Source organism: Jannaschia aquimarina, assembly GCF_000877395.1.
Classification (GTDB): Bacteria; Pseudomonadota; Alphaproteobacteria; order Rhodobacterales; family Rhodobacteraceae; genus Jannaschia; species Jannaschia aquimarina.
In genome coordinates, this window is the sequence record NZ_JYFE01000008.1 from 1 (window position 1) to 48,261 (window position 48,261).

General features: G+C 66.5%; 49 protein-coding genes and 1 tRNA gene. 33 read left to right on the forward strand and 17 right to left on the reverse strand.

The window, feature by feature from the left end; genetic code table 11:
* Positions 1-197 precede the first annotated feature (197 nt).
* The 15 genes from nuoG to jaqu_RS01415 all read left to right on the forward strand — a co-directional run bounded on the left by nuoG (position 198) and on the right by jaqu_RS01415 (position 15,569).
* A complete protein-coding gene (gene nuoG / locus jaqu_RS01345) occupies positions 198-2,219 on the forward strand; it encodes an NADH-quinone oxidoreductase subunit NuoG (RefSeq protein WP_043917141.1) in 2,022 nt (673 codons plus the stop codon).
* Positions 2,220-2,233: 14 nt separating this feature from the next.
* A complete protein-coding gene (locus jaqu_RS01350) occupies positions 2,234-2,614 on the forward strand; it encodes a hypothetical protein (RefSeq protein WP_043917181.1) in 381 nt (126 codons plus the stop codon).
* Positions 2,615-2,648: 34 nt separating this feature from the next.
* Entirely contained in the window at positions 2,649-3,686 is a 1,038-nt protein-coding gene (gene nuoH, locus jaqu_RS01355; protein ID WP_043917142.1) for an NADH-quinone oxidoreductase subunit NuoH, read from the forward strand.
* Between the two features lie 4 nt (positions 3,687-3,690).
* The gene (gene nuoI / locus jaqu_RS01360; protein WP_043917143.1) at positions 3,691-4,197 is read left to right on the forward strand and encodes an NADH-quinone oxidoreductase subunit NuoI; all 507 of its coding nucleotides are present in this window, start codon (positions 3,691-3,693) and stop codon (positions 4,195-4,197) included.
* The gene (locus jaqu_RS01365; RefSeq protein WP_043917144.1) at positions 4,197-4,901 is read left to right on the forward strand and encodes a DUF4259 domain-containing protein; all 705 of its coding nucleotides are present in this window, start codon (positions 4,197-4,199) and stop codon (positions 4,899-4,901) included. The genes nuoI and jaqu_RS01365 overlap by 1 nt, the downstream gene beginning before the upstream one ends.
* A complete protein-coding gene (locus tag jaqu_RS01370) occupies positions 4,898-5,287 on the forward strand; it encodes a carboxymuconolactone decarboxylase family protein (RefSeq protein WP_043917145.1) in 390 nt (129 codons plus the stop codon). Before jaqu_RS01365 ends, jaqu_RS01370 begins: the two co-directional genes overlap by 4 nt.
* Positions 5,284-5,898: an NADH-quinone oxidoreductase subunit J gene (locus jaqu_RS01375; protein WP_043917146.1), complete on the forward strand. Its 615-nt coding sequence runs from the start codon at positions 5,284-5,286 to the stop codon at positions 5,896-5,898. The genes jaqu_RS01370 and jaqu_RS01375 overlap by 4 nt, the downstream gene beginning before the upstream one ends.
* A 172-nt stretch (positions 5,899-6,070) precedes the next feature.
* Positions 6,071-6,376 carry an NADH-quinone oxidoreductase subunit NuoK gene (nuoK, locus tag jaqu_RS01380; protein ID WP_043917147.1) on the forward strand — a complete coding sequence of 102 codons (306 nt, stop codon included), beginning with the start codon at positions 6,071-6,073 and terminating at the stop codon, positions 6,374-6,376.
* A 4-nt stretch (positions 6,377-6,380) separates the two neighbouring features.
* Complete coding sequence (gene nuoL, locus jaqu_RS01385; protein ID WP_043917148.1) at positions 6,381-8,465, forward strand: NADH-quinone oxidoreductase subunit L; 2,085 nt, start codon at positions 6,381-6,383, stop codon at positions 8,463-8,465.
* 48 nt (positions 8,466-8,513) lie between these two features.
* Positions 8,514-10,058: an NADH-quinone oxidoreductase subunit M gene (locus jaqu_RS01390; RefSeq protein WP_043917149.1), complete on the forward strand. Its 1,545-nt coding sequence runs from the start codon at positions 8,514-8,516 to the stop codon at positions 10,056-10,058.
* Between the two features lie 10 nt (positions 10,059-10,068).
* Entirely contained in the window at positions 10,069-11,505 is a 1,437-nt protein-coding gene (gene nuoN, locus jaqu_RS01395) for an NADH-quinone oxidoreductase subunit NuoN (protein ID WP_043917150.1), read from the forward strand.
* Positions 11,506-11,531: 26 nt separating this feature from the next.
* Positions 11,532-12,212: a biotin--[acetyl-CoA-carboxylase] ligase gene (locus tag jaqu_RS01400; protein WP_316243051.1), complete on the forward strand. Its 681-nt coding sequence runs from the start codon at positions 11,532-11,534 to the stop codon at positions 12,210-12,212.
* Between the two features lie 3 nt (positions 12,213-12,215).
* On the forward strand, positions 12,216-12,989 hold the full coding sequence (locus tag jaqu_RS01405) for a type III pantothenate kinase (protein WP_043917152.1): 774 nt from the start codon (positions 12,216-12,218) through the stop codon (positions 12,987-12,989).
* Positions 12,986-14,656 carry a ribonuclease J gene (locus tag jaqu_RS01410; protein ID WP_043917153.1) on the forward strand — a complete coding sequence of 557 codons (1,671 nt, stop codon included), beginning with the start codon at positions 12,986-12,988 and terminating at the stop codon, positions 14,654-14,656. Before jaqu_RS01405 ends, jaqu_RS01410 begins: the two co-directional genes overlap by 4 nt.
* A 154-nt stretch (positions 14,657-14,810) precedes the next feature.
* A complete protein-coding gene (locus jaqu_RS01415; RefSeq protein WP_043917154.1) occupies positions 14,811-15,569 on the forward strand; it encodes an AAA family ATPase in 759 nt (252 codons plus the stop codon).
* 4 nt (positions 15,570-15,573) lie between these two features.
* On the opposite strand, the gene jaqu_RS01420 is transcribed toward jaqu_RS01415, so the two are convergent.
* Positions 15,574-17,031, reverse strand: a complete 1,458-nt coding sequence (locus tag jaqu_RS01420; protein ID WP_043917155.1) for a DEAD/DEAH box helicase — start codon at positions 17,029-17,031, stop codon at positions 15,574-15,576.
* A 243-nt stretch (positions 17,032-17,274) separates the two neighbouring features.
* Between jaqu_RS01420 and jaqu_RS01425 the strand changes: the two genes are divergently transcribed.
* Positions 17,275-17,703 (forward strand): OsmC family protein, encoded by a 429-nt coding sequence (locus jaqu_RS01425; protein WP_043917156.1) that lies wholly within the window; start codon positions 17,275-17,277, stop codon positions 17,701-17,703.
* Positions 17,704-17,725: 22 nt separating this feature from the next.
* Here the strand turns inward: jaqu_RS01425 and jaqu_RS01430 are convergent, their stop codons facing one another.
* The 7 genes from jaqu_RS01430 to jaqu_RS01460 all read right to left on the reverse strand — a co-directional run bounded on the left by jaqu_RS01430 (position 17,726) and on the right by jaqu_RS01460 (position 24,378).
* Entirely contained in the window at positions 17,726-18,340 is a 615-nt protein-coding gene (locus jaqu_RS01430) for a hypothetical protein (protein ID WP_043917157.1), read from the reverse strand.
* On the reverse strand, positions 18,340-18,975 hold the full coding sequence (locus jaqu_RS01435) for a hypothetical protein (protein ID WP_043917158.1): 636 nt from the start codon (positions 18,973-18,975) through the stop codon (positions 18,340-18,342). The genes jaqu_RS01430 and jaqu_RS01435 overlap by 1 nt, the downstream gene beginning before the upstream one ends.
* Positions 18,972-20,597: a peptide chain release factor 3 gene (locus jaqu_RS01440; RefSeq protein ID WP_043917182.1), complete on the reverse strand. Its 1,626-nt coding sequence runs from the start codon at positions 20,595-20,597 to the stop codon at positions 18,972-18,974. Before jaqu_RS01440 ends, jaqu_RS01435 begins: the two co-directional genes overlap by 4 nt.
* A 60-nt stretch (positions 20,598-20,657) precedes the next feature.
* Positions 20,658-21,545, reverse strand: coding sequence for an isocitrate lyase/PEP mutase family protein (locus jaqu_RS01445; protein WP_043917159.1), 888 nt, complete (start codon positions 21,543-21,545; stop codon positions 20,658-20,660).
* 7 nt (positions 21,546-21,552) lie between these two features.
* Positions 21,553-22,827, reverse strand: a complete 1,275-nt coding sequence (locus jaqu_RS01450) for a TRAP transporter large permease (protein ID WP_043917160.1) — start codon at positions 22,825-22,827, stop codon at positions 21,553-21,555.
* Positions 22,824-23,318, reverse strand: a complete 495-nt coding sequence (locus jaqu_RS01455) for a TRAP transporter small permease (RefSeq protein WP_043917161.1) — start codon at positions 23,316-23,318, stop codon at positions 22,824-22,826. Before jaqu_RS01455 ends, jaqu_RS01450 begins: the two co-directional genes overlap by 4 nt.
* 64 nt (positions 23,319-23,382) lie before the next feature.
* Positions 23,383-24,378 carry a TRAP transporter substrate-binding protein gene (locus tag jaqu_RS01460; RefSeq protein ID WP_043917162.1) on the reverse strand — a complete coding sequence of 332 codons (996 nt, stop codon included), beginning with the start codon at positions 24,376-24,378 and terminating at the stop codon, positions 23,383-23,385.
* Positions 24,379-24,568: 190 nt separating this feature from the next.
* Here jaqu_RS01460 and jaqu_RS01465 point away from each other — a divergent pair.
* From jaqu_RS01465 to jaqu_RS01490, 6 genes are all read left to right on the forward strand, one after another.
* Positions 24,569-24,645: transfer RNA gene (locus tag jaqu_RS01465), tRNA-Arg, on the forward strand.
* 433 nt (positions 24,646-25,078) lie between these two features.
* Positions 25,079-26,125 carry a hypothetical protein gene (locus jaqu_RS01470; RefSeq protein ID WP_052500706.1) on the forward strand — a complete coding sequence of 349 codons (1,047 nt, stop codon included), beginning with the start codon at positions 25,079-25,081 and terminating at the stop codon, positions 26,123-26,125.
* 146 nt (positions 26,126-26,271) lie between these two features.
* The gene (locus jaqu_RS20365) at positions 26,272-27,054 is read left to right on the forward strand and encodes a class I SAM-dependent methyltransferase (protein WP_052500707.1); all 783 of its coding nucleotides are present in this window, start codon (positions 26,272-26,274) and stop codon (positions 27,052-27,054) included.
* A 15-nt stretch (positions 27,055-27,069) separates the two neighbouring features.
* Positions 27,070-28,380: an MATE family efflux transporter gene (locus jaqu_RS01480; protein WP_084629266.1), complete on the forward strand. Its 1,311-nt coding sequence runs from the start codon at positions 27,070-27,072 to the stop codon at positions 28,378-28,380.
* Between the two features lie 65 nt (positions 28,381-28,445).
* Positions 28,446-29,330, forward strand: coding sequence for a methyltransferase domain-containing protein (locus jaqu_RS01485; RefSeq protein WP_141134339.1), 885 nt, complete (start codon positions 28,446-28,448; stop codon positions 29,328-29,330).
* The gene (locus jaqu_RS01490) at positions 29,327-30,445 is read left to right on the forward strand and encodes a glycosyltransferase family 4 protein (protein WP_052500708.1); all 1,119 of its coding nucleotides are present in this window, start codon (positions 29,327-29,329) and stop codon (positions 30,443-30,445) included. Before jaqu_RS01485 ends, jaqu_RS01490 begins: the two co-directional genes overlap by 4 nt.
* Here jaqu_RS01490 and jaqu_RS01495 read toward each other — a convergent pair.
* From jaqu_RS01495 to jaqu_RS01505, 3 genes are all read right to left on the reverse strand, one after another.
* Positions 30,426-31,388 (reverse strand): hypothetical protein, encoded by a 963-nt coding sequence (locus jaqu_RS01495; protein WP_043917165.1) that lies wholly within the window; start codon positions 31,386-31,388, stop codon positions 30,426-30,428. The genes jaqu_RS01490 and jaqu_RS01495 overlap by 20 nt on opposite strands.
* Positions 31,389-31,492: 104 nt before the next feature.
* The gene (locus jaqu_RS01500; RefSeq protein ID WP_043917166.1) at positions 31,493-32,329 is read right to left on the reverse strand and encodes a GNAT family N-acetyltransferase; all 837 of its coding nucleotides are present in this window, start codon (positions 32,327-32,329) and stop codon (positions 31,493-31,495) included.
* Entirely contained in the window at positions 32,326-33,015 is a 690-nt protein-coding gene (locus tag jaqu_RS01505; protein ID WP_043917167.1) for a GntR family transcriptional regulator, read from the reverse strand. The genes jaqu_RS01500 and jaqu_RS01505 overlap by 4 nt, the downstream gene beginning before the upstream one ends.
* A 236-nt stretch (positions 33,016-33,251) precedes the next feature.
* Here jaqu_RS01505 and jaqu_RS01510 point away from each other — a divergent pair, with 236 nt between their 5' ends.
* From jaqu_RS01510 to jaqu_RS01530, 5 genes are all read left to right on the forward strand, one after another.
* Complete coding sequence (locus tag jaqu_RS01510) at positions 33,252-34,235, forward strand: ABC transporter ATP-binding protein (protein ID WP_043917168.1); 984 nt, start codon at positions 33,252-33,254, stop codon at positions 34,233-34,235.
* Positions 34,236-34,275: 40 nt separating this feature from the next.
* Complete coding sequence (locus jaqu_RS01515) at positions 34,276-35,541, forward strand: ABC transporter substrate-binding protein (protein ID WP_089268382.1); 1,266 nt, start codon at positions 34,276-34,278, stop codon at positions 35,539-35,541.
* A gap of 146 nt (positions 35,542-35,687) precedes the next feature.
* Entirely contained in the window at positions 35,688-36,509 is an 822-nt protein-coding gene (locus jaqu_RS01520) for an ABC transporter permease (protein ID WP_043917186.1), read from the forward strand.
* Position 36,510: 1 nt separating this feature from the next.
* Positions 36,511-37,350, forward strand: a complete 840-nt coding sequence (locus jaqu_RS01525) for an ABC transporter permease (RefSeq protein WP_043917170.1) — start codon at positions 36,511-36,513, stop codon at positions 37,348-37,350.
* Between the two features lie 6 nt (positions 37,351-37,356).
* A complete protein-coding gene (locus jaqu_RS01530; protein ID WP_043917171.1) occupies positions 37,357-38,025 on the forward strand; it encodes an aspartate/glutamate racemase family protein in 669 nt (222 codons plus the stop codon).
* Between the two features lie 6 nt (positions 38,026-38,031).
* Here the strand turns inward: jaqu_RS01530 and dgcA are convergent, their stop codons facing one another.
* Both dgcA and dgcN read right to left on the reverse strand, forming a co-directional pair.
* Positions 38,032-39,051 carry an N-acetyl-D-Glu racemase DgcA gene (gene dgcA, locus jaqu_RS01535; RefSeq protein WP_201774343.1) on the reverse strand — a complete coding sequence of 340 codons (1,020 nt, stop codon included), beginning with the start codon at positions 39,049-39,051 and terminating at the stop codon, positions 38,032-38,034.
* On the reverse strand, positions 39,048-40,046 hold the full coding sequence (dgcN, locus tag jaqu_RS01540) for an N-acetyltransferase DgcN (RefSeq protein ID WP_043917173.1): 999 nt from the start codon (positions 40,044-40,046) through the stop codon (positions 39,048-39,050). The genes dgcA and dgcN overlap by 4 nt, the downstream gene beginning before the upstream one ends.
* A gap of 164 nt (positions 40,047-40,210) precedes the next feature.
* Here dgcN and jaqu_RS01545 point away from each other — a divergent pair, with 164 nt between their 5' ends.
* Entirely contained in the window at positions 40,211-40,453 is a 243-nt protein-coding gene (locus jaqu_RS01545; protein ID WP_043917174.1) for a hypothetical protein, read from the forward strand.
* A 181-nt stretch (positions 40,454-40,634) separates the two neighbouring features.
* Here the strand turns inward: jaqu_RS01545 and jaqu_RS01550 are convergent, their stop codons facing one another.
* Entirely contained in the window at positions 40,635-41,663 is a 1,029-nt protein-coding gene (locus jaqu_RS01550; RefSeq protein WP_043917175.1) for a ribose-phosphate pyrophosphokinase, read from the reverse strand.
* Positions 41,664-41,738: 75 nt separating this feature from the next.
* On the opposite strand from jaqu_RS01550, the gene jaqu_RS01555 reads away from it, so the two are divergent.
* Positions 41,739-42,344, forward strand: coding sequence for a 2-hydroxychromene-2-carboxylate isomerase (locus jaqu_RS01555; protein ID WP_043917176.1), 606 nt, complete (start codon positions 41,739-41,741; stop codon positions 42,342-42,344).
* The gene (locus jaqu_RS01560; protein ID WP_141134338.1) at positions 42,341-43,111 is read left to right on the forward strand and encodes an alpha/beta fold hydrolase; all 771 of its coding nucleotides are present in this window, start codon (positions 42,341-42,343) and stop codon (positions 43,109-43,111) included. Before jaqu_RS01555 ends, jaqu_RS01560 begins: the two co-directional genes overlap by 4 nt.
* A 154-nt stretch (positions 43,112-43,265) precedes the next feature.
* On the opposite strand, the gene jaqu_RS01565 is transcribed toward jaqu_RS01560, so the two are convergent.
* From jaqu_RS01565 to jaqu_RS01575, 3 genes are all read right to left on the reverse strand, one after another.
* Complete coding sequence (locus jaqu_RS01565) at positions 43,266-44,720, reverse strand: ABC transporter substrate-binding protein (RefSeq protein WP_043917188.1); 1,455 nt, start codon at positions 44,718-44,720, stop codon at positions 43,266-43,268.
* A 128-nt stretch (positions 44,721-44,848) separates the two neighbouring features.
* Positions 44,849-45,505 (reverse strand): endonuclease III domain-containing protein, encoded by a 657-nt coding sequence (locus tag jaqu_RS01570; RefSeq protein WP_052500710.1) that lies wholly within the window; start codon positions 45,503-45,505, stop codon positions 44,849-44,851.
* Positions 45,506-45,530: 25 nt separating this feature from the next.
* The gene (locus jaqu_RS01575) at positions 45,531-46,052 is read right to left on the reverse strand and encodes a hypothetical protein (RefSeq protein WP_043917177.1); all 522 of its coding nucleotides are present in this window, start codon (positions 46,050-46,052) and stop codon (positions 45,531-45,533) included.
* Between the two features lie 62 nt (positions 46,053-46,114).
* On the opposite strand from jaqu_RS01575, the gene jaqu_RS01580 reads away from it, so the two are divergent.
* The 3 genes from jaqu_RS01580 to jaqu_RS01590 all read left to right on the forward strand — a co-directional run bounded on the left by jaqu_RS01580 (position 46,115) and on the right by jaqu_RS01590 (position 47,891).
* The gene (locus tag jaqu_RS01580; RefSeq protein ID WP_043917178.1) at positions 46,115-46,639 is read left to right on the forward strand and encodes a DUF2975 domain-containing protein; all 525 of its coding nucleotides are present in this window, start codon (positions 46,115-46,117) and stop codon (positions 46,637-46,639) included.
* Positions 46,639-46,842, forward strand: coding sequence for a helix-turn-helix domain-containing protein (locus jaqu_RS01585; protein WP_043917179.1), 204 nt, complete (start codon positions 46,639-46,641; stop codon positions 46,840-46,842). The genes jaqu_RS01580 and jaqu_RS01585 overlap by 1 nt, the downstream gene beginning before the upstream one ends.
* Positions 46,843-47,009: 167 nt before the next feature.
* Positions 47,010-47,891, forward strand: coding sequence for a hypothetical protein (locus jaqu_RS01590; RefSeq protein WP_043917180.1), 882 nt, complete (start codon positions 47,010-47,012; stop codon positions 47,889-47,891).
* The last annotated feature ends 370 nt before the right edge of the window (positions 47,892-48,261 follow it).

Here is a 48,261-nt window from a genome sequence, read left to right on the forward strand (position 1 = left end):
GGGGCATCGAGCCCCGTCCGATCCGGGCCTCCGGCGGGGATATTTGGAAAGCAGAGAAGCGGGATGCGTCGCCGGTTCGGATAAGCCGCATTGGGGGACCAGATCGAAGGCGGGGGCGTCGAAAAGCGGCACCCCTCCGGCTGGCATCGCCGGGCGGACCGGTCTAGATACCCGGCAACACCGGACCGGAGCATGCCATGACCGACCTCAAGAAGATCGTCATCGACGGGAACGAGATCGAGGTTCCCGGCGCCATGACCCTGATCCAGGCCTGCGAAGAGGCCGGGATCGAGATCCCCCGCTTCTGCTACCACGAGCGCCTGTCGATCGCGGGCAATTGCCGGATGTGCCTCGTCGAGGTGGTCGGCGGTCCGCCCAAGCCGGCCGCGTCCTGCGCGATGCAGGTCAAGGATCTGCGTCCGGGCCCGGAAGGCCAGCCGCCGGTCGTCAAGACCAACTCGCCCATGGTCAAGAAGGCCCGCGAGGGCGTGATGGAGTTCCTGCTCATCAACCATCCGCTGGATTGCCCGATCTGCGATCAGGGCGGCGAATGCGATTTGCAGGACCAGGCCATGGCCTATGGCGTCGACTTCAGCCGCTACCGCGAACCCAAGCGCGCCGCCGTCGACCTGGATCTCGGCCCGCTGGTCGAGACGCACATGACGCGCTGCATCTCCTGCACCCGGTGCGTGCGCTTCACCACCGAGGTCGCGGGGATCACCCAGATGGGCCAGACTGGCCGGGGCGAGGACAGTGAAATCACCTCCTATCTGGGCGAGACGCTGAAATCGAACCTGCAGGGCAACATCATCGACCTGTGCCCGGTCGGTGCGCTTGTCTCGAAGCCCTATGCCTTCACCGCCCGCCCCTGGGAATTGACCAAGACCGAGACGATCGGCGTGATGGATGCGCTGGGCGCCTCGATCCGGGTCGACACCAAGGGGCGCGAGGTCATGCGGATCCTGCCGCGCAACCATGACGGCACCAACGAGGAATGGCTGGACGACAAGACCCGCTTCGTCTGGGACGGGCTGCGCCGCCAGCGGTTGGACAAGCCCTATCTGCGCGAGAACGGCAAACTGCGCCCCGCCACCTGGCCCGAAGCGCTCGAGGCGGCGGCGACCGCGCTGAAGAATGCGTCGAAGCCCGCCGGGATCGTCGGAGACCTGGCGCCCACCGAGGCGGCGTTCGCGCTGCGCAAGCTGATGGACGCGCTGGGCGGCGTCACCGAGTGCCGCACCGACGGCGCGAAGATCGGGCCGGATCGGGCCTCTTATGCCGGGACGGCCGCGATCGAGGATATCGACGAGGCCCGCCAGATCATGCTGATCGGCACCGATCCCGCCCGTGAGGCGCCGGTGCTGAACGCGCGCATCCGCAAGGCGTGGCTGAAGGGCGCGAATGTGGGGCTGGTCGGTCAGCCCGTCGACCTGACCTACGACTATGCCCACATCGGAACGGATCGCGCCGCGCTGGACTCGGTTGCGGACAAGGCCGTCAGCGACGAGACGCGCGAGGCGCCGTCCATCGTGATCGTCGGCATGGGCGCGCTGACCGGGGCCGACGGGGCCGCCGTCCTGGCCGCCGCGCGCCGGATCGCCGAAAACTCGCAATCGGGCCTTCTGATCCTGCACTCCGCCGCCGCGCGTGTCGGCGCGATGGATGCGGGGTGTCACGCCGAGGACGGCATCGAGGCGGCGCTGTCGGGCGACGTGATCTACAATCTGGGCGCCGACGAGGTGGAGGTGCCCGAAGGCGCCTTCGTGATCTACCAGGGCTCGCATGGGGACCGGGGCGCGCATCGGGCCGACGTCATTCTGCCGGGTGCGGCCTGGACCGAAGAGCAGGGGCTGTTCGTCAACACCGAAGGGCGCCCGCAACTGGCCTTGCGCGCCAGCTTCGCCCCCGGCGACGCCAAGGAGAACTGGGCCATCCTGCGAGCTCTGTCGGCCGAGGTAGGGCATCAACTGCCCTTCGACAGCCTGGCGGAATGCCGCCGCCTGTTGCTGGAGGAGGCGCCGCAGCTGGCCGAGCTGGATGCCGTGCCCGCGAACGAATTCTCCGCCGCCCCCGAGGCGGGTGGCCTCGGAACGGGCGAATTCGGGTTGGCGATCAGTGACTTCTACCTCTCGAACCCGGTGGCGCGGGCCTCGCAGCTCATGGCCGAGCTGAGCCGGCTGGCCGCCGAACGGGAGGCTGCGCCCCTGGCGGCGGAGTGAGGCGCGTGGCCGCGATGGCCTGCGGCGTGCTTGCCGCCTGTCAGTCCGAAGAGCGGCCCCGCGTCGACGTGTTCCGTCCCGACTATCGCGGCCTCGATGCCTCGATGCTGGATGTTCTCGACACGGGCGGGCTGGTCCGCGTCCGCGCCGAGATGGGGGGCGCCCGCGACGATCAGGACGTGGCCGCCTACGCCCGCTGTGGCGCGGTCGCGTTCGGGTTGGACCGGGGCTTCGGATTCGCGCGTCATGTCGCAACGAACGTGGCGGAACGGGGTGGCATCTGGCGGGCGGATGCGGTTTACAGCGTCTCGCCGGACCTGCCTCGGGGGCTGAGGACCCTGGACGCCGAAGTGGTGGTCGAAGACTGCCGAACCCGAGGCATTCCGACCGTCTGACCGCGCCCCGCGCGCGACGAGAAGGGAACGACGAATGACCGAATTCCTGGCCACTCCCGGAGGGATCGCGCTGGTCATCCTTGTCCAGTGCCTCGCGGTGGTGGGCTTCGTGATGATCTCGCTGCTGTTCCTCGTCTACGGGGACCGCAAGATCTGGGCCGCGGTGCAGATGCGCAGGGGCCCGAACGTCGTCGGCGCCTTCGGGTTGCTGCAGACGGTGGCGGACGCGCTGAAATACGTCGTCAAGGAGATCGTCGTCCCCGCCGGCGCGGACCGGACGGTGTTCTTCCTCGCACCCCTGATGAGCTTCGTGCTGGCGGTGATCGCCTGGGCGGTGATCCCGTTCGACGACGGCTGGGTGCTGGCCGACATCAACGTGGCGATCCTCTACGTCTTCGCCGTCTCCTCGCTGGAGGTCTACGGCGTGATCATGGGCGGCTGGGCGTCGAACTCGAAATACCCGTTCCTGGGATCGCTGCGCAGCGCGGCACAGATGATCTCTTACGAGGTGTCGATCGGGCTGATCATCATCGGGGTAATCCTGTCGACCGGCTCGCTGAATTTCGGGGATATCGTGGCGGCGCAGGACAATGGCTGGGGCTTTTTCGGGTGGTACTGGCTGCCGCACCTGCCGATGGTGTTCCTGTTCTTCATCTCGGCGCTGGCCGAGACCAACCGCCCGCCCTTCGACCTGCCGGAGGCCGAGTCGGAGTTGGTGGCCGGGTATCAGGTCGAGTACTCGTCCACGCCGTTCCTTCTGTTCATGGCTGGCGAGTATATCGCGATCTTCCTGATGTGCGCGCTGATCACGCTGCTGTTCTTCGGCGGCTGGCTGTCGCCGGTGCCGTTCCTGCCGGACGGCCCTTGGTGGATGGTTGGCAAGATGGCGTTCTTCTTCTTCCTCTTCGCGATGGTGAAGGCGATCGTGCCACGCTACCGCTACGACCAGCTGATGCGGCTGGGCTGGAAGGTGTTCCTGCCGCTCTCGCTGGCCTGGGTGGTGATCGTGGCGTTTCTGGCGAAATTCGAGGTGCTCGGCGGGTTCTGGGCCCGTTGGGCCGTGGGGGCGTAATCACATGGCGACGACCGACACGCAGATCGACTGGAAGCGGGCGGGGAAGTATTTCCTGCTCTTCGATATCTGGCAGGGGTTCAGGCTGGGCTTCAAATACTTCTTCGCGCCCAAGGCCACTGTGAACTACCCGCACGAGAAGGGGCCGCTCAGCCCCCGGTTCCGCGGCGAGCACGCGCTGCGCCGCTACCCCAACGGCGAGGAGCGGTGCATCGCCTGCAAGCTCTGCGAGGCGATCTGCCCGGCTCAGGCGATCACCATCGATGCCGAACCGCGCGAGGACGGCAGCCGCCGGACCACGCGCTATGACATCGACATGACGAAATGCATCTATTGCGGCTTCTGCCAGGAGGCGTGCCCCGTCGACGCCATCGTCGAAGGCCCCAACTTCGAGTTCGCCACCGAGACCCGCGAGGAGCTGTTCTTCGACAAGGAGAAGCTGCTCGAGAACGGCGAACGCTGGGAGGCGCTGATCGCCAAGAACATCGAGCTGGACGCGCCGTACCGCTGATGGGAACCTGGGGCGTCCATAGCTTCGAGAACGACGACGCGGCGGATTTCATCGCCAGGCTGGAGGCCGAGAAGGTCCATCCGCCCGTCGTGAACGCCGAATTTGTCGGTGAGGCGCTGGAGGGTGTCTTCGCCGTGCCGCCCTCCGATCTGGGTGCGGGCCAGGCCGCGACGGCAGTCGCCGCGGCCGAGGTGATCGCCGCGGCACTTGGCCACCCCCGCGAGGGTGAGGCCGAGGATCCGTTCGAGCTGTCGACCTCGTTCAAGTTCTACGACGATTACGTCGGCATGGCGGTCGCCGCTCTGTCGCGCATCAGGCGGGACGAGAGCGAGCTCGCCGAGCTTTGGGCCGATACAGACGAGGCGGGTGATTGGCACGCGAGCCTTGCCGACCTCGAGGCGCGGCTCCGCAATGCGGCGGCCGAGCATGAGCTTCCTCTGGATTTCGTGCCGCCCGACGAGGGCGGAAAGACAGAGACGCAGATCCTGCGCGACGAGGTCGATCAGATCTACGAAGACATAATGACCGAGACGGAGCGTCTGGCCGACAAGAATGCCGGCGATCCAAGCGTCGAGGTTTTGCGCCACCTGATCCGCAAGATGCACCTGGTCCACAAGGACATCAGCAACATGCGGTACTTCGTGACCGACAGCCTGGACGAGCTGACCGCCCGTATCGACCGATTGGAAGGGACCGCGAAATGACCGAGAACCCTTTCGCCGCCTGGACCCGCCAGATGCAGGAGATGGCTCGCGCCATGAACCCGGCGCTGGAGCAGTTCACCCCCCAGGGCTTCGAGAAGTTGTGGCCGACCATGCCCGGCGAGGTGGTCGAGCAGTTCATGGGCAAGGGCATCAACCCCGAGGGTCTGGACGCGAAGACCAAGCTGCTGTTGACGCTGGCTGGCCTGACGGTATTGGGCGCGCAGGCGGAGGCGCAGATCCGCATGACCGTCCGTCAGGCGGTCGAGCAGGGCGCCACCAAACAGGAGATCGCCGAGACGATCGGGCTGATGGGCCTGTTCGGCGGGATCCCGGCGATGAACAAGGCGATGGCGCTCGCCACAGAGGTGCTGGAGGACAGCGAATGACAGTAGCGGATTTCGCCTTCTACCTCTTCGCCATCGTAACCGTGGCGGGCGGGTTGTTCACGGTGACGGCACGCAACCCGGTCCATTCGGTGCTTTGGCTGATCCTGACCTTCTTTTCGACGGCGGGGCTGTTCGTCCTGCTGGGAGCGGAATTCGTCGCGATGCTGCTGATCATCGTCTATGTCGGCGCGGTCGCGGTGCTGTTCCTTTTCGTCGTCATGATGCTGGACGTCGACTTCGCCGAGTTGAAGGCGGAGATGGCGAAATATGTGCCGCTGGCCGGTCTGATCGGAATCGTCCTGCTGATGCAACTCGCGATCGCCTTCGGGGTCTGGGAAAGCGCGGAAGGCGTGGTGGTGGCCGAGGGCTTGAACACTTTGGTCCCCATGGCCGAGGTGAACACGGCGGCGCTGGGCCTCGTGCTCTATGACGAGTACTTCCTGATGTTCCAGCTTGCCGGATTGATCCTGCTGGTCGCGATGATCGGCGCGATCGCCCTGACGCTGCGCCACCGCAAGGACGTCAAGCGTCAGAACATCGTTCAGCAGGTGCTGCGCGATCCGGCCAAGGCCATGAACGTGCATGACGTGAAGCCGGGGCAGGGACTTTAGGCCGCGCCATACGAGGTAGGATCAAATGTCACGAACGACGATCATCATAATCATCGTCCTGCTGGTCATCCTGCTGGGCGGCTATTCGATCATCTGAGCGAAGAAGAACACGGGCTCTGGGCCGAACCGGGGCGAATTTGAAGACGGGCGGCAGACCCGGAGGGACGACCGAATGATCGGACTGGAACACTACCTCACCGTGGCGGCGGCGCTGTTCGTCATCGGGATCTTCGGGATCTTCCTGAACCGCAAGAACGTCATCGTCATCCTGATGTCGATCGAACTGGTGCTGCTGGCGGTGAACATCAACTTCGTCGCCTTCTCGGCCTTCCTGTCGGACTTGACCGGGCAGGTCTTCACCCTGTTCGTGCTGACTGTCGCCGCCGCGGAGGCCGCGATCGGGCTGGCGATCCTGGTCTGCTTCTTCCGGAACAAGGGCACGATCGACGTCGAAGACGTCAACGTGATGAAGGGCTGACGCGATGCTGAGCACCATCCTCTTCGCCCCGCTCGTCGGCGCGCTGGTCTGCGGCTTCGGCTGGCGGTTCATGGGCGAGAAGCCCGCGACGGTCGTCGCCACAGCGCTGCTATTCTTATCTGCGATCCTGTCGTGGATCGTGTTCCTGACCCACGACCCCTACAACATCGAGACCGTGCCGATCCTGGCCTGGATCGAGAGCGGATCGCTGGCCACCGAGTGGTCGATCCGGTTGGACCGGCTGACCAGCGTGATGCTGATCGTTGTGACGACGGTCTCGGCGCTCGTGCATCTGTACTCGTTCGGTTACATGGATCACGACCCGCAATGGCGCGAGGGCGAGGTCTACAAGCCGCGCTTCTTCGCCTATCTGTCTTTCTTCACCTTCGCGATGCTGATGCTGGTGACGGCGGACAACCTGCTCCAGCTGTTCTTCGGCTGGGAGGGTGTGGGCGTCGCGTCCTACCTGCTGATCGGCTTCTACTGGCGCAAACCCTCGGCGGGCGCTGCGGCGATGAAGGCCTTCATCGTGAACCGGGTCGGGGACTTCGCCTTCCTGCTTGGGATCTTCACGATCTTCTTCCTGGTCGACTCGATTCAGTTCCGCGACGTCTTCGCCGCCGCACCCGAGATCGCGGCGACCGAGATGACGTTCCTGGGCCTGACGGTGAACGCGGCCGAACTGATCGCAGTGCTGCTGTTCCTCGGCGCGATGGGCAAGTCGGCGCAGTTGGGTCTGCATACCTGGCTGCCCGACGCGATGGAGGGGCCGACCCCGGTCTCGGCGCTGATCCATGCGGCGACGATGGTCACGGCGGGCGTCTTCCTGGTCTGCCGCATGTCGCCGATCATGGAATTCGCCCCCATGGCGATGGCCTTCGTGGTCATCGTGGGGGCCGCCACGGCATTCTTCGCGGCGACGGTTGGTCTGGTGCAGAACGACATCAAGCGCGTGATCGCCTATTCGACCTGCTCGCAGTTGGGCTACATGTTCGTGGCGGCGGGGCTGGGCGCCTATTCGGTGGCGATGTTCCACCTGCTGACCCATGCCTTCTTCAAGGCGATGCTGTTCCTTGGCGCGGGCTCCGTGATCCACGCCATGCATCACGAGCAGGACCTGCGGAACTACGGCGGCCTGCGCAAGAAGATACCTTACACGTTCTGGGCCATGCTGATCGGAACGCTGGCGATTACGGGCGTGGGGATCCCTCTGCTCTATGTGGGCTTCCCGATCGGGTTCGCGGGCTTCGTGTCCAAGGACGCCGTCATCGAGGTGGCCTATGCGGGCGGCGGGCTGGGCAGTTTCGCCTTCCTCGCGCTGTCGGTCGCGGCGATCTTCACCAGCTTCTATAGCTGGCGCCTGATGTTCCTGACCTTCTGGGGTGAGCCGCGGGGTGACAAGCACGCCCATGAGCACGCCCATGAGAGCCCGGCCGTCATGACGATCCCGTTGGGCGTTCTCGCTGTCGGCTCGATCTTCGCGGGGATGGTGTTCTACGGGTCCTTCTTCAAGGACCAGGCCCATATCGACGAGTTCTTCGGCATCCCGACCGAGATCGCGGCCGCCGCAGACGGCGAGGCCCACTCGACCGAGGAAGCCGACCATGGTGGCGACCACGCCCGCGTGCAGGAGCCGGGAGAGGGCGCGATCTTCATCGGTCCAGAGAACCACATCATCCACGAGGCGCACGAGGTGCCGGCCTGGGTGAAGGCGTCGCCCTTCGTCGAGATGCTGATCGGTCTCTTCGTCGCGTGGCTCTTCTACATCCGCAGCCCCGGCCTGCCGCGCGCATGGGCCACGAATGTCGCGCCGCTCTATCAGTTCCTGCTGAACAAGTGGTACTTCGACGAGATCTACGATTGGCTTTTCGTGCGGCCCGCGAAGTTCCTGGGCCGGTTCCTTTGGAAGCGCGGCGACGGCAACGTCATCGACGGCTCGATCAACGGGCTGGCCATGGGGGCGGTGCCGACGGCGACCAAGTGGCTGAACCGCGCGCAGTCGGGATACATCTTCACCTACGCCTTCACGATGGTGATCGGCCTCGTCCTGCTGATCACGTGGATGACGATCGGGCAGGGGGGCCAGTGATGAGTTGCATCGCCTTGCCCGCGACCGCCTCGACGACGGAGAACTCCGATGGATAATCTGCTTTCCATCGTCACCTTCACGCCGCTGATCGCGGCCATGATCCTCGCCCTGTTCCTGCGCGGCGACGACGAGGCGGCGCAGCGCAACGCCAAGTGGCTGGCGCTGGGCGCGACGACGTTTACCTTCCTCGTCTCGATCTTCATCCTGACGGGCTTCGACCCCGAGGATACCGGCTTCCAGTTCGTCGAAGAGCGTGAATGGCTGCTGGGCCTGCAATACAAGATGGGCGTCGACGGCATCTCGGTGCTGTTCGTGATGCTGACGACCTTCCTAATGCCGCTGGTCGTGGCCGCCTGCTGGGACGTCACCCACCGGGTGAAGGACTACATGATCGCGCTTCTGGTGCTCGAGACGCTGATGATCGGCGTCTTCTGCGCGCTGGACCTGATCCTCTTCTACCTGTTCTTCGAGGCGGGCCTGATCCCGATGTTCCTGATCATCGGGATCTGGGGCGGGAAGGACCGCATCTATGCGAGCTTCAAGTTCTTCCTCTACACGCTTCTGGGCTCTGTCCTGATGCTGATCGCGATGATCGCGATGTATGTGGATGCGGGCACGACGGACATTCCGACGCTTCTGGCGCACAATTTCAGTTCGACCCCGCTGGACGTTCTGGGCGTGACGGTGCCGGGCGGGATGCAGACGCTGTTGTGGCTGGCCTTTTTCGCCAGCTTCGCAGTCAAGATGCCGATGTGGCCCGTCCACACCTGGCTGCCGGACGCGCATGTTCAGGCGCCGACCGCCGGGTCCGTCGTGCTGGCGGCGATCCTGCTGAAGATGGGGGGCTACGGCTTCCTGCGCTTCAGCCTGCCCATGTTCCCCGTGGGATCCGAATTGCTGGGGCCGCTGGTCCTGTGGCTGTCGGTGATCGCCATCGTCTACACGTCGCTGGTGGCGATGATGCAGGAAGACATGAAGAAGCTGATCGCCTACTCATCGGTCGCCCATATGGGGTTCGTCACGATGGGGATCTTCGCGGCCAATCAGCAGGGCATCGACGGTGCAATCTTCCAGATGATCAGCCACGGCTTCGTCTCGGGCGCGCTGTTCCTGTGCGTGGGCGTCATCTACGACCGGATGCATACCCGCGAGATCGACGCCTATGGCGGGCTGGTGAACAGGATGCCGGCCTATGCGGCTGTCTTCATGCTGTTCACCATGGCCAATGTCGGCCTGCCGGGCACGAGCGGGTTCGTCGGCGAGTTCCTGACGCTGATAGGGGTCTTCCAGGTCTCGACGGTGATCGGCGTGATCGCGACGACCGGCGTTATCCTGTCGGCATGCTATGCGCTGTGGCTCTACCGCCGGGTCGTGTTCGGCGACCTCATCAAGGAGAGCCTGCGCTCGATCACCGACATGACCGGGCGGGAGCGCGCGATCTTTGCGCCGCTGGTCTTCTTCACGATCCTGCTGGGTGTCTATCCGAGCCTGATCACGGACATCATCGGCCCCTCGGTCGCCGACCTGGTCGGCGGCTATGAACAGGCGGCCGCGCAATTCGAGGCGAGCCGCGCCGTGGCCGCCGCCGAGTGAGGACAGACGAATGACCGCCGCAGACCTCAATGTCATCCTGCCCGAGATCTTGCTCGCCCTCTATGCGATGGGCGCGCTGCTGGTGGGCGTCTACGGAAGCCAGGACCGGATGGCCAAGGCGCTGACCTGGGTCACCGCCGCCGTTCTGCTGCTAGTGGGGGCCTGGATCGCGCTGAGCGACGATGCCGGGCTGGGCTTCTCGTCGATGATCGTCAAGGACGGGTTCGCCCGCTTCGCGCAGGTCACGATCCTGCTTTCGGCCGCCGCGGTGCTGGTGCTGTCGGTCGAGTGGATGGAGCGGCACGCGATCCTCAAGTTCGAATACCCCATCATCGTCGTGCTGTCGGTGATCGGCATGATGATCATGGTGTCGTCCGGCAACCTGCTGACGCTCTATATGGGGCTGGAGCTGCAATCGCTGGCGCTCTACGTGCTGGCGTCGCTGCGTCGCGACAGCGTGCGGTCGACCGAGGCGGGGCTGAAATACTTCGTCCTGGGCGCGCTGTCGTCCGGCTTGCTGCTCTACGGTATCTCGCTGACCTACGGCTATGCCGGCTCGACCGAGTTTGCGGCGATCGTGGCGGCGGCGAGCGGCGGGCAGGTCTCGCTGGGCCTGCTATTCGGGCTGGTCTTCGTCATCGCCGGTCTGGCGTTCAAGGTCTCGGCGGCGCCCTTCCACATGTGGACGCCGGACGTCTATGAGGGCGCGCCCACGCCGATCACGACGCTGATGGCCACCGCGCCCAAGGTCGCCGCCATGGCGATGTTCGCGCGCGTGACCTACGGCGCCTTCGGCGGAGCGGTCGCCGACTGGCAGCAGATCGTCGTCGTGCTGTCGGTGCTCTCGATGTTCCTGGGCGCGATCGCGGCGATCGGTCAGCGCGACATCAAGCGCCTGATGGCCTATTCATCGATCGCGCACATGGGCTATGCGCTGATGGGTCTGGCGGCGGGAACGGCGGCGGGCGTGCAGGCGATGTTGCTCTACATGGCGATCTACGTCGTGATGAACCTGGGCACCTTCGCCTTCATCCTGACCATGACCCGCGACGGCCGAGAGACCACGGACATCTCGTCGCTGAGCCAGCTTTCCAAAGTGCATTCGGGGTGGGCCATGGCGCTGCTGGTGCTGCTCTTCAGCCTTGCCGGGATCCCGCCGTTCCTGGGCTTTTTCGCCAAGCTCTACGTTCTCCAGGCGGCCGTCGATGCGGGGCTGGTCTGGCTGGCGGTGCTGGGCGTGATCGCCAGCGTCATCGGCGCCTTCTACTACCTGCGGATCGTCTACTTCATGTATTTCGGCGAAGAGAAGGACCCGCTCGACGGGGACATGAACCCGGTCTCCTGGGCGGTGCTGACGGCGTCGGCGGCGATCATGGTGTTGGGCATCGTCAACCTCTTCGGCCTCGAAGGCGTGGCCGCCGCAGCCGCCGCGACGCTCGTCCTTTGAACTGGCCCGAAGGGGTCGGGCGCATCGTGCTCGACACGGTCGGGTCCACCTCGGAGGAGGCTCGCGTGCGGGCCGGGAACGGGCCGGTCTGGGTGTTAGCCTGCCATCAGACCGCCGCTCGGGGGCGCCGGGGACGACCCTGGTCGATGCCCGAGGGCAACTTCGCCGCCTCGCTGGCCTGGCACCCGACGGGCAGCCCTGCCGAGCACGGCCTGCGCAGCTTCACCGCGTCACTTGCCTTGGCCGAAGCGCTTGAGGCGTTCGGCGTCACCGGGCTGACCCTCAAATGGCCCAACGACGTGCTGCGTCACGGCGGCAAGCTGGCCGGGATCTTGCTGGAAAGCCCCGCTCCGGGCCTGCTGGTGCTCGGAATCGGCGTGAACCTCGCCGCCGCGCCCGAAGCGGTCGAGGCCGGCGCCCTGTCGCCCGCTGCGTTGGACGGCAGTATCGCTCCCGAGGCGCTGCTGGATGTTCTGGCCCCCGCCTTTGCGGCCCGCGAGGCGCAACTGGTGCGCGACGGGTTCGGACCGATCCGCGAGGATTGGCTGGCGCGGGCAGGCGGGCTGGGCGGCCCGGTCACGGCCCGGCTCATGACGCGCGAGGTGCGTGGCACCTTTGCCGATGTCGACGAGGTCGGGCATCTCGTCCTCGATACGCCACAGGGCCGGCAGCATCTGCCCGCGGGCGACGTGTTCTTCGGAGGCTAGGCCATGCTGCTGACCATAGATTGCGGCAACACCAACACCGTCTTCGCCCTGTGGGACGGCAGCGCCTTCGTCGCCAATTGGCGGATGGCCACGAACCACCAGCGCACGGCGGACGAATACTACACCTGGCTGCGCACGATGATGCGGCTGGAGGATCTGGACGTCACCGTCACCGATTGCATCATCTCGTCCACCGTGCCGCGCGTGGTCTTCAATCTGCGTGTGCTCTGCGACCGCTACTTCGAAACGCGACCGTTGGTCGTGGGCAAGCCCGAATGCCGTCTACCGGCCCAGCCGCGGGTCGATCAGGGCACCATCGTCGGTCCCGACCGGCTGGTGAACGCCGCGGCGGGCTTCGACCGCCATGGCGGCGACCTGATCGTGGTCGATTTCGGCACCGCCACCACATTCGACGTCGTCGATCACGACGGTGCCTATGTGGGCGGCGTGATCGCGCCCGGCGTGAACCTTTCGCTGGAGGCGCTGCACATGGCCGCCGCCGCCCTGCCGCATGTGGATATCACGCGCCCCCAACGGGTCGTGGGCACGAACACCGTGACCTGCATGCAGTCGGGCGTCTTCTGGGGCTATGTGGGCCTCGTCAAGGAAATCACCGCCCGCATTCGCGGGGAACGGGACCGTCCGATGACGGTTGTCTCGACCGGGGGGCTGGCCCCGCTCTTCCAGCAATCCGAGGACCTCTTCGACCATTGGGAAGAGGATCTCACGATGCACGGCCTGACCGTCATCCACGCCTTCAACAAGGACACTTCATGAGCAGAGACCGATTGATCTACCTCCCCCTCGGCGGCGCCGGGGAAATCGGGATGAACGCCTATGTCTACGGCTACGGCCCCGAGGGGAAGGAACGTCTGATCCTGGTCGATCTGGGTATCGCCTTTCCGGACATGGACACGACGCCGGGGGTGGACGTCATCCTGCCCGACATCTCGTGGCTGGAAGACAAGCTCGACCGGCTGGAAGGCGTCTTCATCACCCACGCGCACGAGGATCACGTGGGCGGCGTCGGACATCTGCACGGCAAGTTGAACGCGCAGATCCACGCGCGCGCCTTCACCGCCAATCATGCCCGCCGTAAGCTCAAGGAGCAGGGCCACGATGAGGGCGACGTCACAATCTGCGATCCCTGGCCGGCGACGACGGAGCTGGGACCGTTCAAGATCGGCTTCGTGCCGATCAGCCACTCGATCCCCGAAAGCAGCGCGCTGGTCATCGACACGCCCGCTGGCCGCATCGTCCATTCGGGTGATTTCAAGATCGACCACACGCCCGTGTTGGGAGAGCCGTTCGACGAGGATCTGTTCCGCGAGGTGGCCAAGGGCGGCGTGCGCGCGCTGGTCTGCGATTCGACGAACGTCTTCAACGCGCATGAGGGCCGGTCTGAAAGCACGGTCGGCCCAAATATCCGCGAACTGGTCGCCGCCTCTTCGGGGATGTTCGTGGCGACAACGTTCGCGTCGAACGTCGCCCGGCTGAAATCGCTTGCGGATGCGGGCGAAGCGGCGGGCCGCTCGATCTGCCTGATGGGCCGCGCCATGCGCCGTATGACCGAAGCCGCAGTCGAGGAGGGGATCCTGACCGAATTCCCGAGGACGGTCTCGCCCGAGGATGCCGCCGACATCCCGCGCGAAAACCTGATGCTGATCGTCACCGGCAGCCAGGGCGAGCGTCGCGCGGCAAGTGCGCAGTTGAGCCAGGGCAAGTATTTCGGGCTGGAGATGAAGCAAGGCGACACGTTCCTGTTCTCGTCCAAGACGATCCCGGGCAACGAGAAGGACGTCGCGCGGATCATCAACAACTTCTCCGAGATGGGTGTGGACGTGGTCTCGGACAGTGACCTGTATCACGTGTCGGGCCACGCGAACCGGCCGGATCTGGAGGCGATCCAGGCGCTGCTCGATCCGCAGGTCGTCATTCCCATGCATGGAGAGCACCGGCATCTGCGCGAACACGCCAAGTTGGCGGACGGGCTGGGCCGTGTGGGCGTGCTGGCGCCGAACGGCACGATGGTGGATCTGGCGGGCAACAAGCCCACCGTAGTCGACCATGTGGAGACCGGGCGCACCTATCTGGACGGCGCCACGCTGGTCGGCCAATTCGACGGCGTGATCCGCGACCGAATCCGCATGGCGCTGAACGGTCATGCCGTCGTGGCCTTGATGATCGAGGATGACGATCAGGTCATGGAAGACACCTGGGTCGATCTTCGCGGCCTGCCCGAGGCCGGCAGGTCCCGACGCAACCTCGCCGAGGAGATGGAGCGCGATCTGGCTCAACGCCTGGAACGGGTGGACCGGAAGACCGCCCGCGACGACGACGCGTTGGAGAGCCTCATAAAGAAGTCGATCCAGCAGGTCGCGCAGGAAGAGATCGGCAAGCGGCCCGAGGTCACGGTGCTGATCACACGGCTGACGGCAGAGTGAGTTCGACCGGGTCGGATGGCACGCGCCATCCGGTTCGGTTTGGGGCGGGCTGCAATCCGTGGGGCCATGCGCGGTGGCTTGCCGGAGAGATCGGGGGATATCGCCGTTCGGGAAAGGCCACGATATCGCCACGCCCTCCCGCTAGACCGCCGCCGTGCCACGCAAGATCACTCGCCTCGACCCTCCGTTCCTGCGCCGGATCCGGCTGCGTGACGACGCCGAACTTCCGGCGCGTTATCCGTTCGCAGTCGATTGGTTGCGGCCGGATTTCGAGCTGGAGTTCGACACGCCCATCACGATCCTCGTCGGGGAGAACGGCAGCGGAAAATCGACCCTGATCGAGGCCTTGGCGGCGCTGGCTGGTTTCGGCGCGTTGGGCGGAAGCCGGGACCACCGGGGTGCGGGTGCCGACGGCGCTGTCGGTGGCGCTGAACTGGCCGACATATTCCGCGCGGGCTGGCTGCCGAAACTCGGACACGGGTGGTTCTTTCGTGCGGAAACCTTCTTTCAGGTCGCGCGCTACATGGACGACATGCGGAGCCCGAGTGCGGATTTCCTGTCCCACAGCCATGGCGAGGGCTTCGTGCGCCTGTTCGCCGAGAGGATGCGGCGGCAGGGGCTCTATCTGCTCGACGAGCCGGAATCGGCGCTGTCACCCCGACGGCAACTCGAACTGATGCGCTTCCTGCATCGCATGCAGCAGGGTGACGCGCCTTCGCAGATCGTCATGGCGACGCATTCGCCATTCCTGGTGATGCAGCCGGGCGCCCGTGTCCTGGAGATCGACCGCCGCAGCATTCGCGAGGTAGAGCCGCATCGCACGGGGCATTTCCGGCTCTATCAAGATTTCACCGCCGATCCCGAAGGTGCCGTGGCAGAAATGCTGGCACACGACGAAGCCCTGGACTGGTAGCGCGTCAGGCGCGTTCGGCTTCGCGGCGTTCCTCGAAGCTCATCTCGATGAAGCCGGGGACATGGTCGCCCAGACCCACGACCTTGGGCCCGCGATCCAAGCCGCGTCCGCGCCCGCGGCCGCCGCGCTCGCGCCGGGGCTCATCCCGGCGCGACTCGTCGCGGCGGGCTTCCTCGCGCGGGGCCTCGGCCTCGGCTGGTGCTGCCTCGGACGTCTCCTCGGAGGCCTTCCGGCTGCGGCTGCGCGAGCGGGACTTGCGCGGCACGCGCTCCTCCTCCTCGGCGGCGGGCGTGTCGGACTTGCGGCCCGGCGGGGTCCAGGGATTCTCCCCCTCAGGGATGGGTTTGCCGATCAGGCGCTCGATCCCGTCGAGATACTTCTCATCGGACGGAACCGCGATGGTGTAGGCGATGCCCGTCTTGCCGGCACGGCCCGTCCGGCCGATGCGGTGAACGTAATCCTCGGAATGGCTGGGCACGTCGAAGTTGAAGACGTGGCTCACATTCGGAATGTCGAGGCCCCGCGCAGCCACGTCGGAGGCCACGAGGAAGCGCAACGTCCCGTCGCGGAAGCCGTCCAGTGTGCGCATCCGCTGCGACTGGTCCAGATCGCCATGGATCGGGGCGGCGTCGAGCCCATGCTTCTTCATCGACTTGGCGACGATATCTACCTCGACCTTGCGGTTGCAGAAGATGATGCCGTTCCGGCATTCGTCGCCGTCACGCTCGATGATGGCGCGCAAGATGGCGCGCTTGTCCTTGGCGGACATGTCGCGCCGCTTGGGCGTGTGCTTGACCAAAACCTGAGTGATCGTGTCCGACGTCGAATTCTGGCGCTCGACCTCGATCTTCTCGGGGTTCGAGAGGAACTTGTTGGTGATCCGCTCGATCTCGGGCGCCATCGTGGCCGAGAAGAACAGGGTCTGACGGGTGAAGGGGGTGAGTTCGAAGATCCGCTCGATATCGGGGATGAACCCCATGTCGAGCATGCGGTCCGCCTCGTCCACGACCATGATCTGCACACCGGTCAGAAGCAGCTTGCCGCGTTCGAAATGGTCCAGCAGGCGGCCGGGTGTGGCGATCAGCACGTCGACGCCGCGGTCGATCAGCTGTTCCTGCTCCTTGAAGGAGACGCCACCGATCAGCAAAGCCTTCGTCAGCTTGGACCCTTCGGCATAGGTGTCGAAGTTCTCGGCGACCTGCGCGGCCAGTTCGCGGGTCGGCGCAAGCACCAGGCTGCGCGGCATCCGCGCGCGAGCGCGGCCGCGGGCCAGCTTGGTGATCATCGGCAGCGTGAAGCTGGCCGTCTTGCCCGTACCCGTCTGGGCGATGCCGAGCACGTCGCGGCCATCGAGGGCGGGGGGTATCGCTCCGGCCTGGATCGGAGTGGGGGTGTCGTATCCGGCGGCCTCTACGGCCTTGAGAACCTTCGGGGAAAGCCCGAGCTCGGAAAATTTGATCATATGCGTCCTGTACGGCGGTCCGGCCCCATTGCCGGAATCCGAATGTGGGTGGGACGCCTGACTTCCTCGCGTCCCGGCTAACGTCTGGCCCCTCACGGGCGCGGCACCGGTAACAGGGGTCGCCCTGCGGGTCAATCGGAGCTGCGATCCGCCTTATTTCGTGCGGCATCGGCGCCTTTCAAGGGGAACGTGTGCGCCGATCCGGCGTTCCTCTTGGCACCACGCATACGACGGGAGGACATCATGGCGATCAAGAAACGCGGCAACGCCCATTGGGAAGGCACGTTGAAGGAAGGTAACGGCACCGTCTCGACGGCGTCGGGCGCGTTGGAGGCGAACCCGTACGGCTTCAACACCCGCTTTGAAGGACAACCCGGCACGAACCCCGAGGAGTTGATCGCGGCGGCGCATGCCTCCTGCTTCTCCATGGCGTTTTCGATGGTGCTGGGCCAATCCGACCTGACGCCATCCGCAATCGACACGGAGTGCACCGTGACGCTTGAGGAGAAGGATGGTGGGTTCGCGGTGACCGCGTCTCATCTGACGGTTTCGGCCACGGTCCCCGGCGCGTCCGAGGATCAGGTCCGCGAGGCGGCGGAAGGGGCCAAGGCGAACTGTCCGATCTCCAAGCTGTTGAATGCCGAGATCACGATGGATCTGACCGTAAGCTGACTGCCGGGGCCGGCGCTGACCGCTAGACCCTTGCCGATGGGTGCAGGGCGGGACGGTAGCCGCCAAGCATCACTTCTATCGTCGGCGTCGGCGTCAGCACCTCTGCCGGGCCGTCCGGCAGGGGAACCGGCGCATCGTAGCCGCCCGGCGTAAATGGCATGAGCGCGTCGCCCAGACGCAGATGCGGCGTCCCATCATGCATCACGAAAGCGCCGTCGGGCAGAAAGGAGACAGATCTTACCTGTGACCGGCGGAGCTTCCGCGCGCCGGGGACGGCCCGGGCAGCGTGGAGCACCGAGTCCATCTTGGGGGCGGAGGCGGGACCGTAGAGGTCTTCCCAGATGGCCTTCCATTGCAGGTAATCGGCACGGCGGCATTCGGCGCAGGGCCGATGCCCGGCCGCAAGGGCCACCGCCTCGTCTAGAAAGAACAGCTCGGTATAGCGGCGCTGGGTCATCAGCTTTCGCCGGCGGCCCTTGAAGGCCAGGACGCAGCAGACCCAGTTCCGATGCGCCCAGCGACGCGGCGTCAGGATTCGGTGCTCGTCGTGCAGCACACCGCGATTGCCCAGCATCGTGCCCCGGTCGGGGATGGCGACGATCTCTCCGGTGGGCAGGACGCGATTCTGAAGCGGCATCAGGCGGGCCCCTCGATATAGGCGCGCAGACGCGCGACGGTGAGGCGCTGGTTGCCTGGCCTTGTCTGGTGCGGGTCTGCATCCTCGATCCCGCTGAAGCGATAATCCGACATCGTGGCGAGCCAGCCTACGAAAGCGTCACGCGTCTCAAAGCCTTCGACCGAGCGGCTGGGCGCCGGGCAGCCATCCTCGGCCGGTCCATAGCTGAAGAGCGGCTCGCCCTCCCATCCGTGGAAGAGCCCATAACCGCAATAGAAGCGGTGATGGTGGACAAGCGCACTGCCAAAACCGGTCTGACCGTCAGGGCGGGTCTCGATCAAGCGGGCGGCGACGGCTTCGGCCAGCGGTCGTCCGACGGGGGCTTTCGCATCCGTGTCGTCATAAGCGGCTTTCTCCAGCGCGAGGCCCAGTCGCAGCGCAGTTCTCAGCGCGCGATTTTGGAGAGACCAAAGACATTGCTGGCCGACCGAGACCGGCGTCAGCGCGGCCACCCGCAAGCGCCCTGCGCCCGGTTCGTCGGCCCAGGCCGCCGAGATGTCGGCCCGGCGGGCTTGCCAGTTGGTGCGATCGATATCGCGCAGGGCCGAAAGACGTTCCCGGAGCCGGATCCTGCGCGATATCGGATCGTCCGTCACCCGACCATCATCTCCTTGGTCGCGCTCAGCCGGACATCCGGGTAGTCGCGTTCGATCCGGTCGATGTCCCATTGCAGCCGGGTCAGGAAGACCGGATCGCCGTCGTTATCGTGGGCGATGTGCTGTTTGTTCTTCTCGATCATCTTGTCCACGGCGGCATCCGGCCCGTGGACCCAGCGGGCCGAGGTGAATTGCGACGGCTCGAACCGGACGGGCAGGCCGTATTCCAGCTCGATCCGGCTGGCGAGCACCTCGAATTGCAGCGCGCCGACGACACCGACGATGTGTCCCGATCCGATGGCCGGCTTGAAGACCTTGGCCGCGCCTTCTTCGGCGAACTGGTCCAGCGCCTTGTCCAGGTGCTTGGCCTTCATCGGGTCGCCCGCGCGCACGCTCTGCAAGAGCTCCGGTGCGAAGCTGGGGATGCCCGTGAACTTCAGCGCCTCGCCTTCGGTCAGGGCGTCGCCGATGCGCAATTGTCCGTGGTTGGGGATGCCGATGATATCGCCGGCCCAACCTTCCTCGGCCAATTCCCGGTCGGCGGCGAGGAAGAGGACCGGATTGCTGATCGCCATCTGCTTCTTCGAGCGGACATGGGTCAGCTTCATGCCCCGCTCGAAATGGCCCGAGGCGAGGCGGACGAAGGCCACGCGGTCGCGGTGCTTGGGGTCCATGTTGGCCTGCACCTTGAAGACGAAGCCCGCGACCTTGCCCTCTTCGGGGGCGACCTGGCGCGGCTCGGCCCTCTGCGGCTGTGGCGGCGGCCCGTATTCGGCGATGCCGGCCATCAATTCCTGCACGCCGAAGGAGTTGATCGCGCTGCCGAACCAGATCGGCGTCAACGACCCTTCGAGGAAGGCGTCGCGATCGAAGGCGGGCAGCAATTCGCGCGCCATCTCTAGTTCTTCGCGCAGCGTGTCCAGAAGTTCGGCCGGGACGTGTTCGGCCAGCCTGGGATCGTCCAGGCCCGCGATGGCCACCGTCTCAGCCACCTTGTTCCGGTCCGCCCGGTCCATCAGTTCGAGCCGGTCGTGCAGCAGGTCGTAACAGCCGACGAAGTCGCGCCCGCGTCCGATGGGCCAGCTGGCCGGGGTGACGTCGATGGCGAGGTTCTCCTGAATCTCGTCGATGATCTCGAACGTGTCCCGGCTCTCGCGGTCCATCTTGTTGCAGAAGGTCAGGATCGGCAGATCGCGCAGGCGGCAGACCTCGAAGAGCTTCTGGGTCTGGCTCTCGACCCCCTTCGCCCCGTCGATCACCATGATCGCTGCGTCAACGGCGGTGAGCGTGCGATAGGTGTCCTCGGAGAAGTCCGAGTGGCCCGGCGTGTCCACCAGATTGAAACGATAGGCGTCGTCGCCCCGCGTGAAGTCGAAGGACATCGCCGAGGCCGAGACGGAGATGCCGCGGTCCTTCTCCATCGCCATGAAGTCGGATCGCGTGCGCCGCGCCTCGCCCTTGGCGCGAACCTGCCCGGCCATCTGGATCGCACCGCCATAAAGCAGGAACTTCTCGGTCAGCGTCGTCTTGCCCGCATCCGGGTGCGAGATGATCGCGAAGGTCCGGCGCCGCCCGATTTCGGGCGGCAGGTCGGGGCGGTTGGTCTGGAGCGTGTCTGGCATGGGCGGCATATACGGTCGCCGGGTCCGCGCCGCCAGAGCGGGGGCGCATTCGGCGTCGCGCTATCGCCGCGCGCTCTCGTACCAGCTGGAGGCCTCGTAATACTCGTCGAAGCCGATCCGGCGACGCAGTTCGGCGAAGTCCATCCGGCCCTCGCGGGGCGCATCCTGCCGCATGGCGGAGAGCGTATCGGCCATCGCGCGCATGGCGACCGCCATCAGGGTCAGGGGGTAGGCGGCGATGCGGTAGCCGATATCCTGGAGCTCTGCGCGGGGCAGGTCGGGGGTCTCTCCCTCTTCGACGATGTTTGCCATGTGGATGCCCGGCGCCTCGCTGCAGATGCGCGCCATCTCCTCGCGGCTTCGCGGCGCTTCCACGAACAGGATGTCGGCGCCCAGATCGGCAAAGGCGCGCGCGCGGTCGAGCGCCTCGTCCAGGCCCAGCGTGTGGCGCGCATCGGTGCGGGCGAGGATCAGCACGTCGCCGCCCTCGTTGCGGATCGCACGTGCCTCGTCGGTGGCGGCGCGGATGCGGTCCAGCGCCTCGCCCCGTCCGACGACCGCCTTGCCGGGCGTATGTCCGCAGCGTTTCGGCGCGACCTGATCCTCGATCATCACCGCCGCCGCACCCGCGCGGGCAAGCCCGCGTACCGTCCGGCGGACATTCATCGCGTTGCCATAGCCGGTATCCCCGTCGGCGATCAGCGGCAGGGCAGGGACCGCGCCGCAGATGTTGCGGACCTGATCCTCGACCTCGGCATAGGACATCAGACCCAGATCGGGCGCGCCGATCCGGCTGGCCGACGCGGCAAAGCCCGACATGAAGGTCAGCGGAAACCCCTCCTGTTCTATGAGCCGCGCCGAAAGCGCGTCGAAGCAACACGGCATCGTGTGGCAGGTGTCCTGCGCCAGCAGGGCGCGCAGGCGGGCAGCGTTGGCGGTCTGGGTCATTGGCGGCTTACCACTTGAAGGGCAGGTAGAGAGCGAGGTCCGGCCACGCATAGAGCAGGACCACCGAGGCCAGCATGATCCCCAGGAACGGCAGCGTGCCGCGGGCCACATCCGCCAGCGTGGCGCAGGCGACGGACTGGATGACGTAGAGGTTCAGACCCACGGGCGGCGTGATCAGCGCGCATTCGACCATGATCACCATGTAGATCCCGAACCAGATCGGATCGAAGCCCAGCCCCATCGCCGCCGGCAGCAGGACCGGCGTCATGATGAGGACCATCGAGAGCGCCTCGAAGATCAGGCCCATCAGCAGAAGCACGACCGACACGACGAGGATGAACATGATCGGCCCGTCGATGGTGGCCCCGATGAAGGCACTGATGTCCTGCGGCACGCGCCAGAGCGCCAGCGCCTTGCCGAAGACCTTGGCCCCGGCGACGATCAGAAGGATCGCGACCGTGGTCACCATGGCGTCGCGGGCGCTCTCGACGAAGGCCTGCCAGGTGAGGGTGCGCAAGATGACCACCGTGATGACCAGGGCTGCCGCGAAACCGATCGCCGCGGCTTCGGTCGGGGTGAAGGCGCCGGAATAGATCCCGAAGACCACCAGCGCCGCCAGAGCGACCGAGGGCAGCGCCCGGATCGACGCGGCGCGCCGTTCGGACCACGGGGCCGGGCGCAGTCGCTCGTATCCCGGAGAGAAGCGCGCATGCAGGATCGCGAAGACGATGAAGGCCCCGATCAGCGCGAGGCCGGGCCCGATCCCCGCCATGAAGAGCGCAATCACCGATTGTTCGGCCACGAAGCCGTAGACGATCATCGGGATCGAGGGCGGGATCAGGATGCCCAGCGTTCCGCCCGCCGCGAGCAATCCGTAGGTATGGCGCTTGTCGTAGCCGCGCTTGGTCATCTCGGGGATGGCGACGGTGCCGATGGTCGCGGCCGTCGCCACCGAAGAGCCCGAGATCGCGGCGAACAAGCCGCAGGACAGGATCGTCGCGACTGCCAGCCCGCCGGGCCAGTGCCCGACCCAGGCCTGCACGGCGGCGAAGAGGTCGCGCCCCACGCCGCCCTTCAGCAGCACGTTCCCCATCAGCAGGAAAAGCGGAACCGCCAGCAGGATGAAGCCGTTCAGCGTCGACATGATGCCCTGCGGCGCCATCAGGAGAGAGAAGTCTCCGAGCCAGAGCAGCACGAGCCCCATGCCGCCAAGTGCGAAAGCCACGGGCACGCCGAGCAGAAGCAGAACGAAAAGACAGATCACGACCAGGGCGAGGGTCATTCGTGGCCCCCCGGCTCGGGCGCGCCGTCGCGCCAGGTGCGCGCCATCTCTGCCACGCATTGCACTGCCAGCAGCGCGAAGCCTATCGGTGCGGCCAGTTCCACCGTCCAGACGGGCGGGTCCAGCATCGTCCCGGCAGTGCGGCCCCGGACCCAGCTGTCGTAGAAGATCTCCCATCCGTAGATCGTGACGACGACCGAGAAGACCAGGACGGCGGCGAGCGCGGCCAGGTCGGCCGCCTTGCGTCCGCCCGGGGGCATCAGCGCCAGACCGGCCGTCACCGCGATGTGGCGCCGCATCCGCAGCACGCCCGCCATGGCGAGCATGCAGCCCCAGATCAGGCAATATTGCGAAAGCTCCGCTGCCCAGATGGTCGGGCGCACGAAGAAGTAGCGGGCGATCACTTCCCAGGTGAGCATCGCGCCGGCCAGCACGAAGAGGGCCGCTGCCACCCAGCCCAGCAGGCCGGTCAACCGGTCGAGCACTGTCATCGGTCCCCTCCCCGGACGAGATGACGGGCGGGGGAGGTCCCCGCCCGATCCAAGGCGGACGGGCCTAGAGGCCCTCGGCCGCGTCCAGCACCCGTGCGCCCAACTCGCCCGCGCTCTCGCGGTAGCTGTCGAAGACAGGTTGAGAGACCTCGCGCCAGGCGGCCAGTTCCTCGTCGGTCAGCTCGACGATGGTCATGCCGTTCTCTTCGGCGGCGGCGTAGGCGTCGGCCTCGATCTGGGCCATGCGGTTGCGCACGTCTTCCTGCGCGACGGCGGCGGCGGCTTCGATATGGCCGCGCGTCTCGTCGTCGAGCGTGCTCCACCAATCGGAGTTTACGACGACGACGAACTCGATATTCGCGTGGTTGGTGACGGTGATCGTGTCCATCACCTCCCAGAGCTTGCGGGACTGCACGCCCGACACGCCGGTCATGCCAACATCGACGGTGCCACGCTGATAGGCGAGGTACTGTTCGGAGCCCGAGATCAGCGTGGGCGCCCCGCCCGCGGCCTCGACGAAATCCCCCAGGGTCTTGCCGAAAACGCGGACCTTCTTGCCCTCCAGATCGGCGGGTGTCCGGATCGGCTCCTCCTTCGAAAGCATGATCGCGCCGCCATAGGCCTGCCAGTAGAGGATCTGCCCGCCGGTCTCCGCGATCGCCTCTTCCAGCGCCTCGCGCACGTCCGAGCCTTCGGCGACGGCCGCACGCACCTTCTCTTCGGTATTGAAGAGGAACGGCATGTAGAACACGTCCACCGCCGGCACGTCGCCGACATAGCGGGTCAGCGAGGCGACGCCGGCCTCGATGGCGCCCGATCCGACGGCCTGGGGCACTTCCCTGTCGGTATAGAGCGTCGCGCTGTCGTAGATCTCGACGTCGATGGCGCCGCCGGTGCGCGTCTCCACTTCGCTCTCGAAGAGCTGGAGATTCTCGCCCAGATGCGAGGTCAGAGGCAATTGCAGGGTGATGCGCATCTTTTCCTGCGCGATTGCCGCCGTGCCGGTTGCCAGAAAGAGCGCCGACGCCGCGACGGCGCCGATCGTGGGTCTGATAGTCATGAATCGTCCTCCCTGCCGTGACCTTAGGTCAATCGTGGGGCGAGATGGAAGATCGCTAACGCCTTGCCTTCCCGCGCGCGGGTCGCATGCCCGAGCGGGTCACGGATCGACAGGGCAGGCGGGGGACCGCATTTCCGTCGCTCGGGGCTTGCGCCGCTCCGCGGCTGCCGCTATCTGCGGCCTCCGTAGTGCGCTGGTAGCTCAGTTGGATAGAGTACTTGACTACGAATCAAGGGGTCGGGGGTTCGAATCCTCCCCAGCGCGCCATCTTTCCCCACTCTCGAATGACTCCAGATTCTTGATGACAGTGTAGGTCAGGGGTCAGGAGAGATTCACCTCGCTGGTGCGCTATCTGGCCCGCAGAAGCCGCTTGCCGGTCTCCAGCAAGTCCACGCAGGCCTCGTAAGCTGAGACGACGCTGGACCTGTCTGCATCAACAGGTCGATTGAACAGCCCCCCAAACTGCCGATCAATCGTCGCGGGCTCTGTCCGGATGGCTCTGGCCCTGTCCAAGGTGCCGTCTGCGACCCATGATCCGCTCTCTCCCGGTCAAATCCCAACATGGGCGTCGGACCCTCGGAAACGGGCGGGCCAGCTTTCCCCACGAGGTCCGCAAGGATCATGAATGAGCGGTGGATGGTCCTGCGGTTGGCCGTATGATCGCGCGTGATTTCTAGGAACACGTGTGACCGGGGACCGGATGCGAGTTGTTGTCGAGGTGGTTCATCCCGCCGACGTGCTTTTCTTCAAGCGGCCGATAGAAACGCTTCATGCGCGAGGCGACGCGGTCCTGGTATTGTCGCGGAAGAAGGACGTGGCCTGCGATCTCCTCGATGAGTTCGGGATCCCGCACACGCCGCTGACCACCGCCGGGTCGGGGACGGTCGGCCTTGCCAGAGAACTGGTGCAGCGCGATTTCGCGACGCTAGGGGCGGTGCGCCGCTTCAAACCCGATGTCATGGCCGGGTTCGGAGGCGTCGCAATCTCCCATGTCGGCAAGCTGACACGTGTTCCGTCGGTGAGTTTCTACGATTCCGAGAACGCCGCGCTTCAGACACGGATCACCTGGCCCTTCATCTCGCATCTTTACGTGCCGAGATCCTACCGGGGACCCACGCCCGTCGGGCGGACGACGCGATTGCCGGGTGTAAAGGAGCTGTCCTTCTTCCATCCGAACGGCTTTCGACCGAACCGTGAGACGGCACTTCGGGTCGGTCTTGACCCCGATCGGCCGAACTATTTCGTGCGGATCGTCGAATGGCGTGCGAACCACGATCTGGGAAAGGCAGGTTGGACACCGGACGTCTTGCGCGCTGTGATTGCGCGTCTTGAGGCGAGCGGGGTGGTGCACCTTTCAAGCGAGCTGCCGCTTTCGGACGATCTGGCGCAGTATGCCTATAAAGGTCCGAAAAACGCCGTACATCACCTGATCGCCGCTTGCCGCGCCTTTGTCGGCGAAAGCGCGACCATGGCGAGCGAGGCGGCGGTGCTCGGTGTTCCGGCGCTCTATGCGGGCCGCGATTTTCCGGGCTACACCCGCGAACTTGCCGAAACCGGGTTGCAATGGAATGTCGAGAATGCCAGCGCGGGATCGCTCTGCGCCGCCATCGACGAGATGCTGGCCGTCCCCCAAAGCGATATCGTCGCGACGCGCGACCGCTATCTGGAAAGCTGTCCCGATTGGTCCGAGGCCATCATCGAAGCACTCGAACGCCATGCGAAGCGGCCGGCCCGGAGCGCGACCTAGAAGCCGCGGGCGCGCGCCTGTTGCGCCGGGGCTCTGTCATTGCACGGAACCAGCCAATAATCGCCCCAAAATGCGCTCCGAAGGGTGCAAGAGTGCATGCATAACCGGGGACGCCGGGCAGGAGACATTCAGCGAGAGGATGCGAGTTGGACTGGGAAGATAGCGAGAAGAAGCGCAAGGCGCTTTGGCTGACGATGGAGAGCAAGCCCGCCAAGACCATGCTCATGTTCTGGCGCAGGCTTGCCGGCCGGGATCCGTTCTACGGGGACAATCGCGCGTATGATTTCGCCCATGGCCGCCACCGCGCCAGCCGCATTCAGATCGTCAATCACCTGATCGCGACGAACGGGTACAAGTCCTACCTCGAGATCGGTGTGCGTCGCACGGGCGCGATGTTCGAGAACATCAACGTGGAAGCCCGGACGGGGGTCGATCCCGACCCGAACGCGAAGGCCGATCATTGCATGACATCGGACGCGTTCTTCGCCCAGAACGCCCGAACCTTCGACATCGTCTTCATCGACGGCAACCACACCGGAGAGCAGGTTCGCAAGGATATCGAGAACAGCCTCGCCGCTCTGTCTCCGAACGGCGTCATCGTCCTGCACGACATGAACCCCCCGTCGATGTTCCATGCACGCGAGGTCTATGAGGTCGATGGCCGCTATCCCGCCTGGAACGGCAGTTCGTGGAAAGGCTTCGCCTGGGCCCGGGCACATCGCGCAGATGTGGCGATGTGCGTGGTGGATACGGATTGGGGCGTCGGCATCATCCATCGCGGCGCGCAGCAGACGATCGACCTCGAAAATCCGACCTATGACGATCTCGCCGCCGATCGCGACCGCATCCTCAACTTGATCTCGGTCGGGACGTTCCTGGACCGGTATTCGGCTCCGATCTCGGATCCTGTCGATGCGCGCGCCGTCTGACCGCGGCACCACGGAATGACCATGTTCGCACGGCTCAGGGGAATGCTCGGCGAGTTCTCGCAGATCCTGGCCCTGCGGCTCTACGCCGCCGCCGCGGGGTTCGCTCTGACCCTCCTTCTGGGTCGTCTGCTCGGACCTGCCGAATACGGGGCGTATGTCTTTGCTTTGAGCCTTCTGAGTTTTGCGGTTCTCTTCGCGACGCTCGGCTTTCACCACTTCACGATCCGCGCCCTGCCTCCGCTGATGGTGGCTGAAAAGCAAAGCGAGGCGATGGGCGTGGTGGCCTATGCAAGCGTCGTCGTCGTGGTCCTGTCGCTTGCCACGGCTATCGTGGCGGGATCGAACACCGAGCTCTTCTCGGCATCCGGGCCGATGCAGAACGCCGTTGCGATCGGCTGTCTCCTGCTGGTGCCGCGCGCGCTCGGGTTGTTGCGGACGGGTATCCTCCAAGGTCTCGGCCATCCGGTTGCGGGGCAGGTGCCGGACCGTCTGATCGAGCCGACGTTGATCCTTGCGGTCGTCTGTCTCTGGGCGCTGCAAGGCTGGGCGCTCGATGCACGCTCGGTCCTCTTGATGACGCTTGCCGCGATCGCCGCGTCGTTGATCCTCGGGGCGCCGAGCTTGCGTCGCGCCATCATCGGGATCGGCGCCCGGCCGTCCTTTGGAAATCTCGGGGGCTGGACGATCGGCGGTGTCAAATCGCTGCTGGTCTTCGCCGCCGGAACCGTTCTCGGGGCGACGGACGTCGTCGTGCTCGGGCTGATGTCCACGCCGGAAGAGACCGGGATCTACGGTGTCGCGATACGGTTCTTCTTCATCATGGGCCTGCCGTTTCATGCGGGCGCCGTGTATCTGTCGCAGCGAGCGGCGAAACTTCATGCGCTCGGCGATCGAGAGGCCTTGGGGCAGGTCGTCGAGAAGGCCGCTATTCGCACGATCCTCTCGGCCGTGGCGCTTGCGGTCCCGTCGACGATCCTCGCCTTCTTTGTCGGCCAGATATTCGGCGCGGGCTTCGCACCGGCGGGGGCGGTTATCCTCGTTCTGGTCTGGACCCGCGTCGGTCTGGCGTTCTTCGGGGAGCCCTCCGCCCTACTCGCCGCGACCCAGCATGTGGGCCGTGTCAGCATCTTCATGGGGTTGGCGGCCACCCTGAATATCGGATTGAATATCATCCTTGTCGGTCCGTTCGGCGCGATGGGCGCGGCGATCGCAACCGTGCTGTCGTTCTGTGCGCTCACCGCCGCTCTGACGCTGTCCGTTCGTTCTCTCTTGGGGATCCGTGTGTTTTACGGCCGCAGGTTGGTCGGACTTGGAAGCAGGCCTTGAGCGTGGGTCGTTCGAAGCAATCAGGGCAGAATGCCGCGGACATCGCCGAGCTCTTGCGGTGCCCGGTGACCCACGCGCCCGTCCATGTCTCCGAAACTGGCGACCTGTCGATCGGGGACACGCCGGTTCAGACAGTTGGCGATCAACCAGTTCTGGTGAACTTCGCGCAGAGCATCCTCGACCGCGAGATCCTGCTGACCCATGGCGCGACGAGCCTCGTCGCAAACCGCCGGCAAGGCCGTCCGTGGTGGAAGCGCCTGATGCTTGGCGAGAACCGGATCACACCCGCGTCCGCAGCAGAGCTCGTCGAGATGGTAAGCGCGCAGAGCGAGACGCCGACAATACTCATCATAGGGGGGGGCACGGTCAGCGATGGGGCGCAGATCCTTTACGATGCGCCAAATCTCCGCGTCGTCTCGTTCGATGTCTACGCCTCCCCCCACACCGATTTCGTCGCGGACGCGCACCATATTCCGATCCTGGATCAAGTCGTCGATGCCGTCTGGATCGAGGCCGTTCTCGAACACGTCCTGACCCCTGCAGAGGTCGTGGACGAAATCTGGCGCGTGTTGAAACCGGACGGCATCGTCTACGCTGCGACCCCGTTCCTGCAACCGGTGCATGAGCGCGCCTATGACTTCACCCGCTTCTCGGAAAGCGGGCACCGTTGGCTCTTTCGCCGGTTCGACGAGATCGACCGGGGCGTCCTGGCCGGTCCCGGAACGGCGCTGTTTCAACAGCTCCGCTACGCGTTCGGCGCAGTGGCCGGAAGCCGCCGGATCGGCTCGCTCCTTGCGGCGCCATTCTTCTGGCTGCGGTTCATTGATCGTCTGGCAGCCCGTGATCATGGCAGCGACGCGGCCAGCGCGACCTTCTTCATGGGACGGAAATCCGAGAGGACCCTGTCGCCGAAAGACATGCCCGCGCTCTTCAGGGGCGTGCGGAAATGACGAGGCGCGCGGTCATGGTATCGGGAACGGCCTGGTATCTCTGGAACTTTCGTCGCCACGTCATCTCCGGGTTGGTGGATTCCGGCTGGGAGATTCACGCCGTCGCCGGGGCGGACGCCTATTCCGCTGACCTGGCCGGTCTCGAGGGCGTAACGGTGCACGATTGGACCGTCTCTCTGGACGACGCGCATCCCGGTCAGGAGTTCATGTCGCTCGTCGGACTGACGCACATGCTCCGCCGTCTGAAGCCCCGGATCGTTTTCAACAACGGGATCAAGGCGAACGTCTATGGCGGGCTCGCCTGTCGCGCGCTTCGGTTGCCGTATGTGAACAACATCAGCGGTCTGGGCATGCGCATCCGGCGCGGAACGCGCGGCAGCACTGTGCTCGCGCGGCTCTATGCCGTCGCCAGCGCAGGGGCAAAGGCTCTTCTCATCCAGAATCCCGGCGATCTGGAGTTCTTGCGATCTCACGGCCTCCCCGCGTCCTGCCGGGCGATCCGAACCATGGGCTCCGGCGTCGACCTCGCTCAATTCACGCCCGTGCCACTGCCCGAGGACTGGCCGGTGCGCATCGTGTTCGTCGGTCGACTGCAGGCGGACAAGGGCATCCATGATCTGGTTGCTGCGGCGCGTATCCTGTCGCGGACCCGGGACGATATCGCGGTGGATGTCGTCGGTGGTCTGCAGCATGCCAATGCAGGAGCGGTCACGCAGGAAACCCTCTCTGACTGGGAAGCGGAAGGCCTCGTCACGTTCGCGGGCCAGCAAGCCGACGTGCGCCCTTTCTTGGCGGCGGCGCATGCGCTGGTCATGCCCTCGCACGGCGGGGAAGGGATGCCCAAGGTGATCATCGAGGCCGCCGCGATGGGGCGCCCCGCCATCGTGAGCGATATCGACGGCTGCCGTGACAGCATCGTCGCGGGCGAAACCGGTCTGCCTGCGCCGCCGCGGGATCCGGACGGGCTGGCTCGCGTGATCGCGACATTCGCGGACATGCCGGCCTCGCGGAAGACCGCGATGTCCCAAGCGGCCCGCGCCCGGGCCGAGGCCGCGTTCTCGGTCGAGACGATCGTAGAGATCTACCGTGAACTCGTTAGCGAGGTCGACTCGTAGCGATCTCCACGATCTCGCTCATCCGCGCTGCCAGCGCGGCGGGCTGAACCAGCGCGTTCAGGGCCCGCATCCGATCCAGCGCGTCCGTCCAGACCGGCCCGCCAAAGGTTGCGCGGGCATGCTCGAACCCCTCAATGATGGTATCGGGCGCCGTGATGGAAACGAGATAGGGATAGTCTTCCCCGAGGAGCGCGAGCACATCATCCACCTCACGGTTGACGAGGATGTTGGCGCCGAGCGCGGCAGCGGTGAATCCCTTGGTGAAAGGCTTGTAGACGCGATTCTGCCTGTCGCCACCCGTCGGCGCGGGCCGCACGGCGTAATGCAACGAGAGCCGGTCCAGACGGGGCAGGATCCGCGCGAACTCGCGCGCATAGTTCACTTCGATGACCTCCACCTCCGAGGCGAGCGCTTGAGGGATCATCGCGTTCTTGCGTTCCCCGACATAGCCGCAGGCGAACGTCTCCGCCGCCCTGTGGCCGGCGAGGCGCGGATCATGGTGATGGTGGAGCAATTCGACCGGAACATCCGTCCGGCCCCGGGTCGCGAGTGCGGCTTCGAGGGCAGCCTTGCCGCCGACCGAGGCGGCGATGTGGAAGTCGTAGAGGTCGAAGTCGATCTCGCCGATGGCGGTGTCGATACTGTCGTATCCGATCCGTACGCCCCGCGCGCGCAGCGGAGCGAGGTGATCCGCCGTCAGCCCCTTCGCCGCGGACTTCACCACGATCACGACGGCCCCCAGCGGTACGCGCCGCGCGAAAGCGCTCATGGCGACGGGCGGCATCAGCTTGGCGTGAAACGGAACGGCCCGCACCGTCATCGCGTGGTCGAGATGCGGGGACACCAGGGCCGCCAGTTGGTCTCCGCGCATCACGGCCGATCCCAGATGCCGAAACGGCTTGCCCATCCGGCGCAGGAGAAGAACGGATTGTCGTGCCTTCATGGTCCGGCCGTCCTAGCGTGTCGCGATGCCTTCGACCATCGCCAGGGCTCTTTCGCGTGAACCTGCGTGACACTCGGCGTGTGGCCTGCCGCTCCGGGCCTGCGTCAGCCGATCTCCAGCGTCGCGACGCCGCAGAGGATGGCCTCGCCGCTTGGGGCGGGCCGCGCGTTGCCCCGGTACATGCGCGCCGTGCTGAAGCCGGGTACCATGCCTTCCGCGACGCAGATCCCTGCGAAGGCCTCGGCCTCTTGGGGCACGTCGACCGTCAGCTCCGTGTCCACCGTCGCGGCTGCGTGGTGCAGGAGGTCCGCCGCCATCCCGGCATCGCGGGCGATCAGCGGGCCGATCTTGGTGCCCTCGCGGCAGGTTCGGAGCGTCACCGCGCCCGCGATCTCGCCCCCTTCCTCGATCAGATGGGTGGTGCGGGTCGGAGCGCCGGTGAACCATGCCTCCATGTAGGCCGGTTTCGACCAGCCCGAAGCGGCCGCTTCGAGCGCGACGAGCGCCGCCCGATCCGCCGCGAGCGCTGGGCGCACCCGGTCAGAGCGGCGTGGCGCGGGCCGGCCGACATGGCGCACTGCGCCGCCTGCATGCGCAAAGCCGGATCGCGCGTAGTTGGCCTGCTGGTCCGGCACGCCGTCCAGCCCTACGGTGCGGTCGCCCGCATGGGCCAGCGCGTGGGTCCAGAGGCCCAGCCCCGTGCCCAGACCGCGATGGGAGGGCAGACAGATATAGAGCCCGAGAAACGCGAACCGTTCCGAATGCGTGACGACAGAGATGGCGGCAACGGGCCGTCCGTCCTCGTCGGCCACGAAGAACCCGTCCGGATCCGCGGCCCAGAATGCGTCCGCATCGTCCAGACCCGGGTTCCAGCCTTCCGCAGCCGCCCAGTCGAGTGCCAGATCCAGTTCGGGCCGGATCATGTTGCGATAGCGGATCATCTGTCGAGCGCCTCTCGCAGCGAGCGGGGCGGCGTGGCCTGATCGCGCAGGTCCAGTTGCGACAGCAGATCTACCAGATGACCCTTCATCAACTCCGACGCCTCCTCCGCATCCCGGCGACGGAAGGCATCGAGCAGGGCGTGATGCGCATGGCTCTCGCAAAGGGCGCTGCGCCGCCGCCAATAGATCGCGATCACCAGCGAAGAGCGGGCGACGAGTTGCCGGATGAAGCCCTCGATCGTGCCTTGATCGGCAATGCGAGCGATCTCGACATGGAACTGGCCCGACAGGCTGAGCGCGCGGCCCGCTTCGCCTGCGGCCAGCGCCGCGTGCTCGTCGGCGATATGGGCCTCGAGCCTTTCGATATCGCCGGCTGCGGCACGGGTCGCGGCGGCATGCGCCGTCGCCGGCTCCAGCAGGGCCCGCGCCTCGAACACTTCCCGCGCCTCCCGGATCGAGGGGCGGGAGACGAAGGCGCCGCGATTGCGCTCCAGCGTGACGAGCCCTTCCTGCGCGAGGATACGCAGCGCCTGCCTGACGATGGTGCGACCGACGCCGAACGTCTCGCCGACCTCGTCTTCCGCGAGCTTCATGTCGGGCAGGATGCGATGTTCGTGCACCGCCTCCGTGAGGCTTTCGGCGATCTGCTCCGCGGTCGCGGCGGGCGGGGCGATGACGTGATTCAACGGGCGTCTCCGGTTATCGCCGTCCTGACAGAGCCCGTGATCTGCAACAAGAGTTGCGCCGCGCACCGGGCATCGCGGACAGGATCGTATACGATCCGTGCCCATATCGGCGACGAAACTGCGTCGATCCGCTGAAATGTCGGGCATTCGCTGACCGGCGGCTTGCCGTCAGCCCCGCCGCGCTTTCGATCCGCGCGGCTGGAGGCGAACGCTGGGTCAACTCTCGGAGGACCCCGGTGCGTTCCGACCTCGATCTCGAACTCGTTGGCCTGACCAAGCGCTACGGAGACACCGTTGCGGTCGACGGGATCGACCATCTGTTCCATGCGGGCCGCTATGTCTGCCTCCTGGGGCCGTCGGGCTGCGGCAAGTCCTCGACCCTGCGGATGATCGCGGGCCACGAGGCCGTCAGCGACGGCTCTATCCTCTTGGGGGGACGCGACGTCTCGCACCTTCCGCCCGCCCGGCGCGGCACCGCGATGATGTTCCAGAACTACGCGCTGTTTCCGCATCTGTCGGTCCGAGACAACGTCGCCTTCAGCCTGCGCATGAAGGGCGTCGCCGCGCCCGAGCGCCACGCGCGCGCGGACGAGTTGCTGGAGCTGGTCGATATGGACGGCTATGCCGACCGCCTTCCAGCGCAATTGTCCGGCGGCCAGCAGCAGCGCGTCGCCCTGGCCCGGGCGCTCATCACCAAGCCGCAGGTCCTGCTGCTGGACGAGCCGCTTTCCGCCCTCGACCCGTTCCTGCGCATCCGCATGCGAGCGGAACTGAAGCGCCTGCAACGTGAATTGGGGATCACCTTCTTGCATGTCACCCACGGCCAGGACGAGGCGCTGGCGCTGGCCGACGAGATCATCGTCATGAACGAGGCGCGGATCGAGCAGGCCGGCCCCGCGCGCGAGGTGTTCGACGCGCCGCGCACAGCTTTCGTAGCGCGCTTCATCGGTGCCCATAACGTTATTGCTCTGCCTGACGGGCCGGTGGCGATCAGGGCCGACGCGATGCGGCTGGCGGAACCGGGGACGGCCCGGCTCGACGGGCGCGTGACCGCCGTGGAGTACCAGGGCACCCATGTCGCGCTGACCGCCGCCATCGCGAACGACCAGGAGGTCATGGCGCTTATGACCGACACCGATTTCTTCGGAGCACCGAAGGAGCCGGGCGAGGCGGTGGGCCTCGGCTGGCAGGACGGGGCGGCGCACAAGCTGCACGCCTGAAAAGACTGCAATCCAACTGGGGGAACTACAGATGACGACGATCCCGAAGGTCCGCTATTCGCGGCGATCCATGCTAAGGACCGGCGCCGCGGCGCTGGGCGCCACCGCGCTGCCCGCGCCGATGGTCTGGGGCCAGGAAACGAAGGATATCGTCCTGCGCCAGTTCGGCACGGGCGTGTCCAACCTCAACGACGTGGCCAACAAGGTGAAGGAAGACCTGGGCTTCACGCTCGAGATGACCGCGCTCGACAGCGACAGCGTCACGCAGCGCGCCGCGACCCAGCCCGACAGCTTCGACATCGCCGATATCGAATACTGGATCTGCAAGAAGGTCTGGCCCACCGGCAACCTGCAGGCGATGGATACCAGCCGGATCATCCAGTACGACAACATCGTCGGCATCTTCCGCACCGGCAAGCTGAACCCGACCTCAACCATCGCGCAGGGCACCGCGCCGCATACGGTGGGCTTCGTCGAAGGCCCCGGCGGGACCGAGTTCGTGGATAACGAATCCGGGTGGATGACCCTGATCCCGACGATCTACAACGCCGACACGCTGGGCATCCGCCCCGACCTGATCGGCCGGCCGATCAACAACTGGTCGGAACTCCTGAACCCGGAATTCCAGGGCAAGGCGTCGATCCTCGACATCTCCTCCATCGGGATCATGGACATGGCCATGGTCTGCGAGTCGATGGGAGAGATCACCTACGCGGACAAGGGCAACATGACCCGCGAAGAGATCGACCGCACCATCGCGATCTTCACCGAGGCCAAGCAGAACGGTCAGTTCCGCGCCTTCTGGAAGACCTTCGACGAAAGCGTGAACCTGATGGCCTCCGGCGAGGTGGTGATCCAGTCGATGTGGTCGCCCGCCATCACGGCCGTCAAGTCGCGCGGCATCCCCTGCATCTACCAGCCGCTGGAGGAAGGCTACCGCAGCTGGGGCGGCGGCATCGGCCTGTCGTCGAACCTCAGCGGAATGGAGCTGGATGCGGCCTACGACTACATCAACTGGTATCTTGCCGGCTGGGTCGGCGGCTACCTGATGCGTCAGGGCTACTACTCGGCCGTGCCCGAGACCTCCAAGGCGTTCATGACCGAGAACGAGTGGGGCTACTGGTTCGAGGGCAAGGAGGCCACCGACGTCATCACCTCGCCCACCGGTGACGAGCTGGCCCAGGCGGGCGAGACCCGCGACGGGGGCTCCTTCGAAGAGCGGATGGGCGCGGTCGCCTGCTGGAACGCCGTCATGGACGAGAACCAGTACATGGTCCGCAAGTGGAACGAGTTCATCGCCGCCTGACGCGATGACGCGCGCGCCGGCCTGTCCGGCGCGCTTTCCCCAGCCGATAGGCCGCCATGACCGATCAGACCATCACCGCCGTGCCGTCCGCCGATCCGGCGCCTCGTTCCCGACGGGCGCCGAACCGGCACCTGACGGGCTGGCTCATGGCCGCGCCGCTTGCGGTGGTGCTGGGGCTGTTCCTGATCCTGCCGATCCTGACCATCGTTGTGGTCAGTTTCTGGGGCGCGACCGAATTCTCGATCTACCCGGCCTTCCAGTTCGACAATTACGCGTTCCTGCTGACCTCCGAGGTCACGTGGCGCGTCTTCGGCAACACGTTCAAATACGCCGCGATCACCTGGGTCTGCACGCTGCTGATCGGCTTCACGGTGGCGTACTACCTGGCCTTCCACATCCGCAGCCTGACCTGGCAGGTCGCGCTGTTTCTGCTGTGCACGATCCCGTTCCTGACCTCGAACATCATCCGCATGATCTCCTGGATCCCGTTCCTGGGCCGCGAGGGGATCGCCAATTCGGCGCTGCTGTCCTGGGGCGTGATCGACGCGCCGCTGGACTGGCTGCTGTTCAGCGATTTCAGCGTCATCCTGGCCTTCGTCCATCTCTACACGCTGTTCATGGTGGTCCCGATCTTCAACACGATGATGCGCATCGACCGCTCGCTGATCGAGGCGGCGACGGATGCGGGGGCGAGCGGTTGGCAGACGCTCTGGCACGTGATCGTGCCGCTGACGAAGCCGGGCATCATGATCGGGACGATTTTCGTGGTGACGCTGGTGATGGGCGACTTCATCACCGTGCGGTTCATGTCCGGCTCTCAATCGGCGAATGTCGGCCGGCTGATCTCCAACGATATCGGTCTGCTGCAATACCCGTCGGCCTCGGCGACGGCGGTCGTTCTGCTGATCACCGTCCTTCTGGTGATCGGCGTGCTCTTGCGGTTCGTCGACATCCGGAAGGAGCTGTAGGATGGAACGCCGCCCCCGATCCTTCTATGCGCTCACGGCCTTCTTCGCGCTGTTCCTCGTCTTTCTCTACGGCCCGACGGTGACCATCGCGATCCTGTCGTTTCAGGGCCCGCAGGGCGGCCTGACCTTCCCCATGCGCGGCACGTCCCTGCACTGGTTCCGCGAATTGTTCGAGCAGCAGGCGGTCGGCGACATCTGGGGCTCGTTCCGCCGCTCGCTCGTGCTGGGGCTGATGGTGATGGTGACCACCGTGATCGTCTCGGTCATGGGCGGGCTGGCCTTCCGCAAGCGCTTTGCCGGCTCGACCTTGCTGTTCTACCTGATCGTCACGTCGCTGGTGATCCCGTCGATCCTGATCTCTCTGGGTGTGGGCCTGATCTTCGACCAGGCGGGTCTGCCGGTGCATTGGGCCGGTTCCGGCTATGGCGCGCAGCTGACATGGACGCTGCCTTTCGGCCTGCTCATCATGTTCGCCGTCTTCAACCGCTTCGACCGCGCCTACGAGGAGGCGGCCCGCGATCTCGGCGCCTCGCCGTGGCAGACGATCCGCTTCGTCGTCCTGCCCATCATCGCCCCGTCCCTGATCGGCGTCGCGCTCTCCGGCTTCACGCTCTCCTACGACGAATTCGCCCGCACGCTGCTGACGGCCGGCAGCTACAATACCCTGCCGCTCGAAATCTTCGGCATGACCACCAATGTCACCACGCCGGTGATCTTCGCGCTCGGTACGTTGACGACGGCGTTCTCGCTCCTGGTGATCGCGGTGTTCCTGGCGGTCGCGCTGGTCATGCGGCGGCGGCGTGCGCGGCAGGCGTCGGATGCGGGACGCGGGATGGTCTGACCCGCGATGGCCGTCATCCTGATCAATCCCAACAGCACCGAGGCGATGACCGGCACGATGCTGGAGGCCGCCCGCGCCGCCGCGCCCGCGGGGATGCAGATCGAGGGCTGGACCTCCCATGACGGTCCCCCGGCGATCCAGGGTGCAGAGGACGGGCGCCGGGCCGAGGCGCCGCTTCTGGATCTGGTCCGCCGCGCGGCCGGGCAGGGGGCGGACGGGATCGTCATCGGCTGCTTCGACGACACCGCGCTGCATCGGGCGGCGCTGATCGCCCCCTGTCCCGTGATCGGCATCGGTCAGGCAGCGTTCAACGCCTGCGCCCTACGCGGCTGGCGTTTCGGCGTGGTCACGACGCTGCCCGTCTCCGTGCCGATCATCGAGACCAACATCGCGCGCTACGGCCTGTCGGGGTCCTGTGCCCGGGTCCGTGCCTCGGACGTCCCCGTTCTTGATCTGGAGGACCGGCCAGAGGCCGCCGCCGCCGCAATCCGTGCCGAAGCCGAGGCGGCCTGCCGCGAAGACGGGATCGACGCCCTTATCCTCGGCTGCGCCGGCATGGCCCGGATCGTCCGCGACGTTCGCCGTGCCGTGCCCGTCCCCGTGATCGACACGGTGGAGACGGCGATAGGCTGCATCGGCTGGCTGTCCTCCGAGGCCGCGCGCCTCCGGACCTGATCCCGCTCAGCCCCAGAGGCCCGGTTCGGGGGCGCTGACCGTTCCGTCCTCGGCAAGGATGCCATGGTCGCGGTCCCGGGCCAGCCAGAGCGGCCCGTCCAGGTCCACCGGGTCAGCCCCGCTGGCGGCGGCGAGTACCGCACCCGGCGCCATGGCGAGGCTGGATCCCAACATGCACCCGACCATGACCGACATGCCCGCCTCTCGCGCGGTCTGCGCATCGCGCAGGGCCTTCGTCAGGCCGCCGGTCTTGTCCAGCTTCAGGTTCACCGCGTCGTAGGTGCGCGACAACTCGGCGATCTCGGCGTCCTTGCTGCAACTTTCGTCGGCGCAGAGCACGAGGCCGTCCAGAGCACCGGCCTCACGCAGGCGGCGCAGGGCGGGCTCTGCCCCCTGAGCCAGGGGCTGCTCCACGAGGTCGATCCGGGCGTCGCGCGCCGCGTCCAGCAGGGCGGGCAGCTCCGCTTCGGTCCAACCCTCGTTGGCGTCTGTCATGAGCCAGGCATCGGGCCGCGCGGCGCGGATGGCTGCGATGCGCGCGCCGTCCTCTCCGTCGCGCGCACCGACCTTGATCTTGATCGCATCCGTCGGCAGCGCCCGCGCCGCCTCGGCCATGGCGTCGGGCGTATCCATCGAAAGCGTCAGGACGGAGCGCATCCGCGCGGGTGCCGCGATGCCCGCGATCTCCCAGACGCGGCGGCCGGTCTGCCTGGCCTCCAGATCCCAGAGCGCGCAGTCCAGCGCGTTGCGGGCCGCGCAGGGCGGCATCGCGTCCAACAGCATTTCCCGCGCCGTGGCGGGGCCGCCGGTCAACGCGCCGTCAAGCCACCCGCCCATGGCCTCGGCCTGCGCGGCCACCCCTTCGGGCGTCTCGTCGTAGCGCGCATAGGGGGAGCATTCGCCACGCCCGACCGCGCCGCCCGCCGCGATCTCGGCCATGACGACGACCTGCTCCGTGCGCGCGCCCCGGCTGATGGCGAAGGCGCGGGCCAGCGGCAGCCGGTCGATGCGGACCCGCAGCGTCACCGCAGCAATTCCGCCACGACGCTTTCGACACCAAAGCGGATCGGGTCCGTGGCGGGCAGGCCGTGGCTATCCTCGGCGGCGCGCAGGGTGTCGCGCGCATCGGCCTCGGACAGGGCGGCGGTGTTGATGCAGATCCCGGCGGGCGCGATGTCCGCGTTAGTCAGGCGCCCCATCGCCAACGTCGTCTCGATCACCTGGGCGATGGTCGGCAAAGCGGCATCCACCCCGCGCATCCTGGTGCGGGTGGGTTCGTGGCAGACGACGAAGCGGTCGGGCTGCGCCCCGTGCAGCAGGCCCAGCGTGACGCCCGCGAAAGAGGGATGGAACAGGCTGCCTTGCCCCTCGACCACGTCCCAATGATCCGGGTCCGCCGCGGGGCACAGCCATTCGGCGGCGCCCGCGATGAAATCGGCGGGCACGGCGTCGACGGCCACGCCCCGCTCGGCGATCAGGCGCCCGGTCTGGCCGGTGGCGCGGAAATCGGCATCGGCGCCCGCGGCCCGCAACCCGCGCTCCAGCGCCAGGGCCGCGTATTTCTTGCCCACGGAACAATCGGTTCCTATCGTCAGCACCCGCTTACCGGGCCGCCGCGTGCCCTTGCCGGTCGAAAAGCTGCGGTCGGGGACGCGCAGATCGGTCAGCGTCCGACCCAGCCGCGCCGCCACTTCGCCCAGATCGGACACATCTCGCAGGCGGACATGCATGCCGGCGGCGATGTCCAGCCCCGCCTCCAGCGCGCGGCGCAGATCGTCGATCCAGTCCTCGGGCAGAACGCCGCCCGCATTCACCACGCCCACGACCAGCGTGCCGGCGCCCTGATCTGCCGCCGCTTCGGGCGTCATTTCGGGCAGCTTCAGCGCAACCCCGGCGCCGGCGCGGCGCCACTGGGCCAGACACCAGTCCGGCCGCCAGTCAAGGACGCCCTGCGCCATCTTGATGGCGAGGTTGTCCGGCGCGTCGCCCAGATAGAGCAGATATGGTTTGCGGATGGTCATCGCACGCTCCGTCGCCGACTCGGGAAGGCGCGGGGCGCCGGAGACGATTTGTGGGTCAGGCCGTCCCTCGGTGCAATACGGATCGCGCAAGACCCTCCTCCGGACTGGACGTGGCGCCGACGCGCCCCATCTGACCGACCGACATACCAAGGAGACCCCGACAGATGAACGCCCCGGACTACACGCCCTATTACCGCGCCGACCTGGAGGCGCAGACGGCCCGGGCGCGCGAGAAGGTCGAGGCCTCGACCGCCCGCGCCGCCGAGATGGCCGAGGGCATGCCTCCGGCAGGCGAAGAGAACCCGAACGTCAGGCTCTGGAACCTTGGCGGCCATTACGCCTTTCTCTTCTGTCTGTGGTTCGTTTTCCTGGCCCCGATCGTCCTGATCCTTACCCACTGGGATTGAGGTCGGGCGGCACGGCACACAGGTTTCTGGGCGTGATCGCCGGGTGCCCTGTCAATTGCACCTGCCTCGCCTCCGATGGGCGCAAGCCCACCGATCACAGAGAGGACCAGTCCCCCTCTGACGGTCGATACCATCCGCTCCGGCCATTGCGCGCGGACCACGAGCCTGTACAGACGCGCCCCTAGGACGCCTGCGCGGCCATGCCGGACGGGTAGAGGCTCTCGTAGATCGGTTCCAGCGTGTCGTTCGAGAAGAGGCTCGACACGCTGGTGCCGTTCCAGATGTTCAGGATCGCCTGCGCGAAGACCGGAGCCGTCGGCACGATGCGGATATTGGCGCAGCCCCGCACCGCTTCGGTGGGCTGGATCGTGTCCGTGATGACGAGGTTCTTGAGGTTCGACTTCGTCACCCGGTCGACGGCGGGCCCCGACATGACCCCGTGGGTGATGTAGGCATGGACCTCCTCGGCCCCCGCCTCGATCAGCACGTCCGCCGCCTTGCACAGCGTCCCGGCCGTGTCGCAGATGTCGTCCACGATCACGCAGGTCTTGCCCTTCACGTCGCCGATCACCGTCATCTCGGAGACTTCGCCCGGCTTCTCGCGGCGCTTGTCCACGATGGCCAGCGGCGCGTGGATCCGCTGCGCCAGCTCTCTCGCGCGCGCCACGCCGCCCACATCGGGGCTGACCACCATCACGTCACGGCCGCGCAGATGGTGCAGGATGTCCAGCGCGAAGACCGGCGAGGCATAGAGGTTGTCCACCGGGATGTCGAAGAACCCTTGGATCTGCGCGGCATGCAGGTCCATCGTCAGCACCCGCTCGATGCCGGCGCTCACCATCATGTTGGCCACCAGCTTGGCGCTGATCGGCGTGCGCGCCTTGGTGCGGCGATCCTGACGGGCATAGCCGAAATAGGGGATCACCGCGGTGATGCGGCTGGCCGAGGACCGACGCAGCGCGTCCGACATGATCAGCAGTTCCATCAGGTTGTCGTTGGCCGGGTTCGACGTCGACTGGATGATGAACATGTCCTCGCCGCGGACATTCTCGTAGACCTCGACGAAGATCTCCTGATCGTTGAACCGTTCGACCCGTGCGTCCAGCAGCGCGACCTGCATCCCGCGATGCATCGAGATACGCCTCGCGACGGCCGTGGCGAGCGGACGGTTGGCATTGCCTGAGATGAGCTTGGGATCGGGGCCGGTCATGGGCGACTCGCTGGGCTGGGGCGATTGCGCCGCCCCTACCACCCCGCTACCCCTGCGGCAAAGAGGGAGCGCACCATGCCGCAGATCGAATACTTCTTCGCGACCGTCTCGCCATACACCTACCTCGCCGGCACCCGGCTGGAGGAGATCGCGGCGAAACACGGGGCGAGCGTGACCTACCGGCCGCTGGACATCATCGGCCTTTTCGCGCGCACCGGCGGCACACCCCCCAAGGACCGCCATCCCAGCCGGCAGGACTACCGCCTGCAGGAGTTGCGCCGCCAATCCGCCAAGCTGGACATGGCGATGAACCTCAAGCCCGCCCATTGGCCGACCAATCCCGCCCCATCAAGCTATGCCGTGATCGCGGCGGCTTCCGAATGCGACCACGACCCGGCGCGGATGGGCCCGCTGGTCGCCGGCTTCACCCGCGCCTGCTGGGCGGAGGAGCGCGACATCGCCGACGACACCGTCATCCGCGAAGTGCTGGACGCCGCTGGCTTCGATGCGGGTCTGGCCGATCGCGGCCTGCTCTCGGGGGCGGAGGCCTATGGCCGCAACCTGGAAGACGCCGTCGCCATGGGCGCTTTCGGCGCGCCATTCTACATCGTCGGTGACGAACGCTTCTGGGGTCAGGACCGGCTCGAGGATTTGGACCTGCATCTGTCGGGCAAGCCGTGAGTCCGGAGGGCGCGGCCGCGCGCGCCTCGGATCGTCCCGTTTCAGGGCAGGACGGCGCCCCGGTCCTCGCCCTGCACTGCATGCTCGCTTCGGGCCGGGCGTGGCGCGGCGTCGCCGAGGCCTGCGCACGGCCCCTGCTCTGTCCCGACCTGCCCGGGCACGGCCGCGCCGCCATGCCCGACGGCCCCTACATGGACGCCGCCTTGAAGGTGGCGCTGGCGGCCGCGCCGGACGGCCCCTTCGACGTGCTGGGCCATTCCTTCGGCGCCGTCGTCGCGCTGCGCCTGATGGCCGATCACCCCGACCGGATCCGCCGCGCCGTGCTGGTCGAGCCGGTCCTGTTCGCCGCCGCCGATCCGGAGCGTCTGGCTCTGCACCGCCGCAAGATGGCGCCTTACGCCGAAGCGTTGCAACGGGGCGACCGGGACGAGGCGCTGCGCATCTTCCACGGCCTCTGGGGCGATCGGACACTGGACGATATGCCCGACAGCGCGCGCGCCTACATGCGCGAGCGCATCCATCTCATCGGCGAGACCAGCGCCGTCCTGGTCGAGGATGCGGGCCGCATCCTGACCCGCCTGCCGGACCTGCCGGTGACGTTCGTCACCTCGGACGATCCGCCCCCCGTGATGGCGTCCATCCGTGACGGCCTTGCCGCTCGGCTGCCCCGGATGGTCGTCGAGACGGTGCCGGGCGCCGGCCACATGGCCCCTCTGACCCATCCGGATCAGGTCGCCCGGATCGTGGACACGGCGCTCCCGGAGTAGAGCCTGCCGGGATATATCCCGCGCCCCTTGCCGCCGGTGGGCCAGATCTCGCGCGGACCAGCCGCGTCGCGGCCCGCATCGGCGAGCCGTAGCCCGCCGACCCGTTTCGCACGAAACGGAAGACGCTTTCAGCCAAACGCGCGGGCGTCCGCCGTCACTGTGTCCAGCGCACGCCCGTCAGGTCGTTGGCTTGCGTGGGAGAGTTCTCCCAAAGGCCCTCGATCGCGGCATTCGCCACGCCCGTCTTGGCGAGCTGGAACAGGTAGGCGTTCACGTCGTCCGCCGCGATCTTCTCCTGCGCGCGCTTGAGGATGGTGCTGCGCGTCGCCGGATCGGCCGCGGCCGACAGCTCCTCCATCATCGCCTGGAACTCGGCATCGTCGTATTGGAAATAATAGTCGGGCCGGGCGTAGATGTTGATGTCGGCGGGCTCGGTATGGCTGACGATGGTCAGATCGAAATCCTTGCCGCGGAACACCTGCTCCAGCCATTGCGCCCATTCCAGGTTCTGGATCTCGGTCTCGACGCCGATGTCGCGCAACTGGCTGGCGACGATCTCGCCGCCCCGGCGGGCATAGGCGGGCGGCGGCAGCATCAGCCGCAGTGGCCGGCCATCGTAATCCGACGCCGCCAGCGCCTCGCGCGCCATATCCGGATCGAAGGCCGATTCCCCCGTTAGGTCCACGTAGTCCGGATTGTGCGGTGCGAAATGGGTGCCGATGGGCGTGCCGAAGCCGAACATGGCCCCGTCGATGATCGCCTCGCGGTCGATCGCATGGGTGATCGCGCGGCGCAGCTCCGGCGAGAGTTCGGCGTTGTTCATCGCCAAGATCGTCTCGCCCTCGGTCGAGCCGACGATCACGGCGAAGCGGGGGTCGGCCTCGAAATTGGCCAGCGTCTCGGGAGCGGGAAAGTTGGGGAAGGCGTCCACATCGCCCGCCATCATCGCCGCGAAGGCCGCGTTCGGGTCCGAGATGAACTTGAAGGTCGCGCGCTCCAGCGCCGGGGCCTCGCCCCAATATCCGTCATAGGCCACCAGTTCGACGCGGTCGCCCTGCACCCAGTCGGCGAATTCGAAGGGTCCGGTGCCCACGGGCGCCGTGGCGTTCGCGCCCACGCTTTCTGGCGCCACGATCACCGCATCCCCCCAGGCGAGATTGAAGGGCAGGTTGCCGTTCGGCGCCGACAGCGTGATCCGCACGGTCGTCGCATCCACCGCCTCGACGCTCTCGATCCCGTCGAACAGCGCCTTTTGCGCGTTGGTCGAGTCCTCGGCCCGTGCGCGGTCGAGCGTGAAGACCACGTCTTCGGCATCCATCGCGGTGCCGTCGTGGAAGGTGACGCCCTCGCGCAGCGTGAACGTCCAGGTCAGCCCGTCCTCCGAGACCTCCCAGTCGCTGGCAAGCGCGGGCAGGATGCTGCCATCGGGGCCGAAACGGGTCAGCCCCTCGAAGACGTTAGCATAGACCACCTCATCGATCGCCGCGGCCGCGCCGCCCGTGGGATCGAGGTTCGGCGGCTCGAGCTGCATGCCGATGGTGATGTCGGTCTGCTGCGCCAGCGCGGCAGAGGCCGTCAGCGCGAGGATGGCGGTCGTTCGGATCAGCATGAGGTCCCCCTTGGTCGTCCGCCCGAAGGTGCCGCCCCGCGCGCGGCGTGTCCAGACATTGCCGGTGCCGACCGCCCGGACGGCGATGCAGGGACTCTGGCCCGGAACGCGCCGATCGACCGCATGCCCTATCCCGGCGCCGTCATCGCCCCCGACCGGTACGCCTCGCAGAGCCCGCTGACCGGGCACGCCCCGCACCGCGGCCGCCGCGACCGGCAGACCCGCTTTCCGAAATCCAGAAGCAGGACATGCCCCACCGCCCAGAACTCCTCCGGCAGCCGGGCCTCCAGCGAGATCGCCGTCTTCTCCTCGGTCCGGCCCTCGGCCAGCCCGGTCCGGTTGCAGACCCGGTGCACATGGGTGTCCACCGCCACGACCGCCTCGCCGAAGGTGAAGTGCAGCACGATATCCGCACATTTGCGCCCCACGCCCGGCAGGCTCATCAGCCCCTCCCGCGTGCGGGGCACGACGCCCCCATGGTCGTCCAGCAGCGCACGGCACATCTTCCGCAAGTTGCGGCATTTCATGTTGTAGAGCCCCGCAGGCCGGATCGCCGCGACGATCTCGTCGTCCTCCAGCGCCAGGATCCCGCCCGGCGTGTCCGCCAGCGCGAACAGCGCCCGGCTCGCCGCGGCGGTGTTCCGGTCCAAGCTCTGCGCCGACAGCATGCACGAGACCACGGACCGGAACGGATCGCGCCCCGGTTTCACCGAAGGGGCGCGCATGTCCGGCCGGGCCGCGCGCAGCGTCTCCAGCATCTCCCGCGCCTGTCGCTCGTCCAGCATGGGGCGAGGGTAGGGCGCGCGTCCCTCAGGGACAGGGCGCCTTGGCGTCCAGATCGGCGATGACCGCAGCACCGGGCGCTGCACCGGGCGCGTCCCCGGCGCGCAGCAGGGGCAGCGGCCTCGGATCATCCGGCGCCGCCAGCGCCACGGTCAAGGCCCCACCACCCGCCGGGCCCATGCGGCAGGTTTCCACACCGATCGACACCGCCGCGCTGCCGGACCCGTCCGCATTCACGACCGCCTCCGATAGCGCCGCAAGCCCGGCCAGATCCTCCCGCGCGACCGCATAGGCCCCCGGGCCGCGCGGATCCGGCACGCGGACCAGCCGCGCGGTCCCGGTTCGGGCCGCCCGGGCCTCCTGCTGCACGCGCAGGGTCAGCACCGGGAAGCCCGGCGCCGGCGCCTGCCCCTCGGGCAACGTCAGGAACACGCGCAGACCGGCGTAATCCGCCGCCCGCGGGTCGAGCCGCGTGGCGACCTCCGCGGGGGCGGCCCCGCACGCGGCCAGTGCGAGCGCGATCACGGGGAGACATCTTCGAAGCGGCATGATACCGAATCCTTATCAGACAGAAAGAGTTTTCTGTTTTACAGAAAAGAAAGCGCATCGCAATGGTCACTCGCGACCCTCTCAGCTCGTCCACCCGCCGCCTCGTCCAGGCGCTCCGCGTCATCTGCCTGCTGGCGCTGGGCCTATTCGCCCTGCTTGCGGGCGCGCTCCTCGTTTCGCCCGAACTCGTCACCCGCGGCGGCTGGCCGCTCGACGCGCTGCCCGCGGGCCCGCTGCGCTGGGCGGCTCTCGCCATCGGCGTCCTGTTGCTGGCCCCCCCGGCCTGGGCGGCAGCGGAACTCACCCGCCTCTCGACCGCCTTCCTGAGCGGAGAGGTCTATGCCCCGGCGCCCGCGCGCCATCTCTCGCGCGCGGGCAAGGCGCTGCTGTTAACGGCCGCGAGCGGGGTGGCCGCGCGCCCGGCTCTCGACCTGCTGGTCGGGCTGTCCCAGGGCGGCGGTTCCGTCTCGGTCACGATCGGGTCGGGGGATCTGGTGCTCTTGGGCTGCGGTCTGCTGCTGCAGGCGCTGGGCCGGGTGCTGGCCGACGCCGCGCGCCTCGCGGCCGAGAACCGGGCCTTCGTCTGATGCCCATCGTCGTGACGCTCGACGTGATGATGGCCCGCCGCAAGATGCGCGGCCGCGACCTCGCCGCCCGCGTCGGCATCACCGAGGCCAATCTCTCGCTTCTGAAATCCGGCAAGGTGAAAGGCGTCCGCTTCTCGACGCTGGAGGCCATCTGCGAGGCGCTGGACTGCCAACCCGGGGATCTGCTCCGGTGGGAGGAATGACGAGGCCTCGCAGGACGGCGCCCCGTTCCTCCTGCCGAAGCAAGGCATGGGCGGACCGGGCGACCCGCGTGTCTGGCACGTCAGGGAACGCCGTGCTTTCTTCCATCAAGAGATCGAACATTCGACACGATGGGCGCCGAACGAGACACGTTAGTGAGAGGCGAAATATGCGTGCGGCAGCGACCCTTCTTTTCGGGCTCTTGTTCGGCACGCCGGGATCCTTGCTGGCGGACGGCACCGAGATCGAGGATCCGGAGCGCCTGAACGAGATTTCGGAATGGTCTGAGCTTTGCGAGATCACGGACTGCGATCGGTTTCCCGTCGGGTATCATACCCACGTGTTCGGGTCGGAGGTTTACTATTTTCCAACCGGTCGAACGATGGCGGAAAAGGAGGATTTCTTCGTAGATCCACTGCTGCCAGGTGGCTTCGTCGAGTTTGGAGAGGATGGCGAGCTCGTTCGCTCCGTGGGTCTCTCCGGTGGTTTGATAATCAGCAGCTGCTGTAATCCCTTGCTCGCTTTCTATGATCTCATCGATCAGATCCCCGAGTTTCGGCCGGGAGTCTCAAAGCCGCGGATCAATATGATGATGCCCGGCAGGATGAGCATCAGGTCACGTGACCGACCGGCCAGAGAGAACCAACTGGGTTGGACCTCCGATTACGACGGAGAGGCGGCTCCGACGATGGAGTCGTTCCTGTCCGAAGACCAGCCGTCCTACAAGGACGATTTCTGGCTGATGGAGATAGGCGATATCGACTCCAGAGGTTTCCGAGGATTCGGCTTTCTCTCGAAGCGGCCGCTGTTGCTTGGTAGGCACGTACAGGGCGGATGCAGTCGGATCTGCTCATTCGCGACGGTCTCTTTCGCGGAGACGGCATCCGAGACACGACCGCATATCTTCCTCCGCTATTTGTACATCACCGACGAGAACGTGTTTCTCTGCTCGCCGGAGGAGTTCGAGGCGGGCTGCGACCCTGCATCCGAAACGATGGACAAGGTCAAAACCATGCTCCTGGTTCTCGACGACATGTTCGACACGGCCTAGGTTTTTCCAGAAAGTCAGGACTGAGACCGCAGCGGGGACGGAAGCCGCATAGGATCAACCCGAGCCTCTTCAGATCGCAAGGAAGCCATTTCTTCGGACCGTGGGTCCGGCCCCCGGATTTCATGTCCAACCGGCTTGCGGGCATCCTGAATACTCGCCGAGGTGCCAAGCTACAGGACGGGCCGGAGGATTGCGCTTCGATTTCCCCGGCATCCTCGGGCCGCTTCGGGAAGCGACGCGAACACCGCTCGGGCGGTCGTCATGTCCTGCGATTGCCCGTGCAGATATTCGGGCGCACCACCCGCCCCTCCACTTCTGCTTCTTCTCGGCCCAAACACTCCCGCCGGAGGCCCGGGTCGGACGGGGCTCG

What these genes read in the sequence shown, in the direction of transcription:
- jaqu_RS01520 (WP_043917186.1), top strand. Translation starts at nt 35,688, where the DNA reads ATGGCCGCGCCGCTTGCGGTGGTGCTGGGGCTGTTCCTGATCCTGCCG.
- jaqu_RS01430 (WP_043917157.1), bottom strand. Translation starts at nt 18,340, where the DNA reads ATGCCGCTTCAGAATCGCGTCCTGCCCACCGGAGAGATCGTCGCCATC.
- jaqu_RS01550 (WP_043917175.1), bottom strand. Translation starts at nt 41,663, where the DNA reads ATGACCGGCCCCGATCCCAAGCTCATCTCAGGCAATGCCAACCGTCCG.
- jaqu_RS01585 (WP_043917179.1), top strand. Translation starts at nt 46,639, where the DNA reads ATGCCCATCGTCGTGACGCTCGACGTGATGATGGCCCGCCGCAAGATG.
- jaqu_RS01350 (WP_043917181.1), top strand. Translation starts at nt 2,234, where the DNA reads ATGGCCTGCGGCGTGCTTGCCGCCTGTCAGTCCGAAGAGCGGCCCCGC.
- nuoH (WP_043917142.1), top strand. Translation starts at nt 2,649, where the DNA reads ATGACCGAATTCCTGGCCACTCCCGGAGGGATCGCGCTGGTCATCCTT.
- nuoN (WP_043917150.1), top strand. Translation starts at nt 10,069, where the DNA reads ATGACCGCCGCAGACCTCAATGTCATCCTGCCCGAGATCTTGCTCGCC.
- jaqu_RS01500 (WP_043917166.1), bottom strand. Translation starts at nt 32,329, where the DNA reads ATGATCCGCTATCGCAACATGATCCGGCCCGAACTGGATCTGGCACTC.
- jaqu_RS01410 (WP_043917153.1), top strand. Translation starts at nt 12,986, where the DNA reads ATGAGCAGAGACCGATTGATCTACCTCCCCCTCGGCGGCGCCGGGGAA.
- dgcN (WP_043917173.1), bottom strand. Translation starts at nt 40,046, where the DNA reads ATGACCATCCGCAAACCATATCTGCTCTATCTGGGCGACGCGCCGGAC.
- nuoG (WP_043917141.1), top strand. Translation starts at nt 198, where the DNA reads ATGACCGACCTCAAGAAGATCGTCATCGACGGGAACGAGATCGAGGTT.
- jaqu_RS01495 (WP_043917165.1), bottom strand. Translation starts at nt 31,388, where the DNA reads ATGAAGGCACGACAATCCGTTCTTCTCCTGCGCCGGATGGGCAAGCCG.
- jaqu_RS01580 (WP_043917178.1), top strand. Translation starts at nt 46,115, where the DNA reads ATGGTCACTCGCGACCCTCTCAGCTCGTCCACCCGCCGCCTCGTCCAG.
- jaqu_RS01570 (WP_052500710.1), bottom strand. Translation starts at nt 45,505, where the DNA reads ATGCTGGACGAGCGACAGGCGCGGGAGATGCTGGAGACGCTGCGCGCG.
- jaqu_RS01370 (WP_043917145.1), top strand. Translation starts at nt 4,898, where the DNA reads ATGACCGAGAACCCTTTCGCCGCCTGGACCCGCCAGATGCAGGAGATG.
- jaqu_RS01405 (WP_043917152.1), top strand. Translation starts at nt 12,216, where the DNA reads ATGCTGCTGACCATAGATTGCGGCAACACCAACACCGTCTTCGCCCTG.
- nuoI (WP_043917143.1), top strand. Translation starts at nt 3,691, where the DNA reads ATGGCGACGACCGACACGCAGATCGACTGGAAGCGGGCGGGGAAGTAT.
- jaqu_RS01420 (WP_043917155.1), bottom strand. Translation starts at nt 17,031, where the DNA reads ATGATCAAATTTTCCGAGCTCGGGCTTTCCCCGAAGGTTCTCAAGGCC.
- jaqu_RS01460 (WP_043917162.1), bottom strand. Translation starts at nt 24,378, where the DNA reads ATGACTATCAGACCCACGATCGGCGCCGTCGCGGCGTCGGCGCTCTTT.
- jaqu_RS01445 (WP_043917159.1), bottom strand. Translation starts at nt 21,545, where the DNA reads ATGACCCAGACCGCCAACGCTGCCCGCCTGCGCGCCCTGCTGGCGCAG.
- nuoL (WP_043917148.1), top strand. Translation starts at nt 6,381, where the DNA reads ATGCTGAGCACCATCCTCTTCGCCCCGCTCGTCGGCGCGCTGGTCTGC.
- jaqu_RS01455 (WP_043917161.1), bottom strand. Translation starts at nt 23,318, where the DNA reads ATGACAGTGCTCGACCGGTTGACCGGCCTGCTGGGCTGGGTGGCAGCG.
- jaqu_RS01390 (WP_043917149.1), top strand. Translation starts at nt 8,514, where the DNA reads ATGGATAATCTGCTTTCCATCGTCACCTTCACGCCGCTGATCGCGGCC.
- jaqu_RS01425 (WP_043917156.1), top strand. Translation starts at nt 17,275, where the DNA reads ATGGCGATCAAGAAACGCGGCAACGCCCATTGGGAAGGCACGTTGAAG.
- jaqu_RS01440 (WP_043917182.1), bottom strand. Translation starts at nt 20,597, where the DNA reads ATGCCAGACACGCTCCAGACCAACCGCCCCGACCTGCCGCCCGAAATC.
- jaqu_RS01545 (WP_043917174.1), top strand. Translation starts at nt 40,211, where the DNA reads ATGAACGCCCCGGACTACACGCCCTATTACCGCGCCGACCTGGAGGCG.
- nuoK (WP_043917147.1), top strand. Translation starts at nt 6,071, where the DNA reads ATGATCGGACTGGAACACTACCTCACCGTGGCGGCGGCGCTGTTCGTC.
- jaqu_RS01525 (WP_043917170.1), top strand. Translation starts at nt 36,511, where the DNA reads ATGGAACGCCGCCCCCGATCCTTCTATGCGCTCACGGCCTTCTTCGCG.
- jaqu_RS01530 (WP_043917171.1), top strand. Translation starts at nt 37,357, where the DNA reads ATGGCCGTCATCCTGATCAATCCCAACAGCACCGAGGCGATGACCGGC.
- jaqu_RS01575 (WP_043917177.1), bottom strand. Translation starts at nt 46,052, where the DNA reads ATGCCGCTTCGAAGATGTCTCCCCGTGATCGCGCTCGCACTGGCCGCG.
- jaqu_RS01590 (WP_043917180.1), top strand. Translation starts at nt 47,010, where the DNA reads ATGCGTGCGGCAGCGACCCTTCTTTTCGGGCTCTTGTTCGGCACGCCG.
- jaqu_RS01565 (WP_043917188.1), bottom strand. Translation starts at nt 44,720, where the DNA reads ATGCTGATCCGAACGACCGCCATCCTCGCGCTGACGGCCTCTGCCGCG.
- jaqu_RS01365 (WP_043917144.1), top strand. Translation starts at nt 4,197, where the DNA reads ATGGGAACCTGGGGCGTCCATAGCTTCGAGAACGACGACGCGGCGGAT.
- jaqu_RS01470 (WP_052500706.1), top strand. Translation starts at nt 25,079, where the DNA reads ATGCGAGTTGTTGTCGAGGTGGTTCATCCCGCCGACGTGCTTTTCTTC.
- jaqu_RS01480 (WP_084629266.1), top strand. Translation starts at nt 27,070, where the DNA reads ATGACCATGTTCGCACGGCTCAGGGGAATGCTCGGCGAGTTCTCGCAG.
- jaqu_RS01490 (WP_052500708.1), top strand. Translation starts at nt 29,327, where the DNA reads ATGACGAGGCGCGCGGTCATGGTATCGGGAACGGCCTGGTATCTCTGG.
- jaqu_RS01555 (WP_043917176.1), top strand. Translation starts at nt 41,739, where the DNA reads ATGCCGCAGATCGAATACTTCTTCGCGACCGTCTCGCCATACACCTAC.
- jaqu_RS01375 (WP_043917146.1), top strand. Translation starts at nt 5,284, where the DNA reads ATGACAGTAGCGGATTTCGCCTTCTACCTCTTCGCCATCGTAACCGTG.
- jaqu_RS01450 (WP_043917160.1), bottom strand. Translation starts at nt 22,827, where the DNA reads ATGACCCTCGCCCTGGTCGTGATCTGTCTTTTCGTTCTGCTTCTGCTC.